The following is a 44,672-nucleotide window of genomic DNA, read 5'->3' as shown; positions in this document are numbered from 1 at the left end:
TGCATCGACATCGACACCCTCCCCAAACGACAACGTCGGCTCCCAAGACCACAACCAGGTCTTGGGAGCCGACGTCACGCGAGAGCCGGAATAAACCAACAGCGTCGGCACGAGCCCCGTCCGGCCTCTCGTCGCTACGCGGGGCGGACGCTGCCGTAGATCGGCATGTAGTAGACCGACTCCTCGCGGACGTACGCGCCGGGCTTGGGGGCGTGGATCATCTTGCCGCCGCCGATGTAGATGCCGACGTGGCTGATGTCGTCGTAGAAGAAGACGAGGTCGCCCGGCCTGAGGTTGTCGGTCGCGACGCGGGTGCCGACGTTCACCTGGTCCCAGGTGGTACGGGGGAGAGCGACGCCGGCGGCCTTCCAGGCGCCCTGGGTCAGGCCGGAGCAGTCGTACGAACTGGGGCCTGCCGCGCCCCAGACGTACGGCTTGCCGATCTGGGCACGGGCGAAGGCGAGGACCTTCTCGGCCTTGACGGCGTACGCATCGGTGGAGCCGGCGCCGGATCCAGGGGCTGTGCCGGTGCCGGATCCGGGGGCGGTGCCCGTGCCCGTGCCTGTGGCCGTATCTGTTTCCGTATCGCTCTCGGCCTTCTGGGCCTCTTCCTGCTGGCGCTTGCGCTCCGCCTCGGCCTTGCGCCTCGCCTCCGCCTCCCGCTTCTTCTCAAGCTCCGCCAGCCGCGCCTTCTCCTCGGCGGTCAGCCGGGACAGCAGCTCGCGTGCCTCCCCGAGCTTCCTCTGTACGTCCTGCTTCGAGGCCTTGAGGGAGGCCTGCGACTCGGTGAGGGTCTCCAGGCTCCGCGTCGCCTCGGCGCGCTTCTGCGATGCCGCCGCCTGCTGCTGCTCGAAGTCGGTCACGTCCGTCTTCTGGCGTTCCGTCATCCGGTCCATCAGCCGGTTCTGGTCGAAGTACGCCTGCGGGCTGTCCGCCAGGAGCAGCGCGGCGGTCGGGGTGACCGACCCCGACCGATACTGCGCGGCCGCGTAGTTGCCCAGCTTGCGCCGCGCCTCGTTCAGCCTCTCCGTGCGCTTGGCCACGGCGTCGAGCAGGCCGTCCACGGACTTGCGCTGCTGCTCGGTCTTCTCTTTGGCCAGGTTGTACTTCTGCGTGGCCGTACCGGCCTGCCGGTAGAGGTCGTCGACCTTCTTCTGCACCTCTTCGACGGTCGGCTTGGGAGCCGTCGGCGCGGCGGGTGCCGCACCCGCTGTCTGGGCGAGCAGGCCGACTGAGGCGAATGCGGCCGTCGTGATGCCCAGGGCGGGAGCGGTGGTGCGTACCCGGGTACGCGGCTTGCGATGCGACGCCAAGGCCGGCATCTCCTTCCGTGGACCGCCTACCGGGTTAGCTGTCGGGTTCGGGCGGAACGGAAGGTGCCCTACGGTCCGTGGGACTGCGGACCGATTCACCCCAGGTGATGCGCGTGGGTCCCCGGTTCCGAACTGCCCTGAGGACAGACCGGATTCGGCGTGGGCCGCCCGCTCCAGCGCTGTTCGCCGGTGGGGGTACGAGCTGCCCGAGTCGGCACGCTAGCCAAGAGTCGTGGCTGCTGGGAAGCCCGATGTTCGATATGCCCGATACATTTTCGTGACCTGGCCGAGTTGATTCCGTTGCGGGGGTTGCAAGGGCGCGGAGGGCGTCGGCAGGGTCACAGCGCGTGCGCAAGGTCACACGCGGCGGCAAGGGACGCACGGACGTGCGGAGGGCCGGTTCTCCTTCCGCCCCGATGCGTGTGGCCGTGGTGAATCCGGGGCGGGCTGTCGGTGGTCCCGCCTAAGCTTGGTAGACGATGAGCAGCCTCTTTGACGACAGCTTCCTGGCCGACCTCCAGCACTCGGAGTACGCAAAGGACACAGCCCCGCCGCCCCCCGAGGACCACGCCCCGGAGGAGGTCCCGCACGACCTCTTCGGCGGTGCCTTCGACGCGCCCCCGGCCCCCAGGGACGCGCACTACAGGGACGGCGCGCCGCGCCCGGTCGTGGACGCCTCCGCGCTGCTCGAAGGGCTGAACGAAGAGCAGCGCGCCGCCGTCGTGCACACCGGGTCACCGCTGCTCATCGTGGCCGGCGCGGGCTCGGGCAAGACCCGCGTCCTGACCCACCGGATCGCGTACCTGCTGGCCAAGCGGGGTGTGCACCCCGGGCAGATCCTCGCGATCACCTTCACCAACAAGGCCGCCGGTGAGATGAAGGAGCGGGTGGAGCAGCTCGTCGGCCCGCGCGCCGGTCACATGTGGGTCTCCACCTTCCACAGCGCGTGCGTGCGCATCCTGCGCCGCGAGTCGAAGAAGCTCGGCTTCACGTCCTCGTTCTCGATCTACGACGCCGCCGACTCGAAGCGCCTCATGGCGCTCGTCTGCCGCGATCTGGACCTCGACCCGAAGCGCTTCCCGCCGAAGGCGTTCAGCGCCAAGGTCTCGAACCTGAAGAACGAGCTGATAGACGAAGAGACCTTCGCCGGTCAGGCCGCCGACGGCTTCGAGAAGACCCTGGCGCAGGCGTACGCGATGTACCAGGCGCGGCTGCGTGAGGCCAACGCCCTGGACTTCGACGACATCATCATGACCACGGTGCACCTGCTCCAGGCGTTCCCCGATGTCGCCGAGCACTACCGGATGCGCTTCCGTCACGTCATGGTCGACGAGTACCAGGACACCAACCACGCTCAGTACACGCTCGTACGCGAACTGGTGGGTCCCTCGGGCGAGGGCCGGGCGCCGGGTGAGCTGTGCGTCGTGGGCGACGCAGACCAGTCGATCTACGCCTTCCGCGGAGCCACCATCCGTAACATCCTCCAGTTCGAGGAGGACTACCCGGACGCGAAGACGATCCTGCTGGAGCAGAACTACCGCTCGACGCAGACCATTCTCACCGCGGCCAACGCCGTCATCGAGCGCAACGAGAACCGCCGGCCGAAGAACCTGTGGACGGAAGCCGGCGCCGGCTCCCTGATCACCGGGTACGTCGCGGACACCGAGCACGACGAGGCGCAGTTCGTCGCCGAGGAGATCGACCGGCTGACGGACGCGGGCGACGCGAAGGCCGGTGACGTCGCCGTTTTCTACCGTACGAACGCCCAGTCCCGTGTCTTCGAAGAGATCTTCATCCGCGTCGGGCTGCCCTACAAGGTCGTCGGCGGCGTGCGCTTCTACGAGCGCAAGGAGGTCCGGGATGTGCTCGCGTACCTGCGCGTCCTGGCGAACCCCGAGGACACCGTTCCGCTGCGCCGCATTCTGAACGTACCGAAGCGGGGCATCGGCGACCGGGCCGAGGCGATGATCGACGCGCTGTCGCTGCGCGAGAAGATCAGCTTCCCGCAGGCGCTGCGGCGCGTGGACGAGGCGTACGGCATGGCCGCCCGCTCGGCGAACGCCGTGAAGCGCTTCAACACGCTGATGGAGGAGCTCCGCACGATCGTCGAGTCGGGCGCCGGCCCCGCCACGGTCCTCGAAGCGGTCTTCGAACGGACCGGTTACCTCGCCGAGTTGCAGGCGTCGACCGACCCGCAGGACGAAACGCGCATCGAGAACCTCCAGGAGCTCGCCGCCGTGGCCCTGGAGTTCGAGCAGGAGCGGGAGGGCGACGAGCCCGGCACGCTGGCCGAATTCCTGGAGAAGGTCGCGCTCGTCGCCGACTCCGACCAGATCCCCGACGAGGACGAGGAAGGGTCGGGCGTCATCACGCTGATGACGCTGCACACCGCCAAGGGACTGGAGTTCCCCGTGGTGTTCCTGACGGGCATGGAGGACGGCGTCTTCCCGCACATGCGCGCGCTCGGTCAGACCAAGGAGCTGGAGGAGGAGCGGCGGCTCGCGTACGTCGGCATCACGCGCGCCCGCGAGCGGCTCTACCTGACCCGGGCGTCGATGCGCAGCGCGTGGGGACAGCCGTCGTACAACCCGCCGTCGCGGTTCCTGGAGGAGATCCCTGAGACGTACCTGACGTGGAAGCGCAAGGGCGCGCAGATTCCGGCCGGGCCGGTGTCGGGCGTCGCCTCCTCGCTGTCGTCCTCGCTGGCCTCGCGGTCGCGGGGCGCGGGCGGCAGCGCTTCGGGATTCGCCACGCGGCGGACCTCGGACAAGCCGGTGGTCGCGCTGTCGGTCGGAGACCGGGTCACGCACGACCAGTTCGGGCTCGGCACCGTGATGACGGTGACGGGGACGGGGTCGGACGCGCAGGCGACCATCGACTTCGGCGACGAGCGGCCGAAGAAGCTGCTGCTCAGGTACGCGCCGGTCGAGAAGCTTTAGGGGCGGCGACCGCGCGCGGGGAGCGCGAAGCGGGAATGCCGGGCGCCGCCTAGGTCGGGCTGAGGCCGTGGCTGCGGAACCAGGGCAGAGGGTCGATCGCCGAGCCGCCGCCGGGGCGCACCTCGAAGTGGAGGTGCGGCCCTGTGGAGTTGCCCGAGTTGCCGGAGTACGCGATGACGTCGCCGGCCTGGACCGAGCCTGAGCGGATCTTGGTGCTGCTGAGGTGGCAGTACCAGGTCTCCGTACCGTCGGCGGCGGTCACTATCGCCATGTTTCCGTAGGCGGTGTTGTACTGCGTGCGGACCGTGCCGTCGGTCGCGGCCATCACCGGGGTGCCGTACGACACGGGGAAGTCGATGCCGGAGTGCACGGACATCCAGTTGACGCCGGCCTGGCCGTAGTACGCACTGAGACCGTGCTGCTGGACCGGGAGCGCGAACTTCGGGCGGGCGGCCTCCTTGCGGGCGGCCTCCTCGGCCCTGCGCTTCTTCTCGGCCGCCTGGCGCTCCCTGAGGTCGATACGTTCCTGCGTGCGGCTGGCGCGGTCGGCGAAGTCCTCGGCCTTCGTGCTGAGGTTGGCGAACTGCGTGTCGAGCTTGTTGTTGACCGCGACGGGCTTCACCGAGCCGGGATCGGCCGCCGACGCCGTCGTGGTGGTGTCCTTCTTCTCCTCGGCGGGCGCGCCGCCGCCGACGCTGCCGACCGAGGCGGCGGCGATGCCGGCCACGCCCATCACGCAGGCGGAGGGCACGGCGACGGTGAGGAGGGCGGAGCGCTTGGCGGGGGTACGGCGGCGGCCGCGGCCGGAGTTGCCCGCGCTGCGGCGGGCCGAGCGGGGGCCGGGGGTGGCTGCCGCGGCAACCGTGGCCGCTGTCGCGGCGGCGGCCGGGGCGTGTTCGAAGTCCGGGTCGGTTTCCGGTCCGGGTTCAGGCTCGTGTTCGGATGCGTACTCCGGGGCGTATTCGTGCTCGGCGCCGGGCGTGTCGCCGGGGCCGTCGCCGACGCTGTCGGCCGCCTCGTGCGGTTCGTGGTGCTCTTCGTTCGGCTCGTACGCCGCAGGGGCCTCGGCCAGGTCGACCGACGGGAACTCGGCTGTCCCGTAGAAGACTTGCTGGGGCGGGACGGTCTCGTACACGCCGGTGTGGCCGTCCGTGTGGCCGGAGTTCCAGGCGGTGGCGTCGTAGGCGCCGGTGTCGTAGGCCGGCGTCGTGCTCCACTGCCCGGTGGCATCGGCGGCCTGGCTGAACTGCGCCGTTTCGTACTGGCCCGTCTCGTGCTGGCCGGTGGTGAAGTGGCTGGTGTCGAACTGGCCTGTCTGGTTCCAGGTGTTGGAGTCCCACTGGCCGGTGGACTGTGCCGGGATGTCGGCCGCCGTCTGATAGCCGGCCGTGGGCCACGCTCCGGTGGCGTCGTACTGCTGGTGCGTGCCGTACGCGTCGTAACCGACCGTCTGATGGGCGCCCGTGGCGTCCCACTGGGTGGTGTCGTACTGGCCGCTGTGGCCTGCCTCGTAGTGGCTTCCCTGGGTGGGAAGGGCTCCGAACAGGGGATCTGTCTGAAAGCTGCCGGTGGAGTAGCCGTCGTACCCGGCGTGGGCGTGCTGGTCGTCCACCAACTTCTCTCTCGCCTCGGCAATGCAGGACCTGTGGGGGCTGGGGTCCCGGGAGGGGGCCCCAGAGGCAAAGCAGTGGCGCGACTGTACCCGGCGGTAAGGGACGGCGACAATCTTCGCCAGATTTTGCGCGCTCTCGAAACGGGCATTCGGCCGTCTTTTGGCGGACGCCGGGCACAGCTTTGGTGCTGCGTTCGACGGATGTTCGACCTCGGTTCAGTGAGTTCAGGCGACCGAGACCGTGCCTGCGGAGCCCGCTGCCGCGTCCTGCTCCTCGAGCGCCTGCCGGATGCCGACGGCGACCGCCGGATGGACGGGCAGGGCAAGGTGGCCGATTCCTGTCACCCGTACGTTCTGGGCGATGAGATCCGGGTGGTCGATGCACGCGGTTTCGACCGGCAGCATCAACTGGTCGAGATCGCTCCAGAAACTCACGAACCGCGTACGACAGGAGGGCGCGGGCCTGCGCAGCTCCTCGATCACATCGGAGCCGGGCCGCATTTGGCGCACGATGGGGTGGGCGCTCATCGGCGGGGCGACGCTGGTGCCCGCATGCGGGGTGCCGAGGGTGACGAGAGTGCGTACGCGCACGTCTCCGCCCAGCCGTTGCACGTAATAGCGGGCGATCAGGCCGCCGAGGCTGTGGCCGACGATGTCCACACGGGGGTGGCCCGTACGGTCGCAGATTTCCTCCACGTGGCGGCCGAGCAGCTCGGCCGCTGTGCGGATGTCGCACGTGAGCGGGGAGTAGTTGAGGGATTCCAGCCGGTGCCAGCCGTGCCGGGCCAGGGAGCGGCGCAGCACGACGAAGACCGACCGGTTGTCGACGAATCCGTGAAGCAGCACGACGGGCGGGCGGTCCCGGCCGGTGGTGGGAAGCCGGGTCGCCTCGGTCTCGGGCGGTACGGGCGCCGGGTCGGGGAGCGCGTCCGCGCTCCGGCGGCGCTCCTGGGCGATGCCGGACGGGTAGAGGACCAGGTGCCCGGCCAGGATCGCGAGCTCCAGGGCGGTGGCTCTCAGGAGCGCGGCCGACGGACGCAGCCGGCGCGGAAGGGGCGGAAAGAAGTAGGGCAGGAGCCTCATGGCCGACCTCCCGAACGGCACGCTGGGAGGCGGCTCCGTCCCCCGTGTGCCCTCATGGGGTGCCGTACTGAAGAACTCGGCTGGCCGTTCCACCCTGCCCGCGGCTGACGGCACGGTGGAACGGCGACCTCGTTTGCGGCTCCCCTCGCGGTCGTCCCAGTTGCTGCGGCTGGTGCCGCCGCAGCGCCTGATGCGGCAGGAACGACGCTTGGCGAACATGTCCCATGTGTGATTTCCCCCTCCCTGTCCACCGTGAAACGGGCCGGTGCGGGATGCTGGCGATAACGTTCGTTCACTTCCCCGTCCTTTCAGGTGCGGGGCGCGTGCCAATGACGGCGCAGTCGGTACATGGAGGCAGTGATGGGTGTGACCGGGCCGATCCGTGTGGTGGTCGCCAAGCCGGGACTCGACGGACACGATCGCGGGGCGAAGGTCATCGCGCGGGCTCTGCGCGACGCCGGCATGGAGGTCATCTACACCGGGCTTCACCAGACGCCCGAGCAGATCGTGGACACCGCCATTCAGGAGGACGCCGACGCCATCGGCCTGTCCATCCTCTCGGGCGCGCACAACACGCTCTTCGTGAAGGTCATCGAGCTGCTCAAGCAGCGCGACGCGGAGGACATCAAGGTCTTCGGCGGCGGCATCATCCCGGAGGCGGACATCGCTCCGCTGAAGGAGAAGGGCGTCGCGGAGATCTTCACGCCGGGCGCTACGACGCAGTCGATCGTGGAGTGGGTCAACACTCACGTCCGCCAGGCGGCGCAGGCGTAAGCCGGGGCTGGGGGCTCGGGCTGGGGTTGGGGGCGGGGCTCCGGCTGGGTCTGGGCAGGGTCCCGGAGCTCGCCGGCCCGACGGCCTAGCCCTCCGACAGCTCCGACAGCATCGCCGCTCTGAGGCGGAGCGTGCCGACCAGGCGCTGGAAGGCCTCCGACCAGTAGCCGGCCGCGCCGGGCGACGCATCCTCCTGCTCGTCCGGCGTTGTCGTGAGTATCTGGAGGCGACCCGCCTCGCCGGGGTCCAGGCAGCGCTCCGCCAGCCCCATGACCCCGCTGAAGCTCCACGGGTAGCTCCCCGCGTCCCGCGCGATGTCCAGTGCGTCGACCACCGCGCGGCCGAGCGGCTCCGCCCAGGGCACGGTGCACACCCCGAGCAGCTGGAACGCCTCGGAGAGGCCGTGCGCCGCGACGAACGCGGCCACCCACTCCGCCCGTTCGTCGTCCGGCAGCGTGGTCAGCAGCTTCGCGCGCTCGGCCAGGGACGACGTACCGGGGCCGGTCGCCGGCGGTGCGGACGGCGCGCCGAGCAGCGCGCGGGCCCAGGTGGCGTCCCGCTGGCGTATCGCCGCGCGGCACCAGGCGGCGTGCAGCTCCTCCTTCCAGTCGTCGTCCACGGGCAGGGCGACGATCTCCTGCGGCGTACGGTCGCCCAGCCGGTGCGGCCACGTGCGCAACGGTGCGGACTCGACCAACTGGCCCAGCCACCAGGACCGCTCACCCCGGCCCCCCGGGGGGTTGGGCGACACGCCGTCGCGCCGCATGTCCGCGTCGCATTCGTGCGGGGCCTCCACGGCGATGCGCTCGCCGCCGGTCGCGCGGCCGGAACGGTCCAGGCTGACGCAGCTGGCGGCGCGCGTCGCCATCCGCGCGGCCAGCGCGGAACCCGGCAGCGCGGACAGCAGCTCGGCGGCGGTGGCCCGAACATTGCGGCTGCGGTCCGACAGGGCTTGTTCCAGGAAGGGCTCGTCGGCGTCGGACAGGCCGGAGCGCAGGGAATCGAGGAACATCAGGCGGTCCTCGGCGCGCTCGGTGGGCCACGTGCCGGCGAGCAGTTCGAGCGCGGCCGCGGGGTCCTGGGCGCGGACGGCGGCGAGGAGGCCGACGCGCTCCGCGAACAGACCCTCCTCCCACAGGCTCTTCACTGCTGCCGCGTCGTGGGGGTCGGGCAGCGCGCTGCCACCGGACGCGCCGCGCAGCGCGAACCGCCAGTCCGGGTTCAGCCGGGCCAGCCACAGGCCGCGCGGCCCGGCGAAGGCGAGGGCCTGCGGCCGTAGGTCGGTACGGGCGCGGGCGGCGTCCAGCAGCGCGGGGAGCAGGGCCGGCGGCGCCTGGAAGCGGCGCCGGTTCGCGGCGGCGAGCCACTGGGGGAGCAGCTCCGTGAGATCGGGCGCGGTGCCGCGTCGTCCTCCGGCGGCGGGGGGCGAGGAGCGGCCGGCCAGCAGCTGCGCGAGGCGGCGGCGGGCTGCGGCGGGCAGTGGGGGGCGCGGATCGTGCGGGGCATGGTCGGGGCGCGTGGCGGCGCGCGCGGGGAGGAGGCCCGCCCTGCGTCGTACGGTCTGCCGTGCTGCGGCGTCGAGCAGCGCGGCCGGGGCGTCCTTGCCGGGTGCTGCGACGCCGGGCGGCAGCGTACGGCGGTCGGTGCCGAGCAGGGCGGCGGTGACGAGCTCTTCCCACGTGACCGGTGCGGGTGCGGTTGCCGGTGCGGTGGCGGTGGCTTCGGGGTCGGTGCCGCGCCGGGGCGTCTCCTCGGGCGTCGAACGTTCGGGTACTGCGTCGGTCCGTTCGCGGTGGTTGCGTTCAACGCCCTGCGGGGAGCGCCCCGGCACGTCCCCTCCCGGCACCTTGGATCGCGAGGCAGGGGCTGCGGGTGACGTGGTGGCGGGTGCTGGCGTGCTGGTCATCGGGCCCTCCGTGCGGTCAGGGGTCGGTCAGCGGGACGGTTTCCGTCGAGTCGTCGGACCAGGCCGTCAGTGGCGTGAAGCCTTGGTGGCCGCACTCGCCGAAGACCGTGACGGGGCTGCCGCCGGACAGGGCGGCGAGCTTCCACAGGCCGGGGCGGGACAGCGCTGTGGCAGTGATGGGTAGAGCGAAGTCACTCTTCGCGTCGGTGAGTTGCCAGGTGTTGTCCGAGGGGGTCGGTATGACGCGGCTGAGCGTTACCGGCCAGGAGTCGAGCCATGGGTCGTTCCTTAGTGCCCTGCCGTAGGCGTGGACCGCTTCGCTGGGGCCGATGCCGGGTGGCGGGGTGTCGATCGGGGCCGGAAGGGGCGGCCGTTCGCCCACGTCGGCCCTCAGCTGTCCGCCCGGGTGGAAGGTGAGCTCCATGTCGAACATCAGGCCTGTGGGCAGCGCGACTTCGGGGGTCCGGCCCCCGGCCCCGAAGGACAGCACCAGCGCCGTGCGTTCCGACTCCCGGCCGTACAGCCATATGCGGCGCGTGATGAGTTTGCTGGTCGCGGTGTCGTGCTGGGAGAGCACCATCCAGCGGTCCCGGACCGGCGGTCCGCCGGCGGACGCGGTCAGGCCGACGCGGGTCCGCACGGTCGCGGCCAGTGGCTCCGGCAGCCGGTCGCGCGCCAGCCAGGCCGCGTCCAGCAGGTGCAGCAGCGCGCACTCCTCCAGCAGCCGCCCCGGCCAGCCGGGCCCGGACGCCGGTACGGTGCCCAGCTCCCTCACCCGCGCGGCCAGCCCCGGTGCCTGGGCGTCGACCATGCGGCGGGCCGTCTCCTCCCACAGCCCGTAACCGGTCTGCTCGGCGGCGGCCAGACCGCCGCGCAGCAGGTCGTTCAGGCGCTGCTCCAGCTCCGAAGCCCCCATGGTGATCCGCTCGGCGCGCTGTTCGGCTCTGCGCCTCGCCGCCTCGGGGTCTGCCGTCCTCGCGGACGTATCCGGTTCGTCTGCCTTCTTTCTGCGCGCCTCCAGCCACTCCTCGGCCCAGCCCGGCACCTCGGCGTCCCGAACGGCCGGCTCGTCGGCGGCCCAGAGCAGCAGCAGCCCCAGCGCGTGTTTGCAGGGGAACTTGCGGCTCGGGCAACTGCACTTGTAGGCGGGGCTGCCGCCCGTCGTGTCGACCACCGTCCGGTACGGGGTGCTGCCACTGCCCTTGCACAGTCCCCACACCGCCCCCGAACCGCTGCTCCCCGCCTCCGACCAGGGCCCGGCCGTGCCGAGCCTGCTTCCCGTTTTGCGTGACGCATCGTCAGGAGCCAAGGCCAGCACCTGTTCCGCAGTCCAGCGCACCCCCTGCTGATTCATGGGCAAGACGCTACGGGGCGCCACTGACAATCGGCTCTCACCTGCGATTTCGTCGGGTCGCCATGACTTGACTCGACTTCTCCTTTGCGATTGGGTGCGAGCCCTGACACACATCCAGATCCGGGGGGATCCCACATGAACCGCTTCATCCGTACCGCAGTCTGTGCTGTTGCCGTCACCGGTCTCACCTTCGGCGTGGGCGCCTGCGAGGCGACCGAAGCCGCGAAGGACGAGGCCGTCGATCAGGTCGACAAGTCCATCGACGAGAAGTACGAGGTCACGTACGAGGTCACGGGCAAGAGCGTCGAGTCCATCGAGTTCGCGGGCGGCAAGGGCACGGCCATGGACCCGAAGATGGAGTCGGTCAAGAAGCCCACGCTGCCGTGGAAGAAGACGGTCACGCTGCGCGGCATCATGCCGCCCGCCGTCTCCCCGATCGGTTTTGAGAACACGGCCGACCTGACCTGCAAGGTCGTTTACAAGGGCGAGACGATCAAGGAAGCGAAGGGCGAGAAGGCCCTGCTCGGCTGCATCGCGGTCTCCCCGATCGTGAAGTAACGCTCACAGGCCACCAATTGGGCCCTGACCTGCGGCGACGGCCGATTGTCAGTGGCGTGGTGCACGGTGGATCCCACATCCGGGAAATCTGGAGGGGGATCCATGACCGTGCCCGAAACCAAGGCCGGCGCAAGTGCGGACACCGGCGAGGCCCTGCGGCCGCACGCCGAGGACGCCTTCGCCGACGAGCTCAAGGCGCTGGCCGCGGCCGACGACCGTCCGCGGCCCGCCAGGTGGCTGCTGTCGCCGTGGGCCGTGGCGACGTACCTGCTCGGCGGGACGCTGCCCGACGGCACGGTGATCACGCCCAAGTACGTGGGGCCGCGCCGGATCGTCGAAGTCGCCGTGACCACGCTCGCCACCGACCGGGCACTGCTGCTGCTCGGTGTGCCCGGCACCGCCAAGACCTGGGTGTCCGAGCATCTCGCGGCGGCCGTCAGCGGTGACTCGACCCTGCTCGTGCAGGGCACGGCCGGGACGCCCGAGGAAGCCATCCGCTACGGCTGGAACTACGCCCGGCTGCTCGCGCACGGGCCGAGCCGCGACGCGCTTGTGCCCAGCCCCGTCATGCGGGCCATGGCCGAAGGCATGACCGCGCGGGTCGAGGAGCTCACCCGCATCCCGACCGACGTACAGGACACGCTGATCACGATCCTGTCGGAAAAGACGCTGCCCATCCCAGAGCTGGGGCAGGAACAGCAGGCCGTCCGCGGCTTCAACCTCATCGCCACCGCCAACGACCGCGACCGCGGGGTCAATGACCTGTCCAGCGCGCTGCGGCGCCGGTTCAACACGGTGGTGCTGCCGTTGCCCGAGACGGCGGAGGCCGAGGTCGACATCGTCGCGCGGCGCGTCGATCAGATCGGGCGCTCGCTCGACCTGCCGGCCACGCCCGACGGGTTCGACGAGATCCGGCGTGTCGTCACCGTCTTCCGCGAGCTGCGTGCGGGTGTTACCGCCGACGGGCGTACCAAGGTCAAGTCGCCCTCGGGGACACTGTCGACGGCCGAGGCGATCTCCGTCGTCACGGGTGGTCTGGCCCTCGCCGCTCACTTCGGGGACGGAGTGCTGCGCTCCGGCGACGTGGCGGCCGGCATCCTCGGGGCGGTCGTGCGCGACCCGGCCGCGGACCGTGTCATCTGGCAGGAATACCTGGAAACGGTCGTCCGCGAACGGGACGGCTGGAAGGACTTCTACCGCGCCTGCCGGGAGGTCTCGGGATGACGCCCGGCCCCCTGTTGCTGGGCGTTCGCCACCACGGGCCCGGCTCGGCCCGCGCGGTGCGCGCGGCGCTCCAAGCGGCGCGGCCCCGGGCCGTACTGATCGAAGGGCCGCCCGAGGCCGATGCGCTGCTGCCGCTCGCGGCCGACGAGGCGATGCGCCCGCCCGTGGCCCTGCTCGCGCACGTCGCGGACGACCCGCGCCGGGCCGCGTTCTGGCCGCTGGCCGAGTTCTCCCCGGAGTGGGTCGCGATCCGCTGGGCGCTCGGGCACGGCGTACCGGTCCGCTTCATCGACCTCCCCGCGGCGCACTCGTTGGCGCTGACGGAGGAGGGGGAGGAGGACCGTGGGGGTGGGGAGGGTGTGGCTGAGTCCCTCGTCGTCGATCCGGTGGGGGTGCTCGCCGAGGCTGCCGGGTACGACGATCCGGAGCGGTGGTGGGAGGACGTCGTCGAGCATCGCGGGGACGGGGCTGCCGACCCGTTCGCACCGTTCGGGGCGCTCACCGAGGCCATGGGGGCCCTGCGCGAGACGTACGGAGACGGAGGGCACCCCCGCGACCGCGTGCGCGAGGCCCACATGAGGCTCCGGCTGCGAGCCGCGCGCAAGGAATTCGGCGACGACTTCGCCGTGGTCTGCGGCGCGTGGCACCTGCCGGCGCTCGGCGAGAAGGTGGCGACCGCCACCGCCGACCGTGCGCTGCTCAAAGGCCTGCCCAAGGTCAGGGCCGAAATGACCTGGGTGCCGTGGACCTACCGCAGGCTGGCCCGGCGCAGCGGTTACGGTGCGGGCATCGAGTCGCCCGGCTGGTACGGCCATCTCTTCGGCGCCCCCGACCGGCCTGTCGAGCGCTGGATGACCAAGGTCGCCGGGCTGCTGCGGGCCGAGGACCGACTGGTCTCCTCCGCCCACGTCATCGAGGCCGTACGGCTGGCCGAAACGCTCGCCGTCATGCGGGGCCGGCCGCTCGCCGGGCTCACCGAGACGATGGACGCGGTGCGGGCCGTGATGTGCGAGGGCTCCGACGTACCGCTCGCGCTCGTGCACGACCGGCTCGTCGTCGGTGACGTTCTCGGCGAGGTCCCGGACACGGCGCCCGCCGTACCGCTGCAACGCGACCTGACCCGGACGCAGCGCAGTCTGCGGCTCAAACCGGAAGCACAGGAACGCGACGTGGAGTTCGATCTGCGGAAGGAGACCGACGCGGCGCGCAGCCGGCTGCTGCACCGGCTGCGGCTGCTGTCCATCGGCTGGGGCGAGCCGGCCGAGGCGCGGGGGAGCACGGGGACGTTCCGGGAGGCCTGGCGGCTGCGCTGGGAGCCCGAGTTGCCGGTGCGTGTCGCCGAGGCCGGGGTGTGGGGCACCACGGTGCTCTCCGCGGCCACCGCCAAGGCCGAGACCCAGGCCGTGTCGGCCACCGCGCTCGCCGACGTCACCGCACTCGCCGAACAGTGCCTCCTGGCCGAACTCCCCGACGCCCTCCCGGTGGTCATGCGGGCACTCGCCGACCGCGCGGCGCTGGACGCCGACGTCGGCCACCTCGCCCAGGCGCTGCCCGCGCTCGCCCGATCGCTGCGGTACGGCGACGTCCGTGGCACGGACACGGTCGCGCTCGGCGAGGTCGCGGCCGGACTCGCCGAGCGGATCTGCGTCGGGCTGCCGCCCGCCTGCACCGGCCTCGACGCGGACGGCACGGCGGACATGCGCCGCCACCTCGACGCGGTCCACGCGGCGGTCGGCCTCCTGGCCGGGACCGCGCCGGGCGAGCGCCGTGACGTGCGCGGGCGTTGGTCGGCGGTGCTGAGCAGACTCGCCGGGCGGGACAGCGTGGGTGGCGTGATCCGCGGCCGGGCGGCGCGGTTACTGCTGGACGACGGGCGGCTCGCGGAGGAGGACGCGGCGCGCCTCATGTCGCTCGCGCTGTCACCCGGGACACCGCCGGCCGACGCCGCGGCCTGGATCGAGGGATTCGTCGGCGGAGCATCGGGCGGGGGAATGCTCCTCGTGCACGACGAACGGCTGCTCGGCCTGGTCGACACCTGGCTGACCGGTGTCTCCGCCGACGCCTTCACCGGCGTACTGCCGCTGCTGCGCCGCACGTTCTCGGCGTACGAGCCGGGAGTACGGCGCACTCTGGGCGAACTGGTCCGGCGCGGCCCGTCCGCCGCACACCCGGCGCGGACGGAGTCCGGGACACCCGGCTTCGGCCCGGGTCTTGACGAGGAGCGCGCCGACGCGGTGCTGCCGGTGCTGGGGCTGCTGCTCGGCGACGGGACGGCCGATGCGGCCCGTCCGGTGGGTGCGGGCTTGGTCGTGGGGCGTGCGAGTGCGGGTGCGGTGGAGGGTGTCGAGTTGCGGCGACTGCCGGCCTGTCCGGGGGCTGCGGCCCCGCCGTGCGGTGGGGCCGCACATGTGGCGGGAAGGGGCGGCTTGGGGAACACGAGCGAGGGCAGCGGCGAGCGGCTCCGGCGCTGGCGGCTCGTGCTCGGCGGGGAAGCGGCCGACGGGACCGGGGTGTCGCTCGGCGGTCAGGACGCCGCCATGGACGGTGCGTTGGGCGCGCTGTACGGCAGCGGGCGCGACGCGGAGCGTTCGTCCGGCCGCTCGGCCGGGCTCGGCGCCTCCGCGCCGTCCGTCGCGCGCTGGCTCGGCGACATCCGTACGTACTTCCCGAACTCCGTCGTGCAGGTCATGCAGCGCGACGCCATTGAGCGCCTGGGCCTGTCGGCGCTGCTCCTTGAACCCGAGATGCTGGAGGCCGTGGAGGCGGACGTCCACCTCGTCGGGACGCTGCTCTCGCTCAACAAGGCGATGCCGGAGACGACCAGGGAAACGGCGCGCGCCGTCGTCCGCAAGGTCGTCGCAGACCTGGAGAAGCGTCTCGCCACCCGCACCAGGGCCACCCTCACCGGCGCTCTCGACCGCAGCGCCCGCGTCAGCCGCCCACGCCACCGGGACATCGACTGGGACCGGACCATCCGAGCCAACCTGAAAAATTACCTTCCTGAGTACCGGACGGTCGTTCCCGAGCGGCTCGTCGGGTACGGGCGCGCCTCGCAGTCCGTGAAGAAGGACATCGTCCTGTGCATCGACCAGTCGGGGTCCATGGCGGCGTCCGTGGTCTACGCGTCGGTCTTCGGCGCGGTCCTCGCCTCCATGCGCTCGGTCGACACCCGCCTCGTCGTCTTCGACACCGCCGTCGTCGACCTCACCGACCAGCTGGACGACCCGGTCGACGTCCTCTTCGGCACCCGGCTCGGCGGGGGGACGGACATCAACCGCGCCCTCGCGTACTGCCAGTCGCGGATCACCCGGCCAGCCGACACCGTCGTCGTGCTGATCAGCGACCTCTACGAGGGCGGCATACGCGACGAGATGCTGAAGCGGGTCGCGGCGATGAAGGCGTCGGGAGTGCAGTTCGTGGCACTGCTCGCGCTCTCCGACGAAGGCGCTCCCGCGTACGACCGGGAGCACGCGGCGGCTCTCGCGGCCCTCGGCGCCCCCGCCTTCGCCTGTACGCCGGACCTGTTTCCGGAGGTGATGGCGGCGGCGATCGAGAAACGACCACTACCCATACCGGACATGGCGACTCATCAGTAACATCCGACTTGCGCGACCCCAGGAGGCTCGTGCGAGCATCAGCCCGTCGTTTCCTCCCCCTTGTGAAGGCGCTGTCCCTCTTGACTGCCGTGGTTGCTCACCCCCTTGCCGCTCTGCGCGTACTGCGCCGGGCGGGTCGGCGGCGTGCGCTGCGGGTGGTGTTCTTCCTGGGAGGCCTGCTGGCGTTGGGGTTCCTGTGGGGCGGCCAGGCGTACGCAGCCGAGGCGCCGCTGCCGCCGCGTGACTCCACTGCCGCGGTGAACGCGGTGGACGCGGTGAGCGCGGTGAACGCAGTCGACCGGGTGACGCCGGTGGCCCCGGCCGCCGCGCAGGCCGTGCCTGACGTCGCGGAGCCGCCGGCCGATGTCGTACAGGGCGTCACGCGGCCCGTCGGTGAGCTGAAGGACCGCGTCGTCCAGCAACAGCCGGCGGCGACGCCCGAGCTGCCGTCGCCCGGCCTGCCGGTGCCCGCGTTGCCCGCACACGAAGTGCCCGCACACGAAGTTCCCGTGCCCGAAGTTCCCGCGCCTGGAGCGCCCGCAGTGCCCGCAGTGCCCGTGCCCGCAGTGCCCGTGGTACAGGTGCCGTCCGCCGATGGTGGTACGGAGTCCCCGGTGGAGGCGGAGCAATCCGTGCGCCAGGGCTCCGGCGAACGGGTCCTGCTGGACGGGAGTGGGTCCCTGACCGCTATCGCGGGCGTTGCCGAGCAGGGCGCGTACTCGTACGGCCTCGCCGGGCCGCAGCGCGATGACGCACACCGGGGTCCGGGCCGCCCGGAGTGCGGGGAGGCGCCCGTACCGGCGCCTTCCGGGCCGTGCGGCGACGGCGTACGGCAGTCGGCCGGTGACGCGAATCCGTCGCGCTCCGGCGACAAGCACGCCGCCGCGTTCGCGGACGGCGCCCGGTTCGGGCTGGTGCGCGGGGCAACGCTGCCGACGACTGCCGCACCGACGTACGACCGACCGCACGAAGTCCTCGAATTCCCCGGCTAGGGCAGACCGTCCCCGCTCAATGACCTGCCGCGCGGGGGCGGGACAGGTCTGCCCGCCATCCGGAAATCCGGACAGCCGAATGAATTTCGAAGGATCTGACACCAGCATGAACAAGAACATCCGCCGTTCCATCGCCGTCGCCGCCACCGCCGGCGGCATGTGGGCCCTCGGCACCGCCGCCGCGAGCGCGGCCGAGCTGCCCGTCTCGGTGCCGCTGTCGACGCCCGACCAGGCGTCCGACGCCGTAGCGGACGTCCAGGACGTCACGTCCGGGGTCGCCGACGAGGCCGCCGGTGCGGCCTCCGAAGCCAAGGTCACCGCGAAGGCCGACGTCCAGGACGTGCGGCACGACGCCGAGGTCGGTCTGCCGGCCACCCCCTCCGTGACCGACGTGACCGACGCCGCCCACGCGGGGGCCGATGCCGCGTCCGACGTCCACGCTGACGCCCAGGCCGACGCCGAGGCCGAGGTCGACTACCTCTTCGGGCCGCTGTCCGCCTTCGCGTCCGAGGTCGAGCAGGCGCCGGGCCAGGCTCAGGCGTACGCCGGCCAGGTCCCCGGCCACGCCACCCCGCTCGCCCACGCCGTCGCCCAGGACACCCTGCCGCCCATCGCCGCCCGCGCCGTGCACGGCGTGCTCCCGGTCGCCGGTCAGGCGGTCGGTGACGCCGGCGGCCTCGCCCAGGGCGCGGTCGGTGACGTGGCGCCCTTCGCGGGCGGTGTCGTGAGCGACGTGCAGCCGTTCGCCGGTGGCGTCGTCTCCGAGGTCGGCCCGTTCACGGGTGGGGTCCACGGTGCGGTCCAGCCGTTCGTCCAGACCGTCGTCGACCACGTCGAGCCGGTCGCGTACGGCGTCGGCGGCAGCGCCCACACCCTCGCGCACGGGGTCGTCGGCGACGTGTCGCCGTTCGCCGGTGGCGTCGTGTCCGACGTTCAGCCGTTCGCGCACGACCTGTCCGGCACGGTCACCTCGACGCCGCTCGCCGGCAACGCCGTCTACGGCGCCCAGGACGCCGCCGACTCGGTCACCCCTGGCTACGCGTCTTACCTGACGCAGGGCATCTGACGCAGGGCATCTGACGCGCTGAATGTGACGCGCGGCATCTGAAGCAGGGCATCCGGCAGGCGGGTCGGGTGTTCCTCGGGCGGTCTCCATTGGGGTGGAGGCCGCCCGGCTTCGTATCCGGCTTCGTATCCGGCTCCGTCTCCGTCTCCGTGTCCGCCCTGCGGGGCGACCGCCGACGCGTAGCACGTGCGCTCCGTGACCGGCTGTGACCGGTATCACCGCCCAGGTGTGATCTGCGATTTAGGGTCCCACGGCCCACGGGGATAACCTGCGAGACGGACATGCCGCGTACCGGACACCGTTACGCCTCCCTTGTGACAGCGCCGTCACGTTGCCCTTCGCGGCACGCCCACATGGAGACAACGCAACGAACCGCGATCACCAGAAAAGGGACGGACGCGCGTGGACCTGTTCGAGTACCAGGCGAGGGACCTCTTCGCCAAGCACGGTGTACCGGTGCTGGCCGGTGAAGTCATCGAAACGCCTGAGGCGGCGCGCGAGGCCACTGAGCGGCTGGGCGGCAAGTCGGTCGTCAAGGCGCAGGTGAAGGTCGGCGGCCGCGGCAAGGCCGGCGGCGTCAAGCTCGCCGCGACGCCGGACGAGGCCGTCGCCCGGGCGACGGACATCCTCGGGATGGACATCAAGGGCCACACGGTCCACAAGGTGATGATCGCCGAGACCGCACCCGAGATCGCCGAGGAGTACTACGTCTCGTACCTCCTCGACCGCACCAACCGCACCTTCCTCGCCATGGCGTCCGTACAGGGCGGCATGGACATCGAGGAGGTCGCGGAGAAGACCCCCGAGGCGCTCGCGAAGGTTCCGGTCAACGCCAACGACGGCGTGACGATCGAGAAGGCTCGCGAGATCGTCGCCCAGGCGAAGTTCCCGGCCGAGGTCGCGGAGCAGGTCGCCGAGGTCCTGGTGACGCTGTGGGACACCTTCGTCGCCGAGGACGCGCTCCTCGTCGAGGTCAACCCCCTCGCGAAGGTCGCCGACGGCCGCATCATCGCGCTCGACGGCAAGGTGTCTCTCGACGAGAACGCCGAGTTCCGCCAGCCGGGCCACGAGGAGTTCGTGGACCACGCCGCAGCCAACCCGCTCGAGGCTGCTGCCAAGGCCAAGAACCTCAACTACGTCAAGCTCGACGGCGAGGTCGGCATCATCGGTAACGGTGCCGGTCTGGTGATGTCGACCCTGGACGTCGTCGCGTACGCCGGTGAGAACCATGGCAACGTGAAGCCCGCCAACTTCCTCGACATCGGTGGCGGCGCCTCCGCCGAGGTCATGGCGAACGGCCTGGAGATCATCCTCGGCGACCCGGACGTCAAGTCCGTGTTCGTCAACGTCTTCGGTGGCATCACCGCCTGCGACGAGGTCGCCAACGGCATCGTCCAGGCTCTTGAGCTGCTGAAGTCGAAGGGTGAGGCGGTCACCAAGCCGCTCGTCGTGCGACTGGACGGCAACAACGCGGAGCTGGGTCGCAAGATCCTCTCCGACGCGAACCACCCGCTCGTTCAGCGCGTGGACACCATGGACGGCGCGGCCGACAAGGCCGCCGAGCTCGCCGCGGCTGCGAAGTAAGGGACGAGGGACTCCAACACCATGGCTATCTTCCTCACCAAGGACAGCAAGGTCATCGTCCAGGGGATGACCGGCGCCACGGGCATGAAGCACACCAAGCTCATGCTGGCCGATGGCACCAACATCGTCGGCGGCGTGAACCCGCGCAAGGCCGGTACGTCCGTCGACTTCGACGGCACCGAGGTCCCGGTCTTCGGCTCCGTCAAGGAAGCGATGGAGAAGACCGGCGCCGACGTGTCGGTTCTCTTCGTGCCGCCGGCCTTCGCGAAGGCCGCCGTCGTCGAGGCGATCGACGCCGAGATCCCGCTGGCCGTCGTGATCACCGAGGGCATCGCCGTCCACGACTCCGCGGCCTTCTGGGCGTACGCCGGTGCCAAGGGCAACAAGACCCGGATCATCGGCCCGAACTGCCCCGGTCTCATCACGCCGGGCCAGTCCAACGCCGGCATCATCCCGGGCGACATCACCAAGCCCGGCCGCATCGGTCTCGTGTCGAAGTCCGGCACGCTGACCTACCAGATGATGTACGAGCTCCGTGACATCGGCTTCTCGTCCGCCGTTGGTATTGGTGGCGACCCGGTCATCGGGACCACGCATATTGATGCTCTGGCCGCGTTCGAGGCCGACGCTGACACCGATCTCATTGTGATGATCGGTGAGATCGGTGGCGACGCCGAGGAGCGTGCCGCGGACTACATCGCCAAGAACGTGACCAAGCCCGTTGTTGGTTACGTCGCTGGCTTCACCGCGCCCGAGGGCAAGACCATGGGGCACGCCGGCGCGATCGTGTCCGGTTCTTCTGGCACCGCACAGGCCAAGAAGGAGGCCCTCGAGGCCGCCGGCGTCAAGGTCGGCAAGACGCCGACCGAGACGGCCAAGCTGGCTCGCGCGATTCTGGCGGGTTAGTACGCCGCTGCCGTTTCGGCGGCGCGGTGATCTGGTGCGGGCCCGTATCCCCTGGTCAGGGGGTACGGGCCCGCCCGCGTTCGGTCAGCGGCCTTCCGGGACCAGGCGGGCCGGGCCGGTCACGGGCGCCGAGTGGAGCAGGCTGCGCAGCTCCTCGTCCTCGGGGGTCAGCGGCTGCGGGCCGGCGTGCACCGGGACGCCGCGCACCGGTTCGCCGGGGGCCTGCGGGGGCTCGTACCGGGTGGGGGCCGTGACCAGTGTGAAACCCGTGGCGCTGACGATCATCGCGGTGAAGAAGAGGGCGGCGCGCGTCCAGAACCTCGTCCTGCGCTCGCTTCCCGTGCGTACGGCTCGGGCGGGCGACAGCTTGATGGGTGGCGCCATGCCGATCTCGGCGAGGTGGCCGAGGCGTTCCTGGAGCAGCGCGGACTGTTCGGCGGGGGTGCCGGCGGCGGCGAGTTCCGGCAGCCGCTGGGCGATCGCGGCACGCGCGTTGAGCAGGCGGTTCGCTGTCGCGGGGGTGCTCGCCTCCGTCTCGGCCGCCGTGTCGGGGAGATCGAGGCCCAGGCCGTCGTACAGCAGCAGGGTGCGGCGGTGCGCGGGTGGCAGGTCCAGCAGCGCCTTGAGCAGCACCTTGCGGTCACGGTCGGCGGGGGGCTGTTCGGGGCGTTTGTGCGCGCGGCGGCGCAAGCGGTGCCAGGGGGAGAGCGCGTAGTCGTACGCCGCTGCCCTGACCCAGCTCGCCGGGTCCCGGTCGGTGGCTACTTCGGGCCAGCGCTGCCAGGCCAGGCGGAAGGCGTGCTCGACCGATTCCCGGGCTAGGGGCCGGCTACCTGTCAGGAGGTAGGCCTGGCTCACCAGGGCTTGGGCGCAGTACGCGTAGAGGGCGTCGAAGGCCTGGGCGGGGGTTAGCGGTGTGGGGGGCGCGTCTTTCGCGGGGGCGGGGGCGGGGGCGTTGGGGGGTGCGGGTGCGGGTGCTGTTGCGGTGGCTTCGGGGTCGGTGCCGCGCCGGGGCGTCTCCTCGGGCGTCGAACGTTCGGGTACTGCGTTGGTTCGTTCGTGGTGGTTGCGTTCAACGCCCTGCGGGGAGCGCCCCGGCACGTCCCCTCCCGGCACCGTTGGTTGCTGGGCGGGGGCGCTGGGGGAGCTGACCGGGGTGTTCCCTCCCGGCACCGTTGGCTGGTCGGCGGGGGTGGTCTCGTCCGCGGCCAGCAGTCTGGCGTACGCCGCGCGCTTGCGGCGCTTCGGGTTTGCGCGGCCGGATTCCCATGCCTTGACCGTCTCGCGGGACACGCCCAGGGCGGCCGCTACCTGCTCCTGAGTCAGCGATTTCGCTTCGCGCAGCCTGCGCCTCTCTTCGGGCGAGGGCAGTGCGGCGGCGGGGGCGGTTTCGGTGCTCTGCGTCATGAAAGTCCCCCCGCAGCGCTACACCGGGCGAAAAAGTACATAAACGTATATTGAGCGACACGGCAGTCATTCGCCCGTTACATGAATTAAGCGCGTGTCGTTGACAGCATGGCCGGGTGACTCAAGTGACCCATCGCGGTACGTGGTTGCCATCCGCGCGGAGCCGCTCCTCGGCGCAGGCCGCCTGCTTCGTGCGGGGTGTGATCGCTGCGGGGCTCGGTCTCGGCTCGCTCGCCGTCCTGGTGATGGTGCTGTGGATCAGTTCGCCGTACCCCGACAGCGGACCCGGCGAGGCGCTGCGCGTCGCCGCCGGGCTGTGGCTGCTCGCCCACGGGGCCGATCTCGTCCGGTACGACACGCTCTCCGGTGTGCCCGCACCCGTGGGGCTGACTCCGATGCTGCTCGTCGCGCTGCCGGTGTGGCTCACCCACCGGGCCGCACGGCATGCGATGGACGGGGATGAGGAGGGGGATGTGGGGGGTGAAGTTGTGGTGTCTTCTGTGGGGGGCGCCTTCTTTGGTGTCGTCGCCGGGTATGTGGCCGTCGGAGCCGCAGCGCTCCTGTACGCCTACGCTGGGCCGCTTCCCGCGAGCGCCGTCAGCGCGGCGCTCCATGTGCCCCTCGTCGCGGCGGCGGGCGCCGCCGGAGGCGTGTGGACGGCCGACGGCCGGCCGCGTGGGTCGCTGCCGGGGTGGGCGCCGCGGGGCGTGCGGGAGGCCGCTGTGCGCCCCCGGTTCCGGGTCGCGCTCCGGGCCGCCGGGGCAGGTGTCGTGGCGCTGGTCGGCGGCGGTGCGGTACTCGCGCTGGCGTCGCTGGTCTGGCACGCGGGAGCGGCGCACGGGGCGTTCTTTCAGCTCGCGGGGGATTGGCCGGGGCGGCTCGCCGTAGCGCTGCTGGTTTTGGCGCTCGCGCCGAACGCCGCTGTGTGGGGCGCCGCGTATGGGCTGGGTCCCGGGTTCGCCCTCGGCGCGGGCGCGACCGCCACGCCGCTGGGTGTCGTGGGGACACCGGCGCTGCCGCACTTCCCGCTGGTCGCGGCGCTGCCGGTCGGGGAGGGCGCTATGCCGGTCCACTGGGCGACGCTGGCCGTGCCGGTCGTGGCGGCGGTCGTGGTGGCGTGGTTCACGGTACGCACGGCCGCGCCGCCCTTCGCCCTGCGCGAGGAAGCCTGGTCGCTCCGGGAAACGGCCGTCGCGGCGGCGCTCGCCGGAGTGGCGTGCGGGATGGCGATGGCGGTACTGGCCGCGCTGGCCGGGGGGTCGCTGGGGGTGGGGGCGCTGTCGGAGTTCGGGCCTGTGTGGTGGCGTACGGGCGGGGCGGCGGGGGTGTGGACCGTGACGCTGGGCGTCCCGGCCGCCCTCACCCTGCGGGCGTGGCGGTTGCGCGACCGTACCCCCCGTGGGTGGTCGACGCGGGGCGCCGAGGGAGGGGGCGGTGGTGGTGAGGAGGCTGCCACCCGCGGTCCGGTGGAAGTCGCGGCGTGGTGGCGTCCCGGCGGGCGCGGTGCCGTGGGAGACGACGTCTCCGGACCGTACGACAGCGAAGCCGATTTCCTGCCCATCGGGGATCCCGCCGCCACCGTCGGTGTGGACTGGCACGACAGCGGGGCCCGCGAGGTGAGATGGGCCGCCCTGAAGGAGGCGTCCGGCGACTCTTCCTCCGGCGGCCGGCCCTCGAAGAGCGTGGTGCCGCCGGAGTCGACCCCGCCCGCCTCCACTGCTCCGGCCGGTGACGGCCCTGCCGCCCCGGAGGAACCGCGATAGATGCCGAGGCGGCGGCTACTCCTTTACGCCGAAGACCGGGCGCAGGGGCTTCGGAAGCAGGTCGTTGCAGGACACCTGCGCGGACTGGGTCAGGGAGTCCTGCACGCACGTGTAGTAGTCGCGGTAGACCAGCTGCACTGTGAACGTCGTCGCCACGATCGTCAGCGCGAGCGCCGCCGTGACCAGGCCGCTCACCGCCGCCGTCGTCTGCGGCCTGGTGCTGGCGGCCGTCGGCGCAGGTGCGCCCGTGTTCGGTGCGGCGGAGGTGCCCGTTGTGGCGTCCTGGCCGCGGCGGGGCTTCGCGCGCAGTGAGCTGATGCCCCAGTACAGCGCCAGCGCCCCCAGCAGCAGCGCGACCTCGGGGAGGTCGAACAGCGCGAAGAAGAAGGCCCACATGCCGGACAGCAGCGCGTAACGCGCCCGCCGCTGCGCCGGGTCCGTCGGGTCCCAGCGCAGTGCCGGGCCGTTGCCGCCGCCGCCCGGACCCTCGGGGCCGCCCTGACGTCCGGGCCCCCCGAATCCGCCGCTCTGGCGGCCCGGCTGGCGGGGGCTCCACCCTCCCGGAGAGGACGGCGGATTGTCCTGCTGGTCCTGGCCGTCGTCCTGGCCGCCCCCGTTCGCCGGCTTGCGCGGCTGCCAGGGCTGGTCCGGCCGCCCCTCGGGCGGCGGCGCGAAGGGATTGTCGTCGCCCTGGGGCGACGGAGGCGGGGTCGACGAGGACTGGCGGTCCCGCAGCAGCAACTGAGAACCCCGCTGTCCGGCATGCGTCGCGGAAAGCGGCAGGCGGAGAGCCGCGCGGCGGCGTCGGTCCGTCATCTGGTGAACGTCTTCCCCTCAGACCCGGTGCACAGAGGGTCTTGTGTGTCGATCTGTTCCCGTCCGGAGACGGATTGTCCCAGTTCGCAGAACGAACCTGTCCCTGACGCTACCTCCCGGCCACGCACCCGTCCCGTGGGGGCCGCTCGGTGTGCCGGTATCGTTGCCGACGGTTGGCGTCTTCGTAGAGTTCCCCGTATCAGGGGGCGCGATTCGTTCGTACGACCACACAAACCGCACCACGCGAGAAAGAGACCCGCCGTGGCCTCCCCGCCCCCTTCCTCCCGCCCTCCCGGCACGCCCGCCCGCCTCGTCGTGCTGGTCTCCGGTTCCGGTACGAACCTCCAGGCCCTGCTCGACGCCATCGGCGACGACCCGGCGGCGTACGGCGCGCAGATCGTGGCCGTCGGCGCGGACCGGGACGGGATCGCGGGCCTGGAGCGTGCCGCGCGCGCCGGGCTGCCGACCTTCGTCCGCCGCGTGAAGGACTACGCGTCGCGCGAGGAATGGGACCTGGCCCTGGCCGAGGCCACGGCGGCGTACGAGCCCGATCTGGTTGTCTCGGCCGGCTTCATGAAGATCGTGGGGAAGGAATTCCTCGCGCGCTTCGGCGGCCGGTTCGTGAACACCCACCCCGCCCTGCTGCCCAGCTTTCCCGGCGCCCACGGCGTACGCGACGCACTCGCGTACGGCGCGAAGGTCACCGGATGCACGGTCCACTTCGTCGACGACGGTGTCGACACCGGCCCGATCATCGCGCAGGGCGTGGTCGAGATCCGGGACGGGGATTACGCAGATGGTGGTGTCGCTCTTCATGAGCGCATCAAGGAAGTCGAGCGACGGCTGCTCGTCGATGTCGTGGGGCGTCTGGCCCGTAACGGCTTTCACATTGAGGGACGAAAGGTAGTTATCCAGTGACCGCCGAAGGTACGAAGCGGCCCATCCGCCGCGCGTTGGTCAGCGTCTACGACAAGACGGGCCTTGAGGAGCTGGCCCGCGGCCTGCACGAGGCGGGCGTCACCCTGGTCTCCACCGGCTCCACCGCCGGGAAGATCGCCGCGGCCGGCGTCCCGGTCACCAAGGTCGAGGAGCTCACCGGCTTCCCCGAGTGCCTCGACGGCCGGGTCAAGACGCTGCACCCGCGCGTACACGCCGGTATCCTCGCCGACCTGCGGCTCGACGCGCACCGCGCGCAGCTGGAGGAGCTGGGCGTCGAGCCCTTCGACCTCGTGGTCGTCAATCTGTACCCGTTCAAGGAGACCGTCGCCTCCGGCGCGACTCCGGACGAGTGCGTCGAGCAGATCGACATCGGCGGTCCCTCGATGGTCCGCGCCGCCGCCAAGAACCACCCCTCTGTGGCGGTTGTCACCAGCCCCGAGCGGTACGCCGATGTCCTCGACGCGGTCAAGGGCGGCGGTTTCGACCTGACGACCCGCAAGCGGCTCGCGGCCGAGGCCTTCCAGCACACGGCGGCGTACGACGTCGCGGTCGCGTCGTGGTTCGCCGCGGATTACGCGGCGGCGGACGACACCGGCTTCCCGGACTTCCTCGGCTCGACGTACGCGCGCAAGAACGTGCTGCGGTACGGCGAGAACCCGCACCAGCCGGCCGCTCTCTACACCTCCGGTACGGGCGGCCTCGCCGAGGCGCAGCAGCTGCACGGCAAGGAGATGTCGTACAACAACTTCACGGACACGGAGGCCGCGCGGCGCGCCGCGTACGACCAGACCGAGCCGTGTGTCGCGATCATCAAGCACGCCAACCCGTGCGGCATCGCCGTCGGCGCGGACGTCGCGGAGGCGCACCGCAAGGCTCATGCCTGTGACCCGCTGTCCGCGTTCGGTGGTGTGATCGCCGTCAACCGGCCGGTGTCCGTGGAGATGGCCGAGCAGGTCGCCGAGATCTTCACCGAGGTCATCGTCGCTCCGGGATACGAGGACGGCGCCGTCGAGGTGCTGGCCCGTAAGAAGAACATCCGCGTGCTGGTCTGCCCCGACGCCCCGTCGGATGTGGTGGAGGTCAAGGCGATCGACGGCGGCGCGCTGCTTCAGGTCACCGACCGGCTCCAGGCCGACGGCGACGACCCGTCGACCTGGACGCTCGCCACGGGTGAGGCGCTCTCCGACGGCGAACTCGCCGAGCTGGCCTTCGCCTGGCGCGCCTGCCGCGCCGTGAAGTCCAACGCGATCCTGCTCGCCAAGGGCGGTGCGTCGGTCGGCGTCGGCATGGGGCAGGTCAACCGCGTCGACTCCGCGAAGCTCGCGGTGGAGCGCGCGGGCGAGGAGCGGGCGCAGGGCGCGTACGCCGCCTCCGACGCGTTCTTCCCGTTCCCGGACGGGCTGGAGATCCTGCTGAACGCGGGCGTCAAGGCCGTGGTCCAGCCCGGCGGTTCGGTCCGCGACGAGCAGGTCGTCGAGGCCGCGAAGAAGGCGGGCGCGACGATGTACTTCACGGGCACGCGCCACTTCTTCCACTGACGCGGTACGCACGAAGGCCGCACAAACGCGAAGGCCGCGCCCCTCTTCCAGGGGCGCGGCCTTCGCGCGGACCGACGTCAGGTGGTCACTTGGCTGGTCGTCACTTGATTTTGACGACGACCGAGGAGCACACCTTGTCCGCGAACGTCTGCTTCTTGTCGTCCCACAGCGGCCACAGCCAGCCGATGTAGCAGGCGAGACTGTCGAGGAAGTGGGCCAGCTTGCGGACGAAGGCCATGCCGAACCCGAGCGGGCGGCCGTCTGCCTCGCGCAGCAGGCTGATGCCCATGGCGCGCTTGCCGATCGACTGACCGGTGGTGCCTTCCTTGTACAGCTGGAAAACGAGCATGCCGATGAAGTACAGGAACCCGATGATCGAGAGGATCGAAGCCCCGGCCGATTCGGGACCCATGGCCGCGCCGATGCCGATCAGGGCGTACATCGGGCCGAGGATGATGACCATGTCAAGCAGGTAGCCGAGGAACCGCAGGCCCCAGTGGGCGAACGGCGGCATGCCGCCGTAGGGCTGGCCGGGCTGCTGCATGCCGCCGTAGGGCTGCCCCGGCTGCTGCGGGTACGCGCCGTACGGCTGGCCCGGCTGCTGGCCGCCCTGCTGGGGGTAGCCGTAACCCTGCTGCGGCGGCACGCCCTGCGGGGCCTGCTGCGGGTAGCCGTAACCGGGCTGGCCCTGCGGGGGCTGCTGCGGCTGCTGGCCGTAGGGGTTGTTCGGGTCGCCGAAACTCATGGCGGTGTTCCTCCGTTGGAAGTGCTGGGGACGTCGCGGCCCGAGCGGAGGAACGTCACAAGAAGAACGAGCGGTGCCCCCCGCCGCTGTCCGCGGCACTGCGCCGATCATCGTTGTAGTTCACTCGTCTCTTTGTCCAGTCGGCGTCCCTATGTGTTGTGCAAGTGCAACCTCGGCCAGGCGGCCTGATTGGAACCAGGGCGGGTTCATCCGCGAGGATGGGGGCATGACTGCCCAGATTCTCGATGGCAAGGCCACCGCAGCCGCGATCAAGTCCGAGCTGACCGCCCGCGTGGCGGCGCTGAAGTCCAAGGGCATCGTCCCCGGGCTCGGCACCCTGCTGGTCGGTGACGACCCGGGCAGCAAGTGGTACGTCGCGGGCAAGCACCGCGACTGCGCGCAGGTCGGCATCGCTTCGATCCAGCGCGAACTGCCCGCGACCGCCTCCCAGGAGGAGATCGAGGCAGTGGTACGCGAGCTCAACGAGAACCCGGAGTGCACGGGTTACATCGTCCAACTCCCGCTCCCCAAGGGCATCGACACCAACCGCGTCCTGGCCCTGATGGACCCGGACAAGGACGCCGACGGCCTGCACCCGATGAGCCTCGGCAAGCTCGTGATCGGCGAGACCGGTCCGCTGCCGTGCACGCCGTACGGCATCGTCCAGCTCCTGCGCCACCACGACGTGGAGATCAAGGGAGCGAACGTCGTGGTCGTCGGCCGCGGCATCACCATCGGCCGCCCGATGCCGCTGGTCCTGACCCGCAAGTCCGAGAACGCGACGGTGACGCAGTGCCACACCGGTACGCGCGACCTGTCCGCGCACCTCCGGCAGGCGGACATCATCATCGCCGCGGCCGGTGTGCCGCACCTCATCAAGCCCGAGGACGTCAAGCCGGGCGCGGCCGTGCTCGACGTCGGCGTCAGCCGGGACGAGGACGGCAAGATCGTCGGCGATGTCCACCCGGGCGTCGCGGAGGTGGCCGGCTGGGTCGCCCCCAACCCGGGCGGCGTCGGCCCGATGACCCGCGCCCAGCTGCTGGTCAACGTCGTCGAGGCGGCGGAGCGCGCAGCGGCCGGCGCCGCTGACGCGGCCACGGGCTGAGCGGGAAGGAAGCGCCACCGATGGGTGCTGCTACGAGTCCGGACGAACCGGCCACCACCGGGGACGTCACCGTGGACGCGGCCGCGCAGGACGCGCGGGCCGCGCAAGTCGCTGAAGACGCACAGGCCACGGACCGGACGGGCGCGGCGGGCGCGACGGGTGAGACGGCCGGGACCGGTGAGGCCGGCGAGCCCGAGCCCGCCGCCAAGGGTGTCGTCAGTGCCCCGGGGCCGGAAGGCCCCGTCCGCACCACGCGGCGCTTTCCGATGTTCACCCGGGACACCGCGCGGCCCGAGGGCGGTGGCCGCGCCGCCCCCGGTGACGCCGCCGCTCCCGTCAGGCAGTGGCCGTTCCTGGTCGTCCTCGGCACCACCGGGCTCGGGCTGCTGCTCGTCGCGGTCGACGCGTTCGGCATCGGCTTCCGTCTCGGTACGCTGCTGATCGGCCTGGCCCTGATCTCCGGCGCCGTGCTGCGCCGGTTCATCCCGTCGGTCGGCATGCTGGCCGTGCGCTCGCGCTTCACCGACATGGCGACGTACGGCCTGCTCGGCTTCGCCATCGTGCTGCTCGCGCTGATGGCGCAGCCCGATCCGTGGCTCGAGATCCCGCTCCTGGAGTCGGCGGTCCGCTTCACGGTGCGCTAGGGCGAGCGCGGTCGCCGGGCGCGCTGGAATCACGACGGCGCCCGTCCTCTCCCCCGAGGCAGGACGGGCGCCGTCACGGTTTTCAGCGTCAGGGAAGCGTCAAATCCGATCAAGGGGTGCCGGATCCCTGTGGCACGGAGGTGACCATTCCGCCACCGCCTGATCACCGGGCGACAGAAGGGGCTACGGATCGCGGCGGGCCGCCTCGATGGGACACTGTTCCGGGGAATCGGGAGGGGGCGCGCAAGGGGCGCGCCGGACTCCCGGATGCTCCCGTGCGCTCCTACCCAAGGAACTGACATCCTGGCTTCGCGCATCCCTCTTGTTGGCCCGCAACCTGGGCCGCGAAGGGGTGGCGTGGCAGGGGGACACGAGAGCAAGGGGCACATCAGGCACGTACGGGGGGACTAGGGGGAAGCAATGCCTCGTTGGAAAGCTCTACCGGAGGAGCTGGATCCGCAGGTCAAGGAGTTCGCGAGCCAGCTGCGTCGGCTCGTCGACCGCAGCGGGCTCAGCATCGCGGCGGTCGCGGACCGGACCGGGTACAGCAAGACGTCCTGGGAGCGCTATCTGAACGGCCGGCTGCTCGCGCCCAAGGGGGCGGTCGTCGCACTGGCCGACGTGACCGGTACGAACACGAACCACCTGACCACCATGTGGGAGCTCGCGGAGCGCGCCTGGAGCCGTTCCGAGATGCGTCACGACATGACCATGGAAGCGATCCGGATCTCACAGGCGCGGGCCGCGCTGGGCGAGTTCGACCAGACTCCGGCGCCCGCCAAGGGCGGCCGGTCGACGGCGATGGGCCCCGGCGCGGACTCCATCGGTCCGGGCTCGGGTGCGGTGGCCAATGGGGCGGGCGGGCGTACGCCGACTGGCGCGCCGCAGGGCTTTGCCATATCGCCGCAGCAGCCCGGCGGGGGAGCGGGGGCGGGATCAGGGCGGGGTCCGGGCTCGCCGGACGGCAGTCGCAGGGGCAGGAAGATCACGATGTTCCTCGCGGGCGTCGTGGGCGCGCTGCTGGTGATAGCCGCCGCCGTGCTGCTGACCGACCTCGGCGGCAAGGACAAGGACCCCGTGGCGAAGCGCAAGCCGACGGCCGCACCGACCACTTCGGCCCCCGAGCTGCCCGCCGGCGTCAAGTGCAGCGGCGACGACTGTACGGGTGAGGACCCCGAGGCCATGGGCTGCGGCGGCGAGTTCGCCAGGACGACGGCCAGCGCGACGGTGGGTACCGCCTTCGTCGAGGTCCGGTACAGCAAGACGTGCGGGGCGGCGTGGGCCCGTATCACGCAGGCGACGGAGGGTGACCAGGTGCAGATCGCCTCGGAAGCCGCGGCCGGGACGGGCGAGAGCGAGGGCGAGAAGCCGAAGGCCCAGAACGGCCTGGTCGACGCGGACAAGGACGCGTACACCCCAATGGTCGCCGTCACCAAGGCCGCTGACTCGAAGGCGTGCGCGACGCTCATGTCGGGCGTGAAGGGCTGCACCACTCAGCAATAGCGGTGATGAATTGAAGAGGTGTTGAAGAGGGGGGAATGCCCGAGCCCGAACGGGGAAGGCGGACGGTATCCCCCCACGGGTGTACAGCACCCCGGTCGGACGGCCGCCCGCGCTCCTCCCCCGGCGCGGGCGGCCGCCTGGCGTTCGGGGGTATGTGCGCCGGACCACACGGGGTCGGGAGACCGGGGCTCCCGGGGTCGGATAGCCTGACCGCTGGATATCTCTTCACGTCAAGATTCAGACGCCGAACAGACGCCTGGGCGTGCCGGGATATCAGCAACGAGGGGCAAGGGCCCCCACCGCCAGCTGTCTTACGGAGATCGCCATGACCCGCACTCCCGTGAATGTCACCGTCACCGGCGCGGCCGGCCAGATCGGTTACGCGCTGCTCTTCCGCATCGCCTCCGGCCACCTGCTCGGCGCGGATGTGCCGGTCAAGCTGCGTCTCCTGGAAATCCCGCAGGGCCTGAAGGCCGCCGAGGGCACCGCCATGGAGCTCGACGACTGCGCCTTCCCGCTGCTCCAGGGCATCGAGATCACCGACGACCCGAACGTCGGCTTCGACGGCGCGAACGTAGCCCTCCTCGTCGGCGCCCGCCCCCGTACCAAGGGCATGGAGCGCGGCGACCTGCTGTCGGCCAACGGCGGCATCTTCAAGCCGCAGGGCAAGGCCATCAACGACAACGCCGCGGACGACATCAAGGTCCTCGTCGTCGGCAACCCGGCCAACACCAACGCGCTCATCGCCCAGGCGGCGGCCCCGGACGTACCGGCCGAGCGCTTCACCGCGATGACGCGCCTCGACCACAACCGCGCGCTCTCGCAGCTCGCGAAGAAGACCGGTTCCTCGGTCTCCGACATCAAGCGCCTCACGATTTGGGGCAACCACTCGGCCACGCAGTACCCGGACATCTTCCACGCGGAGATCGCCGGCAAGAACGCCGCCGAGGTCGTCAACGACGAGAAGTGGCTCGCCGACACCTTCATCCCGACCGTCGCCAAGCGCGGTGCGGCGATCATCGAGGCGCGCGGCGCGTCCTCGGCCGCCTCGGCCGCCAACGCGGCCATCGACCACGTGCACACGTGGGTCAACGGCACGGCGGCCGGCGACTGGACGTCGATGGGTATCCCGTCGGACGGTTCGTACGGCGTGCCGGAGGGCCTCATCTCCTCCTTCCCGGTCACCTGCAAGGACGGCAAGTACGAGATCGTCCAGGGCCTGGACATCAACGAGTTCTCCCGCGCGCGCATCGACGCGTCGGTCCAGGAGCTCAAGGAAGAGCGCGACGCGGTGCGCGAGCTCGGCCTGATCTAGTGTCTTAGCCTCCCGGCGTGCGGCGCGCCCGGCTTGTCTGCGGACATCCGGGCGCGCCGCACGCCGGGGGTGTTTCCCGCCATCCCGATGCCCCGCCTTCCAACGGCGCGAGCATGACAGCCCGGTGAACCGTCCCGGGCGCTACACCTGACGCCGGTGTACGGACACGACCTCGTACGGTACGAGGTCGAGTGTCGCGATTTTCGGTACTTCCTCCATGCACGCGCGCACGTCCGCGTCTTCGCGCGCTGCCGCCAGATCCGCCTGCGAGCGCCACTGGTTGTAGTTGGCCACTCGAGTGCCTCAAGACCCCGGTGAGTATTGGCCTGCACATAGCCGGGCTGCTTCGGCATGACCTCCCGCACGGCACCGCGCTTCTTCCCGGCCGGCAACGAGCTTGTGGGCTCGGTCTTGCAGTTCTCCATCCGAATGTAGTACTTCTTATACATGAGCGAGCAGGTGCACAACAGGCTGGCGATGGTTCGGGCTGAGCGTGGGGTGTCGCGGCAGGCGTTGGCCGAGGCTGTCGGGGCGCACTACCAGACCGTCGGGTACATCGAACGGGGCCAGTACAACCCGAGTCTCGATCTCGCCCTGAAAATCGCCGAGTTCTTCGAGTTGCCGGTGGAGGCGCTGTTCTCCCTCCGGCCGTTCCGGCCGCTCACCGACGAGGTCTACGGGAGGAAGCGGTAATGACCGCAGGGCAGCAGACAGTGAAAGTCACCAGGCACGACCGGCGCATGTTCGCGCTGATGAACCGCGAGGAAGGCGCCGCCCTTTACGCCACCGCCGCGCGCCGACGGTTCTTCGTCGGCGCGCACATCCTCATGACGGTCCCCTGGGTGGTGTGCTGGAACGTCGTGGTCTTCGGCGAGCGGCACGTGTGGGCGCTCGTCGCCACACTGGCCCTGCTCCTGCCCTGGTGCTTCGTGACCGGCGTCATCAACAGCGCCACCCGTGGCCTGCTCGAACTGCGTGGCCGCGTACTCGACGAGCGGCAGCTCGCCGAGCGCGACCGGGCCCGCGCCCGTGCGCACCGGCTCACCTCCGGACTGCTGCTGGCCGCCGCCCTCGGGGTCGGTGCGGCCGGCTGGTTCGGCGACGTACAGGTCGAAGGGCTGATCGCTCCCGTACTGATCGCCGTCCTGGCCGTGCACTGGCTGATGCCGCTGTGGGTGGCCGGTCTGATGGTGCGGGACGAGCCGGCCGACGACGCCGGCGGCCAGTTCGCGAACGCCTGATCACAGCGCGAATTTCGTGTCGCCGCATGCGTCCCGGTGGGTTTAGAATGTCACCCCTTTCCATCTGAACTCGCCCCGCTCGAACGGTCGTTCGCGCAGTGCAGCTCGTACAGCGAAAGGGGCATGGTGCCTCGAACCGCCTTACCCACCCAGCCCGGCGGCCAGGACGATCTGCGCGGGAGAGATCCCGTGGCCCCCGCCGCCAGTGAGGCGACCCGGCTGCTGTGCGCGGGGGTCTACCTCGACGACGGCTACCGGGACGCGGTCATCGACGAGTTGTACGTCCACGAGGAGCGCATCGCCGCCCCGTCGTACGGCTTCGACGCCGCCCGCGTCCTCGCGCACGCGCTGCGCGCCCGGCTTACCGAACTCGCCTGGGCCGCCGGGGTGGTGGCGCTGTGGGTCTTCGCCGTCCTGCTGACCGGGGGCGTCTTCGTCGTACTCGTCGGCCCGTGCCTCATGCTCAGCATCGCCGGATGGCTCAGGGGAAGCAGCCGGCGGCCGCCGCTGTACCGCCGGATCCCGGCGTTCCTGCTGCGCTGGTACGGGCGCATCCTGCTCGCCCTCATCCTCGCGGGCCTGGTCGTCACCGCCTTCGGCTTCGACGACTCCGAGGGCTCCGGGGACTCCGGCGGTTACGGGTACAGCGGCAGTGACGGGTACGGCGACGGCTACGGGGACTCCGGTCCGTTCGGGTCTACGGACTCCTTCGGCGCGAACGACCTCTTCGGACCTGCTTCCGAGCTCTCCCTGGGCGATGCCGGCACCGCATGGGGCATCCTCGCGCTGCTCGCCGTCCTCACCGCCGTCGTGGCGGTGCAGCGCGGGCAGTTCGCGCGGATGCTGACCAGCGAGCTCTCCCCTCAGCAGTTCCCCAACCACGCGGCCGACCCCGCCGAGCGCGGCCAGGGGGCGCGCTTCGGCCGGCTCGTGCGGTTCATCCGCGTCGAGCAGCACGCTCCGCTGGTCATGTACAACGCCTCGCAGCCCTTCTGCGGCGCCGGGATTCCGTACCAGCCGTGGAATCTCTCCGTGGAGCTCCGTCCGCGCAAGGACAGCACCCCGGAGGCGATCGACAACGCGAAGATCATCCACCGCATCGTGCCGCTGGTCGAGGCGCTGCGCATTCCCTCGCCGCACGGATCGCCGCAGCTCGCGGCCGCCGTGCGCGACCGGTTGCGTGAGCTCCAGACCGACGAATGCGTCTTCCTGCCGGTCACCGGGCTGACCCGGCGCGACCAGGCGCCGTACGACCCCGTGGGGTTCGAGGCCCACCGGAGCGGCGCCGTGGAGGAGGGTGGCGAGAGCCGTCGGCACTTCCTGCGGATCCGGGTGGGCGGCTGGAGCGAGGAGGTCGTGGTCACGGTCTTCGTACGGGTCCACACCCAGGGCGGGATGCTGATGCTGGAAGTGGCGCCCCATGTGCTGCTCCCCGTACGGCAGTTGTTCCAGGACGCCGACCGGATCGCCCACCGGCACCGCAACAACAACTGGTTCGGCAAGGCCGTCTGGGCACTCACCCGCACCCCCCGCTCGCTCGGACGCGCGCTCGAGTCCCTCGGACGTGGCGCCATCAGCGGGTGGAAGATGCTCACCGGCGGAAGTGGCGGCGCGCTGCCGGACGGGCCCGCCCGGTCGGTGCGCGAGCTCGGCTCCGACTGGGACGCTTCGCTCTTCCAGGACATGGACATCAACCGCTACCTGAAGAGCGTCCAGGACCGGGTGGCCGCGGGGGTGCGGCTGGCGCTGCACGAAGCGGGCTGGCAGACCGACGAGTTCGAGCAGAAGATCGTGAACGTGGGGTCCGGCGGAGTCTTCATCGAGTCCGCGCACGGAAGCGCCATTGGAATCGGCGACAAGAACACCGTCACCACCAACAACAACAGTGGTGGCAGCGGCAGCGGCAGCGGCAGCAGCAACAGCAACAGCAACAGTGCAGGCAAAAATGGGGGAGCGCGCAGTGGGAAAGCCTGACGAGCAGCCGTCGGTCCACGTCGGGACCGTGAACAGCAGCGCCATCGGTATCGGCAGCGGCAACACCGTGACCAACACCAACACCACTACCCACAACAGCGCCGTCCCGGCCCGCGACCCGGCCCACGAGGAGCTGCTGCTCGCCGTACGGCAGCTCCGGGCGGACCTGGACCGGCTCGTCGCCACCGACACCACCACCGTCCTCGACGCCGAACTCGTCTCCGCGGAGGAAGAGATCGAGGAGGCGGGACAGGTCACCCCCGGGCGCCTCGCCCGGCTGCGTGACGCGCTCACGGCAGCCGGCCCGAGCGTCGAGGTCCTGGCCTCCGGAGCCGCCGCCGTGGCCGCGGTCGGCTCTCTGCTGGGAGGCTGAACCGATGGCCGGGCCGTACTGGAACGCGGAGACGCAGCGTTGGGAGAGCGGTGACGAGGGGACGCCCGCGCCCCCTGTCTCACCTCCGCCGCTGCCGCCCCTGCCGTCGGTACCGCCGCCGCCGACGGATCCGCTCGCCCCTTCCTATGGGCCGCCGTCGTACGACGGCGGCCCCGGCTCCGACCCCGGCCGGCCCTTCGCCCCCGCCCCCGCCGCGCGTTCCTTACGGGGCTGGATTTCGCCGTTTGCCGCCGGGGTCGCCGTCGTCGCACTGGCGCTGGGCACGGTGACGGTGTGGTTCACCGTGGGCACCAGCGGCGGCGACCAGGCACGTACGGGGGCGGAAGGGCCGCAGGCCGTCCAGTCGGCCGAGAGCACCTCGTCCCCGCAGGAGGTTCTCCCCGGTGGGACCGCGACGGACGAGACCACCGCGGAGGAGTCGGTTACGGCGGACGCGACCGGCCCGGACGCGACGGCCGCCCCGCAGGTGCCCGCGGGCTACCGGCTGGTGGTGGACTCCGGGGGCTTCTCCATCGCCGTCCCCGAGGGCTGGGAACGCAGCCTGGAGAACGACCGCGTCTTCTACCGGACGGCCGACCGGGCCTCCCTGGTGCAGGTCTTCCAGGTCACCGAGGCGGGCATGACCCCCGGCAAGGCGGTGCGCCTGGCCTCCCAGGGGCTGCGGGACGGCACCGAAGGCTACGACGAGATCCGCGTCGGCCCGGTGGACGGCGCCGTGAACGAGGGACAGTCGGCCGAGCTGGTCTACGAGTACGACAGCGAGGAGAGCGGCGGGCGCAGGCGCGGCGTCGAGCGTGTCTTCCAGGTCTCCAGCGGCGAGCTGTGGGCCGTACTGGTCGCGGCGCCCGCCGGGGAGTGGCCGCGGCAGCAGAAGGTGCTGGACACGGCGATCGAACACTTCCAGCTAAATGACACGTTCTGACCGGTTTTGCTTCACTCCAGTCGTGATGCAGGGCACTTTCGGCCATCTATTGCGCATGGTTCCCGGTCCCTGGGGGAGGGCTCCCGGATGCCCGTCTCTTTACTGGCGGAACATATCGGGAACGGAAGGCGAAACGCGACGTGTCGGCACAACAGACCATTCATGTGGACGGGAAGTGGCGAGCAGCCGCTTCCGGCGCCACACGCGAGATCATCGACCCCGCGGACGCCAAGCCCTTCGCCGTCGTCGCCGAGGGCGGTGCCGCCGACGTCGATGCAGCGGTGGCGGCGGCCCGCAGGGCATTCGACACGGGCGAGTGGCCCCGTACCCCGGTGGCCGAGCGGGCCGCGCTGCTGCGGCGCGTCGGTGAGCTGCTCCAGCGGGACCGCGAGGAGATCGCGCTCCTCGAAAGCCGAGACGCGGGCAAGACGCTGGAAGAGGGCCGGGTCGACGTCGACTGCGTGACCGACGCCTTCCGGTACTTCGCCGACCTCGTCATGGGCGAGAGCGGCGGCCGGGTCGTCGACGCCGGTTCGCCCGAGATCCACAGCGTCGTCGTGCACGAGCCGGTCGGCGTCTGCGCGCTCATCGCGCCGTGGAACTATCCGCTGCTCCAGGCAAGCTGGAAGATCGCCCCGGCCCTGGCCGCGGGCAACACTTTTGTGATCAAGCCGAGCGAGATCACCCCGCTGACGACCGTCGCGCTGATCGAGCTGCTGGTGGAGGCCGGTCTTCCGGCCGGTGTCGCCAACCTCGTGACCGGCGCGGGCGACCCCGTCGGCGCACGGATGTCCGAGCACCCGGATGTCGACCTCGTGTCGTTCACGGGCGGCCTCGCCAGCGGTACGAAGGTCATGCAGGCCGCGGCTGTGAGCGTGAAGAAGGTCGCGCTGGAGCTCGGCGGCAAGAACCCCAACGTCGTCTTCGCCGACGCCTGCGCCACCGAGGAAGGCTTCGACACCGCCGTCGACCAGGCGCTGAACGCCGCGTTCATCCACAGCGGCCAGGTCTGCTCGGCCGGCTCCCGGCTCATCGTCGAGGAATCGGTACGCGAGCGCTTCGTCGCCGAACTCGCCCGCCGGGCCGCGAAGATCCGCCTCGGACGAGGAACGGCCGACGGCGTGGAGTGCGGACCGCTCGTCTCCGCGCAGCAGTTGGCGAAGACGGAGATGTACGTCGCTTCCGCGCTGGAAGAGGGCGCGGTCCTGCGCTCCGGCGGCACCCGGCCCGAGCCGTCCGACGTACGGCCGGCCGACGGGTACTTCTACGCGCCGACCGTCCTCGACCAGTGCCACCGCGAGATGCGCGTCGTACGGGAAGAGGTCTTCGGGCCCGTCCTGACGGTGGAGACCTTCCGTACCGAGGACGAGGCCGTCGCGCTGGCCAATGACACCGAGTACGGGCTGGCCGGTGGCGTGTGGACGGCCGACGCGGGGCGTGCACGGCGCGTCGCGGGGCGGCTGCGGCACGGCACGGTGTGGATCAACGACTTCCATCCCTACCTGCCGCAGGCGGAGTGGGGTGGGTTCGGCAAGTCCGGGATCGGGCGCGAGCTCGGTCCTTCGGGCCTTGCCGAGTACCGCGAGGCGAAGCACATCTACCAGAACCTGGAGCCCCGTCCGGTGCGCTGGTTCGCGGGCTGAGGGGCTTTCCCCTGCCCGCCCCTTCCCACAACCGGGGCTCCGCCCCGGACCCCGGTCCTCAAATGCCGGACGGCTGAAAGTGTCAGCGCGTTCGGCGGCCGATGACCGGGACCGCACGAAAGAGGAGCAGCAACCCATGCCCGTATACGACTACGTCGTCGTCGGGGGCGGCACCGCAGGTTCGGTGATCGCGTCCCGGCTGACCGAGGACCCGTCGGTCAGCGTCGCCGTCATCGAGGGCGGGCCGACCGACATCGACCGGCCCGACGTCCTGACCCTGCGCCGCTGGATGGGCCTGCTCGGCGGTGACCTCGACTACGACTACCCCACCACCGAGCAGCCACGCGGCAACTCCCACATCCGGCACAGCCGGGCCCGCGTCCTGGGCGGCTGCTCCTCGCACAACACCCTCATAGCCTTCCAGCCCCTGCCGTCCGACTGGGACGAGTGGGAGACCGCGGGCGCCAAGGGCTGGGGCGCCGCTTCCATGGCGCCGTACTTCCACAAGCTGCGCAACAACATCGTGCCGGTCGACGAGAAGGACCGGAACGCCATCGCCCGCGACTTCGTCGACGCGGCGCAGGACGCGATCGGCGTACCGCGCGTCGAAGGGTTCAACAAGAAGCCCTTCCACGAGGGCGTCGGCTTCTTCGACCTCGCGTACCACCCCGAGGACAACAAGCGCTCCTCCGCCTCGGTCGCGTACCTGCACCCGTTCCTCGACCGGCCGAACCTCCACCTCATGCTGGAGACCTGGGCGTACAAGCTGGAGCTCGACGGGACGCGCGCCACCGGTGTGCGGGTCCGGACGAAGGACGGCGAGGAGGTCCTCGTCGAGGCGAGCCGTGAGGTCCTCGTGTGCGCGGGCGCGGTGGACACCCCGCGGCTGCTGCTGCACTCCGGCATCGGGCCCAAGAAGGACCTGGAAGCGCTCGGGATCCCGGTCGTGCTCGACCTGCCCGGCGTCGGTGAGAACCTGCTCGACCACCCCGAGTCGGTCATCGTCTGGGAGACGGACGGGCCGATACCCGAGAACTCGGCGATGGACTCCGACGCGGGTCTGTTCGTACGGCGGGACCCGGCGAGCCGCGGCCCGGACCTGATGTTCCACTTCTACCAGATCCCGTTCACCGACAACCCGGAGCGGCTCGGCTACGAGCGGCCCGAGCACGGCGTGTCGATGACCCCGAACATCCCCAAGCCGCACAGCCGCGGCCGGCTCTTCCTGACCAGCGCCGATCCGGCCGTGAAGCCCTCGCTGGACTTCCGTTACTTCACGGACGAGGACGACTACGACGCCCGGACGCTCGTCGACGGCATCCGGATCGCCCGCGAGATAGCGAAGAGCGAGCCGCTCGCGAAGTGGCTCAAGCGTGAGGTCTGCCCCGGCCCCGAGGTCACCTCCGACGAGGACATCAGCGAGTACGCCCGCAAGGTCGCGCACACCGTGTACCACCCGGCGGGTACCTGCCGCATGGGTGATCCCGCTGATGAACTTGCCGTAGTGTCACCGGACTTGAAAATCCGTGGCCTCGAAGGCATCCGTATCGCCGACGCATCCGTCTTCCCGACGATGCCCGCCGTGAACCCGATGATCGGGGTCCTGATGGTCGGGGAGAAGTGCGCCGAACTGCTTGCCGCAACGACAGCACCGGGAGGTGATGCGTGATGACCGCTGCTGAACATACGCAACACACGAAAGACACGAACGCCGCCGAACCGGTCTTCTCCGTACGGAACCTGTGGAAGGTCTTCGGGCCGAAGGCCGACCGAATACCGGCGAACCCGGACTGCGCCGAACTGTCCGCCGAGGAACTGCGGGCCCGCACCGGCTGCACCGCCGCCGTGCGTGACGTCTCCTTCGACGTGCACAAGGGTGAGGTCTTCGTCGTCATGGGGCTCTCGGGCTCCGGCAAGTCCACCCTCGTACGCTGCCTGACCCGCCTCATCGAGCCGACCTCCGGCGCCATCGCCATCGACGGCGAGGACGTCCTGTCCATGGACAAGTCGCGGCTGCGCGAACTGCGCCGGCACCGCGCCTCCATGGTCTTCCAGCACTTCGGCCTGCTGCCGCACCGCTCGGTCGTCGACAACGTCGCCTACGGCCTGGAGATCCAGGGCATGGGGCGGGCCGAGCGCCGCGCCAAGGCCGCCGAGGTCGTCGAGAAGGTCGGCCTCGCCGGAATGGAGGAGCGCCGTCCCGGGCAGCTCTCCGGCGGGCAGCAGCAGCGCGTGGGCCTCGCCCGCGCCCTCGCCGTCGACCCCGAAGTCCTGCTCTTCGACGAGCCGTTCAGCGCGCTCGACCCGCTGATCCGCCGCGACATGCAGGAAGAAGTCATCCGCCTGCACCGCGAAGAGGGCCGCACCATGGTCTTTATCACCCACGACCTCAGCGAGGCGCTGCGGCTCGGTGACCGGATCGCGCTGATGCGCGACGGCCGGATCGTGCAGCTCGGCACCCCCGAGGAGATCGTCGGCTCGCCCGCCGACGACTACGTGCGCGACTTCGTCCGCGACGTGGCGCGCGAGCAGGTCATGACCGTACGCACGGCCATGCGCCCCGCCGACGACGCGCACGAGACCGAGACCGGCGCCTCCGTCTCTCCCGACGCCACCGTCTCCGCCGCCATCGAGGCCGTCGCCCGCACCGGCGAGCCCGCCCGCGTCATGGAGAACGGACGCTGCATCGGCATCGTCGACCACCAGGGGCTGCTCGCCGTGGTCGCGGGCATCGACACAGCGAAGGCGGTCGCCGCATGACGGCGGCCGTCACCGCGCCCGTGAAGGACACGGCAGCGGCCGCTCCTGGGGGGTTCGCCGCCGTCGTACGTCACCGCGCCGGCCGGAAGCTGCTGGCGCTCGCCGTCGCCGCGTTCGTGCTCGTACCGCTCGGCGCCGCGCTGTGGGGCGGCGGCAGCTGGCCCGCCGGCCTGACCGTCGACGTGTCGGGTCCGCTCGACGACGCCAACGAGTGGGTCATCGACAACCGCGAGACGCACCCCCTCTTCCTGTACTTCCTGCTGCATCTGTCCAACACCGCCACCGACGCCGTCGACGCCGTCTACAGCGGCCTGGACGCGCTCGGCTGGGCCGGGTTCGCCGCCATGGCGGTCCTCTTCGCATGGCGTGCCGCCGGACTCGGCCGGCGCGGCGCGAAGACCGCGGGCATCGCGGCCGTCGTGTTCGCCGTGTGCGGGCTGCTCGGCATGTGGGACGCCACGCTGCTCACCATCGCGCTGATGGTCGTGGCCGTCGCGGTCGCCTCCGTGCTCGGCATCCTGCTCGGCCTCGCGGCCGGACTGTCCGACCGCTTCCACCGGATGCTGCGACCGGTGCTCGACACCATGCAGGTCATGCCGGCCTTCGCGTACCTGCTGCCGTTCGTGCTCGTCTTCGGCACCGGTACGCCCGCCGCCCTCTTCTGTACGGTCATCTACGCCGCCCCGCCGATGGCCCGCCTCACGGCCCTCGGCCTGCGCGGCGCCGACGCCGGGGTGCTTGAGGCCTCGGCCTCGCTCGGCGCCGGCGGCTGGCAGCGGCTGTGGACGGCGCGGCTGCCGCTCGCCCGCAAGGAAATGCTGCTCGGCCTCAACCAGACGATCATGATGGCGCTGTCGATGGTCGTCATCGCGGCGCTCGTCGGCGCCGGCGGCCTCGGCGAAGAGGTCTACTCGGCGCTGTCCACGGTCGACGTCGGCAAGGCCCTCGCGGCCGGCATCCCGATCGTGCTGATCGCGGTCTGGCTCGACCGTACGACCGCGGCGGCGGGCGAGCGCATCGGCACGTCCGTGCCGGGCGGCTCGCGGCTGCTGCACGGCTGGCGCGCCTGGGCGCTGGTCGCCGCGGTCACCGCGGCGGTCGCCGCGGCCAACCGGGCGCTGGCGCCGCTGACCTGGCCGGAAGGCTGGACGTACGACATCTCCACGCCCGTCAACAAGGCGCAGGACTGGGTCACCGAGCACCTCGCCTCGGGCATCCCGGTCCTCGGCGGCACGGAGGTGTGGTCGGAGAACTTCACCCTGTGGGTGCTCAACCCGCTGCGTGACGGCCTGGTGTGGCTGCCCTGGTGGGCCCTGCTGCTGACCGTGGCGGCGCTGGCGTGGCTGGTGGGGTCGTGGGCGACCGCGCTCACCTCGACGCTCGCCATGGGCGCCATCGGCGTACTCGGCGTATGGACGAAGTCCCTCGACACGCTCTCCCAGGTGATCGCGGCGCTCTTCGTGACGCTGCTGCTGGGCTTCGCGCTCGGCATCGCGGCGGCGCGGGCGGGGCGCTTCGAGCGGTGGATGAGGCCGGTGCTCGACGCGATGCAGACGATGCCGCAGTTCGTGTACCTGATCCCGGTGGTCGCGCTGTTCGGTGTCACGCGCGCGTCCGCGATCATCGCGGCCGTCGTGTACGCCCTGCCGGCCGTCGTCCGCATCACCACCCAGGGCATCAGGGAGGTCGACCCGTCCGCCCTGGAGGCCTCGCGCTCCCTGGGCGCCGGATCCCGGCAGCAACTCCTCCAGGTGCAGCTCCCGCTGGCCCGCCCGGCGTTGCAGCTCGCCGTCAACCAGGGCGTCGTGCTGGTGCTCGCCGTGGTCGTCGTCGGCGGTCTCGTCGGCGGTGGCGCGCTCGGTTACGACGTGGTCAAGGGCCTCTCGCGCGGCGAGATGGGTGTCGGCATGACGGCCGGCGCCGCGATCGTCTGCCTCGGTCTCGTACTGGACCGCCTCACCCAGCCGGGCGCGGGCCGCTCCCGCGGCCGTAACGACGGCTGACGCCCCCTCCTTTTGCCTCATTCCTGCCAGAGAAGAGAGTCACCCTCACCATGCGCATGAATACGCGAAATACCCGAGTACTCCGCACGGCCACCGCTGCCGCCGCCGCCCTCGGCCTGCTCGCCCTCAGCGGGTGCGGCGCCGCCGACACCGGCAAGAGCCAGGAGGCCGGTGACAAGAAGACCGTGAAGCTGACCGTCCCGTCGTGGGTCGGCGCGCAGGCCAACACCGCTGTCGCGGCGTACCTCCTGGAGAAGGAGCTCGGCTACACCGTCAAGACCCAGCAGATGGGCGAGGTCCTCGCGTGGGACGCGCTGTCGAAGGGCGACATCGACGGGATCCTGGAGGACTGGGGCCACCCCAAGGAGGAGAAGAGTTACGTCGACACCAAGAAGACCGTCGTCAAGGGCGGCGACCTCGGTGTCACCGGGCACATCGGCTGGTTCGTGCCGAAGTACTTCGCGGACAAGCACCCGGACGTCACGGACTGGAAGAACCTCAACAAGTACGCCGACGAGTTCAAGACCGCGGAGAGCGGTGACAAGGGCGAGATCCTCGAAGGGTCGCCCGACTACGTCACCAACGACGACGCGATCATCAAGAACCTGAAGCTGAACCTCAAGACGAACTACTCGGGTTCCGAGGCCAGCCAGATCACGGCCATGAAGAAGTACGCCAAGGCGAAGAAGCCGTTCCTGACGTACTGGTGGACGCCGCAGTGGCTGAACGCCGAGATCGACATGGTCGAGGTCAAGCTGCCGGAGTACAAGGAAGGCTGCGACGCCGACCCGGAGAAGGTCGCCTGCGCGTACCCGAACACGCCGCTGCAGAAGTTCTTCAACGCGGACTTCGCGAAGAACGGCGGCAAGGCGGCGGAGTTCCTGAAGAACTTCAAGTGGACGACCGAGCAGCAGAACGAGGTCGCCCTGATGATCGCGGACGAGAAGCTGTCACCCGAGGCCGCGGCCGAGAAGTGGGTCAAGGCGAACGAGTCGACGTGGAAGACCTGGATGCCGAAGAAGTAGGCGTTTGCCGTGCCCGCCGTGCCCGCCG

35 protein-coding genes, 1 pseudogene and 1 riboswitch are annotated in these 44,672 nt (G+C 71.0%); of the genes and pseudogenes, 27 read left to right on the top strand and 9 right to left on the bottom strand.

Features of this window, described 5'->3' with window-relative positions:
• Positions 1-134: 134 nt before the first annotated feature.
• On the bottom strand, positions 135-1,322 hold the full coding sequence (locus J7E91_RS30355) for a C40 family peptidase (protein ID WP_214909989.1): 1,188 nt from the start codon (positions 1,320-1,322) through the stop codon (positions 135-137).
• Positions 1,321-1,483: riboswitch (cyclic di-AMP (ydaO/yuaA leader) on the bottom strand. (Overlaps the previous gene by 2 nt.)
• A 309-nt stretch (positions 1,484-1,792) precedes the next feature.
• Here J7E91_RS30355 and pcrA point away from each other — a divergent pair.
• The gene (gene pcrA, locus J7E91_RS30350; RefSeq protein WP_214909988.1) at positions 1,793-4,252 is read left to right on the top strand and encodes a DNA helicase PcrA; all 2,460 of its coding nucleotides are present in this window, start codon (positions 1,793-1,795) and stop codon (positions 4,250-4,252) included.
• A 49-nt stretch (positions 4,253-4,301) separates the two neighbouring features.
• On the opposite strand, the gene J7E91_RS30345 is transcribed toward pcrA, so the two are convergent.
• Together J7E91_RS30345 and J7E91_RS30340 are read right to left on the bottom strand one after the other, a co-directional pair.
• The gene (locus J7E91_RS30345) at positions 4,302-5,864 is read right to left on the bottom strand and encodes a M23 family metallopeptidase (RefSeq protein WP_214909987.1); all 1,563 of its coding nucleotides are present in this window, start codon (positions 5,862-5,864) and stop codon (positions 4,302-4,304) included.
• A 225-nt stretch (positions 5,865-6,089) separates the two neighbouring features.
• Positions 6,090-6,947: an alpha/beta fold hydrolase gene (locus tag J7E91_RS30340; protein WP_214909986.1), complete on the bottom strand. Its 858-nt coding sequence runs from the start codon at positions 6,945-6,947 to the stop codon at positions 6,090-6,092.
• 360 nt (positions 6,948-7,307) lie between these two features.
• Between J7E91_RS30340 and J7E91_RS30335 the strand changes: the two genes are divergently transcribed.
• On the top strand, positions 7,308-7,721 hold the full coding sequence (locus tag J7E91_RS30335) for a cobalamin B12-binding domain-containing protein (protein ID WP_028812291.1): 414 nt from the start codon (positions 7,308-7,310) through the stop codon (positions 7,719-7,721).
• An 85-nt stretch (positions 7,722-7,806) separates the two neighbouring features.
• Here the strand turns inward: J7E91_RS30335 and J7E91_RS30330 are convergent, their stop codons facing one another.
• Both J7E91_RS30330 and J7E91_RS30325 read right to left on the bottom strand, forming a co-directional pair.
• A complete protein-coding gene (locus J7E91_RS30330; RefSeq protein ID WP_251016485.1) occupies positions 7,807-9,627 on the bottom strand; it encodes a DUF5691 domain-containing protein in 1,821 nt (606 codons plus the stop codon).
• A 16-nt stretch (positions 9,628-9,643) separates the two neighbouring features.
• Positions 9,644-10,981 carry an SWIM zinc finger family protein gene (locus tag J7E91_RS30325; RefSeq protein ID WP_214909985.1) on the bottom strand — a complete coding sequence of 446 codons (1,338 nt, stop codon included), beginning with the start codon at positions 10,979-10,981 and terminating at the stop codon, positions 9,644-9,646.
• A 135-nt stretch (positions 10,982-11,116) separates the two neighbouring features.
• Here J7E91_RS30325 and J7E91_RS30320 point away from each other — a divergent pair, with 135 nt between their 5' ends.
• The 8 genes and pseudogenes from J7E91_RS30320 (at position 11,117) to sucD (ending at position 20,907) form a co-directional block, all read left to right on the top strand.
• Positions 11,117-11,539: a hypothetical protein gene (locus tag J7E91_RS30320; RefSeq protein ID WP_214909984.1), complete on the top strand. Its 423-nt coding sequence runs from the start codon at positions 11,117-11,119 to the stop codon at positions 11,537-11,539.
• Between the two features lie 102 nt (positions 11,540-11,641).
• A complete protein-coding gene (locus tag J7E91_RS30315) occupies positions 11,642-12,763 on the top strand; it encodes an AAA family ATPase (protein ID WP_214909983.1) in 1,122 nt (373 codons plus the stop codon).
• Positions 12,760-15,027: pseudogene (locus tag J7E91_RS36375) on the top strand (DUF5682 family protein); the annotation flags it as partial. The gene J7E91_RS30315 and the pseudogene J7E91_RS36375, both read left to right, overlap by 4 nt.
• 273 nt (positions 15,028-15,300) lie before the next feature.
• Positions 15,301-16,359 carry a VWA domain-containing protein gene (locus tag J7E91_RS36370; protein ID WP_308377507.1) on the top strand — a complete coding sequence of 353 codons (1,059 nt, stop codon included), beginning with the start codon at positions 15,301-15,303 and terminating at the stop codon, positions 16,357-16,359.
• Between the two features lie 89 nt (positions 16,360-16,448).
• On the top strand, positions 16,449-17,351 hold the full coding sequence (locus J7E91_RS30305; RefSeq protein WP_214909979.1) for a hypothetical protein: 903 nt from the start codon (positions 16,449-16,451) through the stop codon (positions 17,349-17,351).
• 106 nt (positions 17,352-17,457) lie between these two features.
• Positions 17,458-18,417 carry a hypothetical protein gene (locus J7E91_RS30300; protein WP_214909977.1) on the top strand — a complete coding sequence of 320 codons (960 nt, stop codon included), beginning with the start codon at positions 17,458-17,460 and terminating at the stop codon, positions 18,415-18,417.
• A gap of 402 nt (positions 18,418-18,819) precedes the next feature.
• Positions 18,820-20,001 (top strand): ADP-forming succinate--CoA ligase subunit beta, encoded by a 1,182-nt coding sequence (sucC, locus tag J7E91_RS30295; RefSeq protein WP_214909975.1) that lies wholly within the window; start codon positions 18,820-18,822, stop codon positions 19,999-20,001.
• A gap of 21 nt (positions 20,002-20,022) precedes the next feature.
• On the top strand, positions 20,023-20,907 hold the full coding sequence (sucD, locus tag J7E91_RS30290) for a succinate--CoA ligase subunit alpha (RefSeq protein ID WP_028812284.1): 885 nt from the start codon (positions 20,023-20,025) through the stop codon (positions 20,905-20,907).
• 84 nt (positions 20,908-20,991) lie between these two features.
• Here the strand turns inward: sucD and J7E91_RS30285 are convergent, their stop codons facing one another.
• Positions 20,992-22,314, bottom strand: coding sequence for a transcriptional regulator (locus tag J7E91_RS30285; RefSeq protein ID WP_214909973.1), 1,323 nt, complete (start codon positions 22,312-22,314; stop codon positions 20,992-20,994).
• 116 nt (positions 22,315-22,430) lie between these two features.
• On the opposite strand from J7E91_RS30285, the gene J7E91_RS30280 reads away from it, so the two are divergent.
• Positions 22,431-24,077: a DUF6350 family protein gene (locus J7E91_RS30280; protein ID WP_214909971.1), complete on the top strand. Its 1,647-nt coding sequence runs from the start codon at positions 22,431-22,433 to the stop codon at positions 24,075-24,077.
• A 15-nt stretch (positions 24,078-24,092) separates the two neighbouring features.
• Here the strand turns inward: J7E91_RS30280 and J7E91_RS30275 are convergent, their stop codons facing one another.
• Positions 24,093-24,893: a hypothetical protein gene (locus tag J7E91_RS30275; protein WP_214909969.1), complete on the bottom strand. Its 801-nt coding sequence runs from the start codon at positions 24,891-24,893 to the stop codon at positions 24,093-24,095.
• A gap of 261 nt (positions 24,894-25,154) precedes the next feature.
• On the opposite strand from J7E91_RS30275, the gene purN reads away from it, so the two are divergent.
• Entirely contained in the window at positions 25,155-25,811 is a 657-nt protein-coding gene (gene purN / locus J7E91_RS30270) for a phosphoribosylglycinamide formyltransferase (RefSeq protein ID WP_214909968.1), read from the top strand.
• Entirely contained in the window at positions 25,808-27,370 is a 1,563-nt protein-coding gene (gene purH, locus J7E91_RS30265) for a bifunctional phosphoribosylaminoimidazolecarboxamide formyltransferase/IMP cyclohydrolase (protein ID WP_214909967.1), read from the top strand. The genes purN and purH overlap by 4 nt, the downstream gene beginning before the upstream one ends.
• Positions 27,371-27,470: 100 nt before the next feature.
• Here the strand turns inward: purH and J7E91_RS30260 are convergent, their stop codons facing one another.
• Positions 27,471-28,115, bottom strand: coding sequence for an RDD family protein (locus J7E91_RS30260; protein ID WP_214909966.1), 645 nt, complete (start codon positions 28,113-28,115; stop codon positions 27,471-27,473).
• A gap of 226 nt (positions 28,116-28,341) precedes the next feature.
• Here J7E91_RS30260 and J7E91_RS30255 point away from each other — a divergent pair, with 226 nt between their 5' ends.
• From J7E91_RS30255 to J7E91_RS30240, 4 genes are all read left to right on the top strand, one after another.
• On the top strand, positions 28,342-29,220 hold the full coding sequence (locus tag J7E91_RS30255) for a bifunctional methylenetetrahydrofolate dehydrogenase/methenyltetrahydrofolate cyclohydrolase (protein ID WP_214909965.1): 879 nt from the start codon (positions 28,342-28,344) through the stop codon (positions 29,218-29,220).
• Positions 29,221-29,240: 20 nt separating this feature from the next.
• On the top strand, positions 29,241-29,864 hold the full coding sequence (locus J7E91_RS30250) for a DUF3017 domain-containing protein (protein ID WP_214909964.1): 624 nt from the start codon (positions 29,241-29,243) through the stop codon (positions 29,862-29,864).
• Between the two features lie 420 nt (positions 29,865-30,284).
• Complete coding sequence (locus J7E91_RS30245) at positions 30,285-31,367, top strand: XRE family transcriptional regulator (RefSeq protein ID WP_214909963.1); 1,083 nt, start codon at positions 30,285-30,287, stop codon at positions 31,365-31,367.
• A gap of 325 nt (positions 31,368-31,692) precedes the next feature.
• The gene (locus J7E91_RS30240) at positions 31,693-32,682 is read left to right on the top strand and encodes a malate dehydrogenase (protein ID WP_214909961.1); all 990 of its coding nucleotides are present in this window, start codon (positions 31,693-31,695) and stop codon (positions 32,680-32,682) included.
• A 141-nt stretch (positions 32,683-32,823) separates the two neighbouring features.
• Here J7E91_RS30240 and J7E91_RS30235 read toward each other — a convergent pair whose 3' ends face one another.
• Complete coding sequence (locus J7E91_RS30235) at positions 32,824-32,976, bottom strand: hypothetical protein (protein ID WP_214909960.1); 153 nt, start codon at positions 32,974-32,976, stop codon at positions 32,824-32,826.
• A gap of 153 nt (positions 32,977-33,129) precedes the next feature.
• On the opposite strand from J7E91_RS30235, the gene J7E91_RS30230 reads away from it, so the two are divergent.
• From J7E91_RS30230 to J7E91_RS30185, 10 genes are all read left to right on the top strand, one after another.
• Positions 33,130-33,375 (top strand): helix-turn-helix transcriptional regulator, encoded by a 246-nt coding sequence (locus J7E91_RS30230; protein ID WP_028812273.1) that lies wholly within the window; start codon positions 33,130-33,132, stop codon positions 33,373-33,375.
• Positions 33,375-33,923, top strand: a complete 549-nt coding sequence (locus tag J7E91_RS30225; RefSeq protein WP_214909959.1) for a hypothetical protein — start codon at positions 33,375-33,377, stop codon at positions 33,921-33,923. Before J7E91_RS30230 ends, J7E91_RS30225 begins: the two co-directional genes overlap by 1 nt.
• Before the next feature lie 189 nt (positions 33,924-34,112).
• Positions 34,113-35,897: a hypothetical protein gene (locus tag J7E91_RS30220; RefSeq protein ID WP_214909958.1), complete on the top strand. Its 1,785-nt coding sequence runs from the start codon at positions 34,113-34,115 to the stop codon at positions 35,895-35,897.
• Complete coding sequence (locus J7E91_RS30215; RefSeq protein ID WP_308377506.1) at positions 35,884-36,270, top strand: hypothetical protein; 387 nt, start codon at positions 35,884-35,886, stop codon at positions 36,268-36,270. The genes J7E91_RS30220 and J7E91_RS30215 overlap by 14 nt, the downstream gene beginning before the upstream one ends.
• A 4-nt stretch (positions 36,271-36,274) precedes the next feature.
• The gene (locus tag J7E91_RS36885; RefSeq protein WP_285439152.1) at positions 36,275-37,213 is read left to right on the top strand and encodes a serine/arginine repetitive matrix protein 2; all 939 of its coding nucleotides are present in this window, start codon (positions 36,275-36,277) and stop codon (positions 37,211-37,213) included.
• 140 nt (positions 37,214-37,353) lie between these two features.
• Positions 37,354-38,856, top strand: coding sequence for an aldehyde dehydrogenase family protein (locus J7E91_RS30205; protein WP_214909956.1), 1,503 nt, complete (start codon positions 37,354-37,356; stop codon positions 38,854-38,856).
• 136 nt (positions 38,857-38,992) lie between these two features.
• Complete coding sequence (locus tag J7E91_RS30200; protein ID WP_214909953.1) at positions 38,993-40,525, top strand: GMC family oxidoreductase; 1,533 nt, start codon at positions 38,993-38,995, stop codon at positions 40,523-40,525.
• A complete protein-coding gene (locus tag J7E91_RS30195; protein ID WP_214909950.1) occupies positions 40,525-41,616 on the top strand; it encodes a glycine betaine/L-proline ABC transporter ATP-binding protein in 1,092 nt (363 codons plus the stop codon). The genes J7E91_RS30200 and J7E91_RS30195 overlap by 1 nt, the downstream gene beginning before the upstream one ends.
• Positions 41,613-43,619, top strand: a complete 2,007-nt coding sequence (locus tag J7E91_RS30190) for a proline/glycine betaine ABC transporter permease (protein ID WP_214909947.1) — start codon at positions 41,613-41,615, stop codon at positions 43,617-43,619. The genes J7E91_RS30195 and J7E91_RS30190 overlap by 4 nt, the downstream gene beginning before the upstream one ends.
• Before the next feature lie 50 nt (positions 43,620-43,669).
• Entirely contained in the window at positions 43,670-44,644 is a 975-nt protein-coding gene (locus tag J7E91_RS30185; protein ID WP_214909945.1) for an ABC transporter substrate-binding protein, read from the top strand.
• Positions 44,645-44,672 lie beyond the last annotated feature (28 nt).

This window comes from Streptomyces sp. ISL-99, from assembly GCF_018614005.1.
In the GTDB taxonomy this organism is placed as follows: Bacteria; Actinomycetota; Actinomycetes; order Streptomycetales; family Streptomycetaceae; genus Streptomyces; species Streptomyces flavidovirens.
This window is presented reverse-complemented; position numbering and strand designations above follow the sequence as displayed.

Excerpts from the sequence above, each read along its gene's own strand:
- J7E91_RS30355 (WP_214909989.1), bottom strand. The coding sequence starts at position 1,322 with ATGCCGGCCTTGGCGTCGCATCGCAAGCCGCGTACCCGGGTACGCACC.
- pcrA (WP_214909988.1), top strand. The coding sequence starts at position 1,793 with ATGAGCAGCCTCTTTGACGACAGCTTCCTGGCCGACCTCCAGCACTCG.
- J7E91_RS30340 (WP_214909986.1), bottom strand. The coding sequence starts at position 6,947 with ATGAGGCTCCTGCCCTACTTCTTTCCGCCCCTTCCGCGCCGGCTGCGT.
- J7E91_RS30335 (WP_028812291.1), top strand. The coding sequence starts at position 7,308 with ATGGGTGTGACCGGGCCGATCCGTGTGGTGGTCGCCAAGCCGGGACTC.
- J7E91_RS30330 (WP_251016485.1), bottom strand. The coding sequence starts at position 9,627 with ATGACCAGCACGCCAGCACCCGCCACCACGTCACCCGCAGCCCCTGCC.
- J7E91_RS30325 (WP_214909985.1), bottom strand. The coding sequence starts at position 10,981 with ATGAATCAGCAGGGGGTGCGCTGGACTGCGGAACAGGTGCTGGCCTTG.
- J7E91_RS30320 (WP_214909984.1), top strand. The coding sequence starts at position 11,117 with ATGAACCGCTTCATCCGTACCGCAGTCTGTGCTGTTGCCGTCACCGGT.
- J7E91_RS30315 (WP_214909983.1), top strand. The coding sequence starts at position 11,642 with ATGACCGTGCCCGAAACCAAGGCCGGCGCAAGTGCGGACACCGGCGAG.
- J7E91_RS36370 (WP_308377507.1), top strand. The coding sequence starts at position 15,301 with ATGGACGGTGCGTTGGGCGCGCTGTACGGCAGCGGGCGCGACGCGGAG.
- J7E91_RS30300 (WP_214909977.1), top strand. The coding sequence starts at position 17,458 with ATGAACAAGAACATCCGCCGTTCCATCGCCGTCGCCGCCACCGCCGGC.
- sucD (WP_028812284.1), top strand. The coding sequence starts at position 20,023 with ATGGCTATCTTCCTCACCAAGGACAGCAAGGTCATCGTCCAGGGGATG.
- J7E91_RS30285 (WP_214909973.1), bottom strand. The coding sequence starts at position 22,314 with ATGACGCAGAGCACCGAAACCGCCCCCGCCGCCGCACTGCCCTCGCCC.
- J7E91_RS30275 (WP_214909969.1), bottom strand. The coding sequence starts at position 24,893 with ATGACGGACCGACGCCGCCGCGCGGCTCTCCGCCTGCCGCTTTCCGCG.
- J7E91_RS30260 (WP_214909966.1), bottom strand. The coding sequence starts at position 28,115 with ATGAGTTTCGGCGACCCGAACAACCCCTACGGCCAGCAGCCGCAGCAG.
- J7E91_RS30255 (WP_214909965.1), top strand. The coding sequence starts at position 28,342 with ATGACTGCCCAGATTCTCGATGGCAAGGCCACCGCAGCCGCGATCAAG.
- J7E91_RS30250 (WP_214909964.1), top strand. The coding sequence starts at position 29,241 with ATGGGTGCTGCTACGAGTCCGGACGAACCGGCCACCACCGGGGACGTC.
- J7E91_RS30245 (WP_214909963.1), top strand. The coding sequence starts at position 30,285 with ATGCCTCGTTGGAAAGCTCTACCGGAGGAGCTGGATCCGCAGGTCAAG.
- J7E91_RS30240 (WP_214909961.1), top strand. The coding sequence starts at position 31,693 with ATGACCCGCACTCCCGTGAATGTCACCGTCACCGGCGCGGCCGGCCAG.
- J7E91_RS30230 (WP_028812273.1), top strand. The coding sequence starts at position 33,130 with ATGAGCGAGCAGGTGCACAACAGGCTGGCGATGGTTCGGGCTGAGCGT.
- J7E91_RS30225 (WP_214909959.1), top strand. The coding sequence starts at position 33,375 with ATGACCGCAGGGCAGCAGACAGTGAAAGTCACCAGGCACGACCGGCGC.
- J7E91_RS36885 (WP_285439152.1), top strand. The coding sequence starts at position 36,275 with ATGGCCGGGCCGTACTGGAACGCGGAGACGCAGCGTTGGGAGAGCGGT.
- J7E91_RS30200 (WP_214909953.1), top strand. The coding sequence starts at position 38,993 with ATGCCCGTATACGACTACGTCGTCGTCGGGGGCGGCACCGCAGGTTCG.
- J7E91_RS30195 (WP_214909950.1), top strand. The coding sequence starts at position 40,525 with ATGACCGCTGCTGAACATACGCAACACACGAAAGACACGAACGCCGCC.
- J7E91_RS30190 (WP_214909947.1), top strand. The coding sequence starts at position 41,613 with ATGACGGCGGCCGTCACCGCGCCCGTGAAGGACACGGCAGCGGCCGCT.
- J7E91_RS30185 (WP_214909945.1), top strand. The coding sequence starts at position 43,670 with ATGCGCATGAATACGCGAAATACCCGAGTACTCCGCACGGCCACCGCT.